41 protein-coding genes, 1 other RNA gene and 9 pseudogenes (1 of these 51 running past the window's edge) are annotated in these 57671 nt (G+C 54.3%); 24 read left to right on the top strand and 27 right to left on the bottom strand.

The genetic code is table 11. From position 1 onward, the window contains the following. The 5 genes from ribD to pgpA form a co-directional block, all read left to right on the top strand. Positions 1–587 carry the 3' portion of a bifunctional diaminohydroxyphosphoribosylaminopyrimidine deaminase/5-amino-6-(5-phosphoribosylamino)uracil reductase RibD gene (ribD, locus tag AU509_RS13035; protein WP_085651691.1) on the top strand. Its footprint begins 529 nt before the window's first position, so the window shows 587 of its 1116 coding nt (coding positions 530–1116); its start codon lies off the left edge, out of view; its stop codon occupies positions 585–587. 119 nt (positions 588–706) lie between these two features. Beyond that, complete coding sequence (ribH, locus tag AU509_RS13030) at positions 707–1183, top strand: 6,7-dimethyl-8-ribityllumazine synthase (RefSeq protein ID WP_026738812.1); 477 nt, start codon at positions 707–709, stop codon at positions 1181–1183. Positions 1184–1208: 25 nt separating this feature from the next. Next, on the top strand, positions 1209–1622 hold the full coding sequence (nusB, locus tag AU509_RS13025; RefSeq protein WP_085651693.1) for a transcription antitermination factor NusB: 414 nt from the start codon (positions 1209–1211) through the stop codon (positions 1620–1622). A gap of 61 nt (positions 1623–1683) precedes the next feature. Then, positions 1684–2658: a thiamine-phosphate kinase gene (gene thiL / locus AU509_RS13020; protein WP_085651694.1), complete on the top strand. Its 975-nt coding sequence runs from the start codon at positions 1684–1686 to the stop codon at positions 2656–2658. Next, on the top strand, positions 2639–3154 hold the full coding sequence (gene pgpA / locus AU509_RS13015) for a phosphatidylglycerophosphatase A (protein WP_085651695.1): 516 nt from the start codon (positions 2639–2641) through the stop codon (positions 3152–3154). The genes thiL and pgpA overlap by 20 nt, the downstream gene beginning before the upstream one ends. Positions 3155–3260: 106 nt before the next feature. On the opposite strand, the pseudogene dxs reads toward pgpA, so the two are convergent. The 3 genes and pseudogenes from dxs to xseB all read right to left on the bottom strand — a co-directional run bounded on the left by dxs (position 3261) and on the right by xseB (position 6319). Further along, positions 3261–5122 (bottom strand): annotated as a pseudogene (gene dxs, locus AU509_RS13010) (1-deoxy-D-xylulose-5-phosphate synthase). 33 nt (positions 5123–5155) lie between these two features. Further along, positions 5156–6067 (bottom strand): (2E,6E)-farnesyl diphosphate synthase, encoded by a 912-nt coding sequence (gene ispA / locus AU509_RS13005; RefSeq protein ID WP_094118534.1) that lies wholly within the window; start codon positions 6065–6067, stop codon positions 5156–5158. 9 nt (positions 6068–6076) lie between these two features. Continuing rightward, positions 6077–6319, bottom strand: a complete 243-nt coding sequence (gene xseB / locus AU509_RS13000) for an exodeoxyribonuclease VII small subunit (RefSeq protein ID WP_085651698.1) — start codon at positions 6317–6319, stop codon at positions 6077–6079. Positions 6320–6556: 237 nt separating this feature from the next. Here xseB and thiI point away from each other — a divergent pair, with 237 nt between their 5' ends. Next, positions 6557–8005 carry a tRNA uracil 4-sulfurtransferase ThiI gene (gene thiI, locus AU509_RS12995; RefSeq protein WP_085651699.1) on the top strand — a complete coding sequence of 483 codons (1449 nt, stop codon included), beginning with the start codon at positions 6557–6559 and terminating at the stop codon, positions 8003–8005. A gap of 56 nt (positions 8006–8061) precedes the next feature. Here the strand turns inward: thiI and yajL are convergent, their stop codons facing one another. Together yajL and panE are read right to left on the bottom strand one after the other, a co-directional pair. Continuing rightward, positions 8062–8652, bottom strand: a complete 591-nt coding sequence (gene yajL / locus AU509_RS12990; protein ID WP_094118533.1) for a protein deglycase YajL — start codon at positions 8650–8652, stop codon at positions 8062–8064. Further along, positions 8615–9523: a 2-dehydropantoate 2-reductase gene (gene panE, locus AU509_RS12985; RefSeq protein ID WP_085651701.1), complete on the bottom strand. Its 909-nt coding sequence runs from the start codon at positions 9521–9523 to the stop codon at positions 8615–8617. The genes yajL and panE overlap by 38 nt, the downstream gene beginning before the upstream one ends. 190 nt (positions 9524–9713) lie before the next feature. Between panE and AU509_RS12980 the strand changes: the two genes are divergently transcribed. Continuing rightward, positions 9714–10205 carry a YajQ family cyclic di-GMP-binding protein gene (locus AU509_RS12980; protein ID WP_085651702.1) on the top strand — a complete coding sequence of 164 codons (492 nt, stop codon included), beginning with the start codon at positions 9714–9716 and terminating at the stop codon, positions 10203–10205. Positions 10206–10255: 50 nt separating this feature from the next. Here the strand turns inward: AU509_RS12980 and AU509_RS19145 are convergent, their stop codons facing one another. The 12 genes and pseudogenes from AU509_RS19145 to AU509_RS12915 all read right to left on the bottom strand — a co-directional run bounded on the left by AU509_RS19145 (position 10256) and on the right by AU509_RS12915 (position 26038). Continuing rightward, positions 10256–10702 (bottom strand): proline dehydrogenase, encoded by a 447-nt coding sequence (locus AU509_RS19145; protein ID WP_457920373.1) that lies wholly within the window; start codon positions 10700–10702, stop codon positions 10256–10258. A gap of 97 nt (positions 10703–10799) precedes the next feature. Beyond that, positions 10800–14007: pseudogene (gene putA / locus AU509_RS12975) on the bottom strand (bifunctional proline dehydrogenase/L-glutamate gamma-semialdehyde dehydrogenase PutA); the annotation flags it as partial. Positions 14008–14112: 105 nt separating this feature from the next. After that, a pseudogene (locus tag AU509_RS18730) lies at positions 14113–15653 on the bottom strand (amino acid ABC transporter permease/ATP-binding protein). A gap of 247 nt (positions 15654–15900) precedes the next feature. Next, positions 15901–16737 (bottom strand): ABC transporter substrate-binding protein, encoded by an 837-nt coding sequence (locus tag AU509_RS12965; protein WP_085651705.1) that lies wholly within the window; start codon positions 16735–16737, stop codon positions 15901–15903. 456 nt (positions 16738–17193) lie between these two features. Next, the gene (locus AU509_RS12960; protein ID WP_094118532.1) at positions 17194–18567 is read right to left on the bottom strand and encodes an MFS transporter; all 1374 of its coding nucleotides are present in this window, start codon (positions 18565–18567) and stop codon (positions 17194–17196) included. Positions 18568–18714: 147 nt separating this feature from the next. Further along, complete coding sequence (gene cyoE / locus AU509_RS12955; RefSeq protein WP_085651721.1) at positions 18715–19605, bottom strand: heme o synthase; 891 nt, start codon at positions 19603–19605, stop codon at positions 18715–18717. A 16-nt stretch (positions 19606–19621) separates the two neighbouring features. Continuing rightward, positions 19622–19954, bottom strand: a complete 333-nt coding sequence (locus AU509_RS12950) for a cytochrome o ubiquinol oxidase subunit IV (RefSeq protein WP_094118531.1) — start codon at positions 19952–19954, stop codon at positions 19622–19624. Further along, positions 19954–20568, bottom strand: a complete 615-nt coding sequence (locus tag AU509_RS12945) for a cytochrome o ubiquinol oxidase subunit III (RefSeq protein WP_085651708.1) — start codon at positions 20566–20568, stop codon at positions 19954–19956. The genes AU509_RS12950 and AU509_RS12945 overlap by 1 nt, the downstream gene beginning before the upstream one ends. Then, positions 20558–22548: pseudogene (cyoB, locus tag AU509_RS12940) on the bottom strand (cytochrome o ubiquinol oxidase subunit I). The gene AU509_RS12945 and the pseudogene cyoB overlap by 11 nt, the downstream one beginning before the upstream one ends. Positions 22549–22568: 20 nt before the next feature. After that, positions 22569–23514, bottom strand: a pseudogene (gene cyoA, locus AU509_RS12925) (cytochrome o ubiquinol oxidase subunit II). A gap of 423 nt (positions 23515–23937) precedes the next feature. Further along, entirely contained in the window at positions 23938–25407 is a 1470-nt protein-coding gene (gene ampG, locus AU509_RS12920) for a muropeptide MFS transporter AmpG (protein WP_094118528.1), read from the bottom strand. 52 nt (positions 25408–25459) lie between these two features. Further along, positions 25460–26038, bottom strand: coding sequence for a lipoprotein (locus AU509_RS12915; RefSeq protein WP_094118527.1), 579 nt, complete (start codon positions 26036–26038; stop codon positions 25460–25462). A 343-nt stretch (positions 26039–26381) separates the two neighbouring features. Here AU509_RS12915 and bolA point away from each other — a divergent pair, with 343 nt between their 5' ends. From bolA to AU509_RS12875, 8 genes and pseudogenes are all read left to right on the top strand, one after another. After that, the gene (gene bolA, locus AU509_RS12910; RefSeq protein WP_094118526.1) at positions 26382–26696 is read left to right on the top strand and encodes a transcriptional regulator BolA; all 315 of its coding nucleotides are present in this window, start codon (positions 26382–26384) and stop codon (positions 26694–26696) included. Positions 26697–26984: 288 nt separating this feature from the next. Beyond that, positions 26985–28289, top strand: coding sequence for a trigger factor (tig, locus tag AU509_RS12905; RefSeq protein ID WP_085651714.1), 1305 nt, complete (start codon positions 26985–26987; stop codon positions 28287–28289). Positions 28290–28677: 388 nt separating this feature from the next. Further along, positions 28678–29301: an ATP-dependent Clp endopeptidase proteolytic subunit ClpP gene (gene clpP / locus AU509_RS12900; protein ID WP_026738835.1), complete on the top strand. Its 624-nt coding sequence runs from the start codon at positions 28678–28680 to the stop codon at positions 29299–29301. A 163-nt stretch (positions 29302–29464) separates the two neighbouring features. Then, on the top strand, positions 29465–30739 hold the full coding sequence (clpX, locus tag AU509_RS12895) for an ATP-dependent protease ATP-binding subunit ClpX (protein ID WP_026738836.1): 1275 nt from the start codon (positions 29465–29467) through the stop codon (positions 30737–30739). 211 nt (positions 30740–30950) lie between these two features. After that, positions 30951–33286, top strand: a pseudogene (lon, locus tag AU509_RS12890) (endopeptidase La). 194 nt (positions 33287–33480) lie between these two features. Continuing rightward, the gene (gene hupB / locus AU509_RS12885) at positions 33481–33753 is read left to right on the top strand and encodes a nucleoid-associated protein HU-beta (protein WP_085651722.1); all 273 of its coding nucleotides are present in this window, start codon (positions 33481–33483) and stop codon (positions 33751–33753) included. A 236-nt stretch (positions 33754–33989) separates the two neighbouring features. Beyond that, positions 33990–35870, top strand: coding sequence for a peptidylprolyl isomerase (ppiD, locus tag AU509_RS12880; RefSeq protein ID WP_085651716.1), 1881 nt, complete (start codon positions 33990–33992; stop codon positions 35868–35870). A gap of 138 nt (positions 35871–36008) precedes the next feature. Further along, positions 36009–36376: pseudogene (locus tag AU509_RS12875) on the top strand (ComEA family DNA-binding protein). Between the two features lie 277 nt (positions 36377–36653). Here the strand turns inward: AU509_RS12875 and queC are convergent. After that, the gene (gene queC, locus AU509_RS12870; RefSeq protein WP_085651718.1) at positions 36654–37349 is read right to left on the bottom strand and encodes a 7-cyano-7-deazaguanine synthase QueC; all 696 of its coding nucleotides are present in this window, start codon (positions 37347–37349) and stop codon (positions 36654–36656) included. 110 nt (positions 37350–37459) lie between these two features. Continuing rightward, complete coding sequence (locus tag AU509_RS12865; RefSeq protein ID WP_085651719.1) at positions 37460–38533, bottom strand: PLP-dependent cysteine synthase family protein; 1074 nt, start codon at positions 38531–38533, stop codon at positions 37460–37462. Between the two features lie 120 nt (positions 38534–38653). Here AU509_RS12865 and AU509_RS12860 point away from each other — a divergent pair, with 120 nt between their 5' ends. The 5 genes from AU509_RS12860 (at position 38654) to amtB (ending at position 44718) form a co-directional block, all read left to right on the top strand. Next, on the top strand, positions 38654–39115 hold the full coding sequence (locus AU509_RS12860; RefSeq protein WP_085651720.1) for an Lrp/AsnC family transcriptional regulator: 462 nt from the start codon (positions 38654–38656) through the stop codon (positions 39113–39115). 81 nt (positions 39116–39196) lie between these two features. Next, on the top strand, positions 39197–40966 hold the full coding sequence (locus AU509_RS12855; protein ID WP_094118525.1) for a SmdA family multidrug ABC transporter permease/ATP-binding protein: 1770 nt from the start codon (positions 39197–39199) through the stop codon (positions 40964–40966). Beyond that, positions 40959–42743 (top strand): SmdB family multidrug efflux ABC transporter permease/ATP-binding protein, encoded by a 1785-nt coding sequence (locus tag AU509_RS12850; RefSeq protein ID WP_094118524.1) that lies wholly within the window; start codon positions 40959–40961, stop codon positions 42741–42743. Before AU509_RS12855 ends, AU509_RS12850 begins: the two co-directional genes overlap by 8 nt. Before the next feature lie 304 nt (positions 42744–43047). Next, positions 43048–43386 carry a P-II family nitrogen regulator gene (glnK, locus tag AU509_RS12845; protein WP_009114005.1) on the top strand — a complete coding sequence of 113 codons (339 nt, stop codon included), beginning with the start codon at positions 43048–43050 and terminating at the stop codon, positions 43384–43386. Between the two features lie 39 nt (positions 43387–43425). After that, a complete protein-coding gene (amtB, locus tag AU509_RS12840; protein ID WP_085652948.1) occupies positions 43426–44718 on the top strand; it encodes an ammonium transporter AmtB in 1293 nt (430 codons plus the stop codon). Positions 44719–44821: 103 nt separating this feature from the next. Here amtB and tesB read toward each other — a convergent pair whose 3' ends face one another. Beyond that, positions 44822–45685, bottom strand: coding sequence for an acyl-CoA thioesterase II (tesB, locus tag AU509_RS12835; protein WP_085652972.1), 864 nt, complete (start codon positions 45683–45685; stop codon positions 44822–44824). Positions 45686–45892: 207 nt separating this feature from the next. Here tesB and AU509_RS12830 point away from each other — a divergent pair, with 207 nt between their 5' ends. Then, positions 45893–46465, top strand: a complete 573-nt coding sequence (locus AU509_RS12830; protein ID WP_085652949.1) for a YbaY family lipoprotein — start codon at positions 45893–45895, stop codon at positions 46463–46465. A 31-nt stretch (positions 46466–46496) separates the two neighbouring features. Here the strand turns inward: AU509_RS12830 and AU509_RS12825 are convergent, their stop codons facing one another. After that, positions 46497–46817: an MGMT family protein gene (locus AU509_RS12825; RefSeq protein WP_094118523.1), complete on the bottom strand. Its 321-nt coding sequence runs from the start codon at positions 46815–46817 to the stop codon at positions 46497–46499. Between the two features lie 163 nt (positions 46818–46980). Between AU509_RS12825 and ffs the strand changes: the two genes are divergently transcribed. Further along, positions 46981–47077, top strand: an RNA gene (gene ffs / locus AU509_RS12820) — signal recognition particle sRNA small type. Positions 47078–47430: 353 nt separating this feature from the next. Here the strand turns inward: ffs and AU509_RS12815 are convergent. From AU509_RS12815 to AU509_RS12790, 6 genes and pseudogenes are all read right to left on the bottom strand, one after another. Then, positions 47431–47634: an HHA domain-containing protein gene (locus AU509_RS12815; protein WP_009114000.1), complete on the bottom strand. Its 204-nt coding sequence runs from the start codon at positions 47632–47634 to the stop codon at positions 47431–47433. Positions 47635–47687: 53 nt separating this feature from the next. Continuing rightward, positions 47688–48056, bottom strand: coding sequence for an Hha toxicity modulator TomB (gene tomB / locus AU509_RS12810; protein ID WP_026738849.1), 369 nt, complete (start codon positions 48054–48056; stop codon positions 47688–47690). Positions 48057–48680: 624 nt separating this feature from the next. Further along, positions 48681–48824 carry a type B 50S ribosomal protein L36 gene (gene ykgO / locus AU509_RS12805; protein WP_085652951.1) on the bottom strand — a complete coding sequence of 48 codons (144 nt, stop codon included), beginning with the start codon at positions 48822–48824 and terminating at the stop codon, positions 48681–48683. An 18-nt stretch (positions 48825–48842) separates the two neighbouring features. Further along, positions 48843–49094 carry a type B 50S ribosomal protein L31 gene (locus AU509_RS12800; RefSeq protein ID WP_085652952.1) on the bottom strand — a complete coding sequence of 84 codons (252 nt, stop codon included), beginning with the start codon at positions 49092–49094 and terminating at the stop codon, positions 48843–48845. A gap of 143 nt (positions 49095–49237) precedes the next feature. Continuing rightward, a pseudogene (locus tag AU509_RS12795) lies at positions 49238–52383 on the bottom strand (efflux RND transporter permease subunit). Positions 52384–52399: 16 nt separating this feature from the next. Then, positions 52400–53586, bottom strand: a pseudogene (locus AU509_RS12790) (efflux RND transporter periplasmic adaptor subunit). 142 nt (positions 53587–53728) lie between these two features. Between AU509_RS12790 and acrR the strand changes: the two are divergent. Further along, positions 53729–54367, top strand: coding sequence for a multidrug efflux transporter transcriptional repressor AcrR (gene acrR, locus AU509_RS12785; RefSeq protein WP_085652954.1), 639 nt, complete (start codon positions 53729–53731; stop codon positions 54365–54367). Between the two features lie 115 nt (positions 54368–54482). After that, positions 54483–57671, top strand: a 3189-nt coding sequence (gene mscK / locus AU509_RS12780; protein ID WP_094118522.1) for a mechanosensitive channel MscK, incomplete at its 3' end; no start/stop codon positions are given.

Here is a 57671-nt window from a genome sequence, read left to right as displayed (position 1 = left end):
CGCAGGCGCGTCAGGATGTACAGCGTTTTCGCGCCGAAAGCTCTGCCATCCTGAGCAGCAGCGCGACGGTGCTGGCGGACGATCCTTCTCTGACCGTACGCTGGGAAGAATTCGATCCCGAGATGCAGCAGGCGTATCCGCAGGATCAGCTGCGTCAGCCCGTCCGGGTGGTCGTCGACAGTCAGGAACGCGTCACCTTCCGTCATCGTCTGATTCAGCAGCCGGGGTCGACCTGGCTGGCGCGTCAGAAGGCCGATGCGCAGGCATGGCCGTCATCGGTAGAACAGCTGGCGCTGCCATTGCAGGGCGAAGGGGTTGATCTGGTGGCGTTAATGATGCTGCTGGGCAAACGCGAGATTAACTCGGTGTGGGTCGAAGCGGGCGCACGGCTGGCCGGTGCGTTGCTGCGTGCCAATGTGGTGGACGAAGTGCTGCTCTACCTCGCGCCGAAGCTGCTGGGCGAGGCCGCGCGTCCGCTCTGCGTCTTGCCGGGATTGTCTCTGTTGTCCCAGGCGCCTGAGTTTTCGCTGGCGCAGGTGGCGCAAGTCGGTCCCGATCTGCGTCTGACGCTTAAACCGCAGTCCTGAGGCGGCGCTACAGGCGACTCGCTGTACAAAATATCGGCTGACAAAACCGGACACGACGCCGGAAGAATATGATAGAATCCGCCCCCCTGCGGGGCACTTAAACCAGTCAAAGGAAAGCTATGAACGTTATTGAAGGTGTTGTTGCTACTCCTAATGCCCGCGTGGCGATTGCAATTGCCCGCTTCAACCATTTCATCAACGACAGCCTGTTAGAAGGCGCTGTTGACGCTCTGAAACGCATCGGCCAGGTGAAGGAAGAGAACATCACCGTGGTATGGGTGCCGGGAGCCTACGAACTACCGCTAGCGGTACGCGCGTTGACCAAAAGCACTCAGAACGGCGGTTACGATGCCGTGGTGGCGCTGGGAACGGTGATCCGTGGTGGGACAGCCCATTTTGAATTTGTGGCTGGCGAATGCAGCTCAGGTTTGTCGCAGGTTGCCATGAACAGCGACATTCCCGTGGCTTTCGGCGTACTGACGACTGAAAGCATTGAGCAGGCTATCGAACGCGCCGGCACCAAAGCGGGTAATAAAGGCGCAGAAGCTGCGTTGACCGCGCTTGAAATGATTAATGTATTACACGCTATCAAGTAAGCCTGATTAAGTAAGGGGTATTTCCGTGAAACCTGCTGCTCGTCGCCGCGCCCGTGAATGTGCGGTTCAAGCGCTTTATTCCTGGCAGTTATCTAAAAATGATATTGCCGATGTTGAACTAGAATTCCTGAGCGAGCAGGATGTCAAAGGCGTTGACATCACCTATTTCCGCGAGCTGTTGACCGGGGTGGCGACGCAGGCCGAGCGTATGGATGAGTTAATGACGCCATACCTGTCCCGCAAGCTGGAAGAACTGGGTCAGGTGGAAAAAGCGATCCTGCGTCTGGCGGTCTTTGAACTGAGCCGTCGCGATGATGTGCCGTATAAAGTGGCCATCAATGAAGCCATCGAACTGGCTAAAGTGTTCGGCGCTGAAGACAGCCACAAGTTTGTCAACGGCGTGCTGGATAAAGCAGCCCCACATCTGCGTAAAAAATAAGTCATTCGGGACCGGATTACCCGTCCCGAAAGTTTAAGCTTCGGTACGGTCTGGACGAGATATGGTTGCTGGTGAATTCGATCTGATTGCCCGTTATTTTGACCGGGTGAGAACAACGCGCCGGGACGTGGAACTGGGCATCGGAGACGACTGTGCGTTGCTGACGGTGGCTGATAAAACGCAGCTGGCCGTCAGCACGGATACGCTGGTTGCTGGCGTACACTTCCTGCCGGATATCAATCCGGCGGACCTGGCCTTCAAATCTTTGGCCGTCAATCTGAGCGATCTTGCCGCTATGGGTGCCGATCCGGCATGGGTCTCCCTCGCCTTGACGCTGCCGTCTATCGACAGCGGCTGGCTGAAGGCCTATAGCGATAGCCTGTTCGAACTGCTTGATTACTATGACATGCAGCTGGTTGGTGGCGACACTACCCGCGGTCCGCTCAGTATTACCATGACGATTCAGGGACTGGTTCCGGCCGGACGCGCCCTGCGTCGTGATGGCGCGCATGTCGGCGACTGGATCTACGTGACAGGAACGTTGGGCGACAGCGCTGCGGGCCTGGCCATTTTGCAGGATCGCCTGCAGGTCGAGGACGACGAACGGCGACGCTTCCTGTTACAACGTCATCTCCGACCTCAGCCACGCATCTTGCAAGGGCAGGCGCTACGTGGTCTGGCGCATTCCGCCATCGATCTGTCCGATGGCCTGGCTTCCGATCTCCGCCATATCCTCACCGCCAGCGAATGCGGCGCGCATATCAATCTGGATATGCTGCCGTACTCCGAAGCGCTGCAGCAGTCGGTGGATGCCGATTGCGCCGGGCGTTGGGCGTTGGGCGGGGGAGAGGACTATGAGCTTTGCTTCACCGTGCCGGAGCTCAATCGCGGCGCGTTGGATCTGGCGCTTAGCCACCTCGGCGTGCGCTATACCTGCATCGGACAGATGTGTCCGGCGGCCGAAGGGCTGCGTTTCTTCCAACACGACGAACCCGTCGATATCGACCTCAAAGGCTATGACCACTTTGGTGAGTGAAAATAAAGGCTCGCGTGAGGCGAAAAGCCGTCTGCGAATGCTGAACCCGTGGCATTTTCTGGCGACCGGGCTGGGGAGTGGCTTATCGCCCTGGATGCCGGGAACGGTAGGATCGCTGGCGGCGATCCCGCTGTGGTACCTGATGATTCTGCTGCCGTGGCAGCTCTACTCGCTGCTGGTCATGCTCAGCATTGGTATCGGCGTGTACCTTTGTCAGCGTACCGCGAAAGACATGGGCGTTCACGATCACGGCAGCATCGTGTGGGACGAATTCGTTGGAATGTGGATCACCCTGATGGCGCTGCCTTCCATGCATTGGGGCTGGGTTGCTGCCGGATTCGTGCTGTTCCGCGTGCTGGATATCTGGAAGCCGTGGCCCATTCGCTGGTTCGACCGTAACGTGCATGGCGGAATGGGAATTATGGTAGACGATGTGATTGCTGGCGTCGTGGCCGCGGCCATCATCTATCTGCTCGGCCACTCTCTGCCGTGGTAAATGCGCGCCATCGCTAGCGCACGAGCCCGTCCCGGTTTATTACTTCTTTTGCCGATTCCCCGCCTGACGCTGTTGCGTCGGCGAGGAATCAGCGCTTAGCCTGTGATTAGGCCAGCCAGTCTCGAATGCTTTTCTCAATACCCGCGGCATCCAGACCTAGGTCGGCGCGGACCTCTTGCTGCGATCCCTGAGAGATAAACCGATCCGGCAGGCCCAGATTCAGCACCGACACGGGTCGACGATTCGCCATCACCCACTCGTTCACGCCGCTGCCTGCTCCGCCCATCACCGCATTCTCTTCCAGCGTCACCAGCGCGTCGTGGTTTGCCGTTAGCGTTTCAAGCAGCTCGATGTCCAATGGTTTGACAAAACGCATATCTACCAGCGTCGCATTCAGCTTTTCCGCCGCTTCACGCGCTTCGGGCAGTAGCGTCCCGAAGTTCAGAATGGCCAGCTTCTCGCCTTCACGACGCACAATGCCTTTGCCGATCGCCATCGATGTCAGCGGCGTCGGCTCGACGCCCAGACCACTGCCGCGCGGATAGCGAACGGCCACCGGCCCATCCTGATAGTGATAGCCAGTATGCAGCATCAGGCGGCATTCATTCTCGTCGCTCGGCGTCATGATCACCATATTGGGGATGCAGCGCAGGAACGAAAGGTCGAACGCGCCCTGATGCGTCGGCCCATCGGCGCCCACGATGCCGCCGCGGTCGATCGCGAACAGGACCGGCAGCTTCTGAATCGCAACATCGTGAATGACCTGATCGTAGGCCCGCTGCAAAAAGGTGGAGTAGATCGCGACGACCGGCTTGTAGCCGCCTATCGCTAATCCGGCCGCGAAGGTTACCGCATGCTGTTCGGCGATCGCTACGTCGAAATACTGTTTGGGATACTGGCGAGAAAACTCGACCATCCCGGAGCCTTCCCGCATGGCTGGCGTGATCGCCATCAGCTTGCTGTCGCCCGCAGCGGTCTCCGTGAGCCACTGTCCGAAAATTTTGGAGTAGGTCGGCAGTGCTTCCTTGCTCTTTGGCAGCATCCCGCTGGCCGGATCAAACTTAGGCACGGCGTGCCAGCTGATCGGATCCTGCTCGGCGGGCGCATAGCCGCGGCCTTTCTTGGTCATAATGTGTAGCAGCTGCGGCCCTTTCAGGCTCCGCATGTTTTTCAGGGTCTGCGTTAGCACGTTGACGTCATGGCCGTCGATGGGGCCGATGTAGTTGAAGCCCAGTTCTTCGAACAACGTGCCGGGCACGACCATCGCCTTGAGATGTTCTTCGGTGCGGCGAACCAGTTCCTTGATGGGCGGCATGCCGGACAACACCTTTTTGCCGCCTTCGCGCAGCGTGGAGTACAGCTTGCCGGACAGTAACTGCGCCAGATGATTATTCAGGGCACCGACGTTTTCGGAAATCGACATTTCATTGTCGTTGAGCACTACCAAGATATCCGGGTCGATATCGCCCGCATGGTTCATGCTTCGAACGCCATCCCGGCGGTGATGGCGCCGTCGCCAATTACGCACACGGTACGCCGCCCCAGACCTTCACGATCGGCGGCGACCGCCATGCCAATACCGGCGCTGATGGACGTAGAGGAGTGACCGACGCTTAGTACGTCGAACTCGCTCTCCTCACGCCAGGGGAACGGGTGCAGGCCGCCTTTCTGCCGGATGGTCGCAATACGATCGCGTCGTCCGGTCAGAATTTTGTGCGGATAGGCCTGATGGCCTACGTCCCAAATCACGTGATCAAACGGCGTGTTGTAGACGTAGTGCAGAGCCACCGTCAATTCCACCGTACCGAGACCGGAGGCAAAATGCCCGCTTGAACGGCTCACGCTGTCCAACAGGTATTGCCGAAGCTCATCGCACAGTTTCGGCAGACTTTCTTTGGGCAGCAGGCGCAGTTCGTCCGGGTTTTCCACCAGCGCCAGCGTTGGGTATTTCGCTATATCAAGGGTCATCGGATACTCATTAAGCGGTGTCTTATGTTGAAATTATTTATCGCGTTCAACGATGTAACTCGCCAGCGCCCGCAGCGGCGCAACGTCCAGTGCAAGGGAACTGACTTTGACCAGATCGTCCAGCGCCTCCAGCGAGTCCTGATAGAGACGTCGCGCCTTGTCTTTCGCCTCATCCAACCCCAATAGCCCCGGATAGGTGCTTTTACCCAGTTGCTGATCGGCTCCCTGGCGTTTGCCGGTGGTGGCGCTGTCGCCGATGACATCCAGGATGTCATCCTGTACTTGAAATGCTAATCCGATGGCGGCGGCGTAACGGTCGAGACAGGGCAATGCCTGTCGGCCCGCGTCGCCTGCGGCCAGAGCGCCCATCCGTATGGCGGCCCGGATCAGCGCTCCGGTTTTATGGCTGTGAATCTGTTGCAGCGCGGCTAAATCAACCTGATGTCCTTCGGCGATCAAGTCCAGCGACTGGCCGCCGCACATGCCCGCGACGCCACTGGCCTGCGCCAGCTCGGACACCATCGCCAGACGGTCGCGGTCGCTGACCTGCGGCATCGGCGCATCCGCCAGAATCGAAAACGCCAGCGTTTGCAGCGCATCTCCGGCCAGAATCGCACTGGCTTCGCCGAAACGAATATGGCAGGTCGGCTGCCCGCGACGCAGATCGTCGTTGTCCATGGCGGGCAGGTCGTCATGAATCAATGAGTAGGCGTGTATGCACTCGACGGCCGCCGCTGGCGCATCCAGACTTTCCAGCTTGAGGCCAAAAAGCTGACCGGTCGTATAGACCAGAAACGGACGCAGCCGTTTACCCCCCAGTAATGCCCCATAGCTCATAGCCTCAACCAGAGGAGTATTCTGAAATGGCAGGTCGGCGATAAACCGGCTCAGCGTGGCGTCCGTGCGCTGATGGTGGGCACGCAGTTGCTCAAAGAATTCTGTCATGACGTGACTCTACTCGTTATCCGGGGTAAAAGGCGTCAGGGCCGCTTCAGGTTCATCGTTAAGCAGGATCTGCACGCGCTGCTCCGCCTGCTGCAGCTTCAACTGCCCTTGGCGCGCCAGCTGGATACCTTGTTCAAACGCCTGCAGCGCCTCTTCCAACGGCAGATCGCCCGACTCGAGGCGGGCGACGATGTGTTCCAGTTCGTTCAGCGAATTCTCGAAACTAACGGGTGGTTCGTTTTTTTTCGGCATAGTCGGTTTTGGGTCCTGTTCCTACGTATCGGCGCGCAAAAGGGTGGCCGTCGTTCGTCGTTCCGCATCGTGCATTTGTGCGGTTAAGGCGCGCCGTATGCCGCAATTAAGTGATATACTCCGCGCCCTGGATGCTATTGGTAAGACTGCCGGAGCAACGACACTATTACCAATAACGTGATTTTAGCCTTAGGGTAAAATTATTTACGCCTTTACGATCAAGTAACGACAGCCACCATGAAGTTTATCATTAAATTGTTCCCGGAAATCACCATCAAAAGCCAATCTGTGCGGTTGCGCTTTATCAAAATCCTCACAGGGAACATCCGAAACGTTTTAAAACAGTATGATGAAACGCTGGCGGTTGTCCGTCACTGGGATCATATCGAAGTTCGTGCTCAAGACGAAAGCCAGCGCGCCATTATACGCGATGCCCTGACGCGTATTCCGGGGATTCACCACGTCCTCGAAGTGGAAGAGCACGACTATACCGATCTGCACAATATCTTCGAGCAAACGCTAGCCATGTACCGCGATCAGGTGGAAGGCAAAACCTTCTGCGTGCGCGTTAAACGGCGCGGCAAGCACGACTTCAGCTCTCAGGACGTTGAGCGCTATGTCGGCGGCGGCCTGAACCAGCACATCGAAAGCGCGCGGGTCAATTTGACCTCGCCGCAGTTCACCGTGCATCTGGAAATCGAGCAGGATCGCCTGCTGCTGATTAAAGGTCGCTATGAAGGCATCGGCGGCTACCCGATTGGTACGCAGGAAGATGTCCTGTCGTTGATTTCGGGCGGTTTCGACTCCGGCGTGTCCAGTTACATGCTGATGCGTCGCGGTTGCCGCGTGCATTACTGCTTCTTCAATCTGGGCGGCGCCGCGCATGAAATCGGCGTTAAACAGGTTGCTCACTATTTGTGGAACCGTTTTGGCAGCTCGCATCGCGTTCGCTTTGTCGCCATCGATTTTGAACCGGTGGTCGGCGAAATTCTGGAGAAAGTCGACGACGGTCAGATGGGCGTTGTACTGAAACGCATGATGGTGCGGGCGGCGTCGAAAGTGGCCGAACGCTACGGCGTGCAGGCGCTGGTGACCGGTGAGGCGTTGGGACAGGTATCCAGCCAGACGCTCACCAACCTGCGTATGATCGACAACGCGACGGATACGCTGATCCTGCGTCCGCTGATCTCGCACGATAAAGAGCACATCATCAATATGGCGCGCCAACTGGGCACCGAAGACTTCGCCAAGACCATGCCGGAATATTGCGGCGTGATCTCAAAAAGCCCAACGGTGAAAGCGGTGAAAGCCAAAATCGAGCACGAAGAGAGTCAGTTCGACTTCGATATTCTCGATCGCGTCGTGAGTGAAGCCCGCAATCTGGATATCCGTGAGATCGCCGAACAGACCACGCAGGACGTGGTGGAAGTCGAAACGGTAGATGCATTCGCCGCTAACGACATCTTGCTGGATATTCGCTCTCCAGACGAACAGGACGATCGCCCGCTGTCGCTGGAACAGGTCGACATCAAGTCGCTGCCGTTCTACAAACTGGCGACCCAGTTTGGCGATCTGGATCAGAGCAAAACCTATCTGCTCTACTGCGAACGCGGCGTGATGAGCCGTCTGCAGGCGCTCTATTTGCGCGAGCAGGGCTTTAATAACGTGAAGGTTTATCGCCCCTGAATCCGGTTAAGCGATAGAAAAAAGGCGCCTTGGCGCCTTTTTTTATGCATGGAATATCAATCCTGATAATTGTAGATGCCCGGCGGCAGCACCAGCTGAGCGGCGACGTCGGCTGCTTTGGCCTTGCCGACCAGCAGGTCAATCAGCTTCAGGGCGAAGTCGATGCTGGTGCCCGGTCCCTGGCTGGTCAGCAGGTTGACGCGTGGGTCGAACGCGACGCGTTTATCCAGCCATTTCTCTTCCGGGATCTGCGATTTCAGCCCCGGATAGCCGGTCATGTTCCCGACCGGGAAGAGCTGGTGATACTCCAGCACAATGGCAGGCGAGGCGCAGATCGCGGCGACGATGTTGCCTTCCAGGTGCGTCTGGCGCAGGCGCTCAATCAGTAGCGGGCTGTCGCGAAAACACTCGGCGCCTTCCAGACCGCCCGGCAAGACCACCGCGTCAAAGGCGCGATCGGCTACGGCGACCAGCGGAACCTCCGCCAGAATACGCACGCCGCGCGAACAGGTGATGTTCAGATCGCCATCGCTGGCGACGCTGGCGGTGGTCACCTGAATACCGGCTCTGACCAGCAGGTCGATGGTGGTGACCGCTTCGATTTCCTCGCTACCAGGGGCCAGGCAAACCAGTACCGATGCGCTCATATTCACTCTCCTTTTTCTTAATCTGTTCGAACAGGCGGCGGTTCTCCGGCAGCGTTAAGCCGTGAGCTCGACCGCGTTTCAGCAGGTATCCGGTGATGTAATCAATCTCGGTGTGCCGCTGCGCGATTATATCCTGCAGCATCGATGAGGTATTGGCCGCCGTGTTGTGGATAATCTGATAGAGATAGATTAACAGGCTTTCGGTCGAGGTGTGCAGCCCCTCCCGGTCCATCACCTGCGCTATCTCCTGACATAGCGACGTCAGTTCCTGCGGACGAGACGCCAGCTCGCCGTTGGAGCAACGGTATAGCGCAGTCAGCGGATTGATGACGCAGTTGGCGGCCAGCTTCAGCCAGCAGGTGGCGGTGATGTTGTTGTGCCAGGCCACGTCCGGCAGGGCCTGCTGCAGAATGTCCGCTAGCGAACTCTGGTCGTCTATGCCGTTGACGCCGCCGATGTGAGTTGTGCCTGCGGCGATATGCGTGACGGCAGTGCGATCGCGTCGTGCGGCGTGAGTGGTGATGCCAGCCAGCACCGGCTGGGTTAACTTCGGCAGTTCCTCCCACGTTCCCATTCCGTTGTGCAACAGCAGGATCGTACAGTTCGGACGCAGACGCGGCAGCAGGGACGAGACGGCGTCGGAAACCTGCCAGGCTTTCAGCGTCACCAGTAATAGCTCGCTCTGCGCCAGATGATCGGGATCGTTGGCGGTCAAGTTCAGGTTGCAGTGTTCGCCGTTGAGCGTGATCACATTCACCGGACAGTAGGGACGGGGGATGCGCAGCCAGCCTTGGACGTCGTGCCCTTGCTGATGAAGAGCGGCGAGCCAGAGTTGCCCGATGGCGCCGCAGCCGAGGACGGTAATTTTCATGCCTCTCTCCCAGGTGAAAATGAAAATGTGATCTGCATCACTTTATACATGATAAGCCATCGGCCATTGTTTTGTCCGCCGTATTCGCCGCCTATGGAGGGCGGTCTCTGTCAGGCTCCGGCGACCATTTTGCTTATGACCGGCGAGCGGGTATCATGCTCGGCAGCCTTTTTGTGTCAGGAGATAAATCATGCCATCTTTCGATATTGTTTCGGAAATTGATATGCAGGAAGTCCGCAATGCGGTGGAGAATGCGTCACGCGAGCTGAGCACCCGCTGGGATTTCCGCAATGTACCCGCCAGCTTTGATCTGAATGAGAAAGCGCAAACCATCAAGATGGCGAGCGAGTCAGATTTTCAGGTTAAACAGCTGGTGGATATTCTGCGGGAGAAACTGGCTAAACGCGGTATCGAAGGGAGTGCGGTAGACGTGCCTGAAGAGCTTGAGCACAGCGGTAAAACCTACAGCGTGGAAGCCGGTCTGAAGCAGGGGATTGAGACTGCCCAGGCGAAGAAGCTGGTCAAGCTGATCAAAGACAGCAAGCTGAAAGTGCAGGCGCAGATTCAGGGCGAACAGGTACGTGTGACGGGTAAGTCCCGCGACGACCTGCAAAACGTGATCGCGCTGGTGCGCGGCGCGGATCTGGGTCAGCCTTTCCAGTTCAATAATTTCCGCGACTAAGCGGACTTCCCGACAGAAGCTAAAGGCCAGCTATGCTGGCCTTTCTCGTTTTAAAGCGTCATCAGACGCGTATTGCCTCCCGCCGCTGCCGAATTGGTGCAGATCGCGCGCTCAATCAGCAGGCGTTCAAGCCGAATCGCGCTGTCTCCGCTGCTTAGCCCCTGCACGGATACGATAGGGCCGTGTCTGGCAGCCAGCTGGGTGCAGACGTTATGCAACGATACAGCGTTGCCGTGATGGATCACCGCGTCGAAAGGCTGTTCGTAAAGCGTAGAGACCGGCGTAATATCGATCACCGCTTTCACGTCGGCGGGCAGTTTCTCATAGAGCGCAATGTTCACGGAGGTGTCCGGCCACAGCATTTTGCCTCCTACGCTGGTGACGGCCGCCAGTTGGATCAGCAAGTCCTGTGGATTCAACGCTACCCCCAAAACCCGTTCTCGAGGCAAAAGCCGATAGTCGTTGTCTTCGCCGGTCGGACCGGGAAGGGCGCTCACGGTATAGCCCGCGCTGTTTTCTTTGAACGTTTTGCAACATTGCAGCAGCTCGCTGTTTTGCTGCTGTTCCGCCCAAGCCTGCAGCGCCGTATGGGCGTTAAAGACGCCGGGCTTCGTCGGCAGGGCTTCCGGGCCGGCAACCGCAGTGTAGCGTAAGCCTTGCAGCGAGGCATTGGCAGGGCACTGGCTCAGCAGACGATACAGGTACAGCGGCCCGCCCGCCTTGGGCCCGGTGCCGGAGAGTCCTTCGCCCCCGAAGCTGAACGCCGACGACGGCGCCTACCACATTGCGGTTGATATACACATTTCCCACGTCGATACTTTCCGCCACTTTGTTGATGGTGCGGTCGATGCGAGAGTGAATGCCGAAGGTGAGACCATAACCCAATGCGTTGATTTTATTCACCAGCTCCGGCAACTGGCGGCTGTCATAGCGCAGCACGTGCAGCACTGGACCGAATACCTCTTTTTTCAAGTCTTCGATGGCGTTGATTTCGATAAGTGCAGGCGTGATGAAGTACCCCTGAGCGTCGTCTGTGACGTCGCGCATCGCGGTGTGACTAGCCTGAAAGACAGGAAAACCTTTATCGCGCATCGCGCTGATGTGCGCGCGGATGGCGCCCATCGCCTCTTCATCGATAACCGGGCCGATATCCGTTGAGAGCTGTTCAGGGTTACCCATCTGATATTCGACCATCGTGCCGCGCAAGGCTTCGAGCAGCGATTCGGCGACGTCATTCTGGATACATAACAATCTTAACGCCGAGCAGCGCTGACCGGCGCTATCAAACGCGGAAGTCATACAGTCGATGATGACCTGTTCCGGTAACGCGGACGAGTCCACGATCATGGCATTGATGCCGCCGGTTTCCGCGATGAGGGGGATCGGGCGCCCGGCTTCATCCAGACGTCCCGCAATCTGTTGGTTGATTGACAGGGCGACGGCGGTAGAGCCGGTGAACATGACGCCTTTGACCTTTTCGTCGGCGATCAGCGGCGCTCCGACGGTTTCGCCGCGCCCTGGCAACATCTGCAAGACATCGTTGGGAATACCGGCTTCATGCAGGATATTCACGGCGAGGTAGGCGATCAGCGGCGTTTGCTCGGCCGGCTTGGCAATCACCGTATTGCCGGTCGCCAGCGCAGCGGCTATCTGGCCGGTGAAAATGGCCAGAGGGAAGTTCCAGGGGCTGATGCAAACGATGACGCCCAAGGGGACGTGGCTGTCATTATCGAATGTCTGCTGAACCTGTAGGGCGTAATAGTTGAGAAAATCCACGGCTTCGCGAACTTCGGCGATGGCATTGCTGTAGGTTTTGCCCGCCTCTCTGACCAACACGCCGATGAGTTCGCCGATGCGTTGCTCCATCAATTCGGCGGCGCGGATCAATTTTTCCGCGCGGATCGACGGAGAAATGGCAGCCCACTGGCGCGTCGCCTGTTGCGCTGCCTCGAGAGCATGGGACACATCGGTGGGGGTGGCTTCGCAGACGGTGCCCACGACATCGTGCGGATCAGCCGGATTGATGATATCGATTGGCGACGCGAGCGGAGAGCCTGTCGCCGTGATGGGCTGCGCGTGGATCTTTTCCTGCGCGCGCTGTGCCAGGGTCGTGAATAGCTCGTGCAAGCAGGCTTCGTTATACAGGTTCAGTCCCCGCGCGTTTTCACGCGCCGCGCCGTAGATATCTCGCGGCAACGGAATGCGAGGGTGGGGCAATCCCAGCTGGTGTTCCGTTTTCGCCAGCGCGGCGACGGTATTGACAGGGCTGGCGATCAGACTGTCGAGCGAAACCTCCGGGTCGGCTATCTGATTCACGAAGGAGCTGTTGGAGCCGTTTTCCAGCAACCGGCGGACCAGATAGGGCAACAGAGTTTCGTGCGAGCCCACCGGGGCGTAGATACGGCAAGGACGATTTAGGTGGTCCGCGCCGACCACTTCCCGGTAGAGCGGAACGCCCATGCCGTGGAGGCACTGAAACTCGTACTGATGCGGGGTAAAGGTTTCCCCCGCCAGATAAAAGATGGCCGCCAGCGAATGCGCGTTGTGCGTGGCGAACTGGGGATAAAACAGGTCCGGCTCCGACAATAGGGCGTTCGCGCAGGCAGATAGGAAACGTCGGAGTAGACCTTGCGCGTAAACACCGGATACGCGTCAAGCCCGGCGACCTGCGCGCGTTTGATCTCACTGTCCCAGTAAGCGCCTTTGACCAGACGCACCCGCAGGCGTCGCTGGGTTTGGCGAGCCAGATCTTTCAGGTAGCCGATGACGCTGTAGCAGCGCTTCTGGTAGGCCTGAATGACAAAACCGATGCCGTTCCACGATTGTAATTCGGGCTCCTGACACAGCTGGGTCAGCAGATCCAGCGAGACGTCCAACCGGTCGGCTTCCTCGGCATCGATCGTAATCGCGACGTCATAGGATTTGGCGAGCAGCACCAGCGACTTCAACGTCGGGTACAGTTCGCTGAACAGCCGTTCATACTGGTGCAGCGTATAGCGGGGATGCAGCGCCGAGAGTTTGAGTGAAAACTCGGTGCCGTCATAAATCCCTCTCCCTCGGCTGTGCTTGCCAATGGCGTGCAGCGCCTCCTGACAGCGTTGAACGTAGTTGTCGGCGTCCTTCTGGGTCAACGCCGCTTCGCCCAGCATGTCGAAGGTGTAGGTAAATCCGGCTTTTTCGATGCGGGTTATCGATTGCAGCGCCTGTGAAATGGTTTCTCCGGTGACGAAGTGTTCGCTCATGACATGCATGGCGACGTCCATGGCTTTGCGGATCAGCGCGGAAGAGGCGGTCGCGATAATATTATTCACGCTGTGAGATAAGGCGTGTTTGTCGCCGTAACTGACGACCGAACCGGTGACGAGCAGTCCCCATGTTGCTGCGTTGATAAACAGCGACGAGTTTTTGCCTAAATGAGATTTCCAGTTCTGGCCCGAGAGTTTGTCGCGAATCAATAAGTCGCGGGTATCGTCATCCGGGATACGCAGCAGGCTTCGGCCAGACACATCAGCGCAACGCCTTCCCGTGAGGACAGGGAATACTCCTGCAATAGGTTTTGGATCATCGATTCGCGATCTTTACTGACTTTCTTTTTGCGTAACGATGAGGCCAATGAATGGGCTAACTGGTGGATTTTGTGGTCGGTTTCGTCAGGTATGTCGAGGGTATCAAACAGAGAGGACACCACTTCCTGCTCTGGCTGGTCCCAGACCTGCGCGATGGCTTTTCTCTTGTCATCTCTGGAGGTCCAATGCGCTGATAGCTCGGCGAACGGCGAAATTTTTTCTCTGTCCATAACCTCATCTCTTGCGATATCGATAGCCATAATAAACCTCACGTTACTTAATCTTAGTCTACGGCGGGAAAGCAGCCGCTACGGTAATCAGCCCATCCATCGTTCGTGGTGTTACAGCGCGAGGGTCGTCAGCGCACTTTTCTGGTTGTGAAGAAACTTCACTAATCTCTCGTCCGTGGAATGCAGGATGTCATTGGGGGCGCCGACGGCGAGAATCTCGCCTTCCTCCATAAAGACAATGCGGTCGGAAATTTTGAATGCGAAGGACATTTCGTGAGTCACGATCACCATCGTCATCCCCTCGTTAGCGAGGTTTTCAATGACTTTCAGCACGTCGCCGACCAGCTCCGGGTCCAGCGCCGAGGTCGGTTCGTCAAACAGCATGATAGACGGCGTCATCGCCAGCGCCCGCGCGATGGCCACGCGCTGCTGCTGGCCGCCGGAAAGCTGGTGGGGGTATTTATGGGCGTGTTCGAGCAGCCCGACTTTTTTCAGCAGTGTTAGCCCTTGAGCCAAAATATCGTCTTTGGCGCCGGTGTGATGGTAGAGCGGTGCGAACATCACATTCTCCAGCGCGGTCATGTGCGGGAAGAGGTAAAACCCCTGAAAAACCATGCCGATTTTCTCAGCCTGTTGGTAATAGTGCTGCGTTGGCCTGCCGTTATCCGTGGGATGAAGGAAAGGTTGGTCATCCAGCAGAATTTTCCCGGCATCCAGCGACTCCAGACCGTTCATAGTGCGGATTAACGACGTTTTTCCCGAGCCGGAAGGGCCGATGATGGCGATCACTTCGCCTTTTTTGATGGCGAGGTTGATATTCTTCAGCACCGGCTTGTTGCCGTAGCGTTTGCAGATCCCCTCCAGCGCCAGGGTGACGCGGTGTTTGTCGCTGGCATATTTACGGGCGGGCTGTAACGCGGGTGCCGGCGGTTGCGCCTGCAGCAAGGCGAGTTCGTGATCGCTTAACCCCCGAGCTTTCCGGCTGCCGGTGTCGAGCCATTTTTCCAGCGCGGTCACCAGCCGATCAAAGACGGTCACGATGAAGATGTAGTAACACGACACCGCGAGCAGCGTTTCGATAACCTTGAAGTTCTGGGTATATAGCCGCTGCCCTACCAGAAGAATTTCCCCGAGAGAAATGACGGAAACCAACGAGGTCAGTTTGACGATGACGATGAATTCATTGGCCAGCGCGGGAAGCGCGATACGCATCGCTTGTGGAATGATGATGCGTTTTTGTATTCCGGCGTAATTGATATTGAGGGATTTCGCCGCTTCCAGCTGCCCCTTGTGTACGGACATCAGGCCGCCGCGATAGATCTCAGCGATAAACGCGGATTCACACAGCACCATCGCGATCAGCCCGGAAACAAACGGCGATGACAGCAGATCAGACGTGGACGTGAAAAACTGCGGCAGGTTATAGATGAGGATAATCAACACCAGCAGCGGCAGGCTTCTGAAAAACCAGATATAGATTTTGGCGAGCGCCCGCAATGGCAGGAAATGGGATTGTTTCGCCAGCGCCAGAACGAGGCCAAGAATATTACCGCCGACCCAGGAGCGACGCTCAGCGCAATCACGACCAGCGTGGCTTGCCAGAAATCAGAATAAGAGAACAGCTCAAAGAAATAATGAGTATCAAAATCCATAGTTTATCCTGTGATGAAATTGGCGCTGGCATCAGCGGTAATGCATCTGGATGGCTCACCGGAATAACACGCATGATGAAACGCGACGGCCGTGCTTTCTGTTCGCGATGATGTGACGACGGCGAATCGGTGACGTCCTGATCGTCACGCCGTCACAGTCTGTCAGGGCGCATAGGAAGCCTGACTGACGATGCCCCCTCTCCACACGTTTAACCCGCATCGGTGGGAGAAGGGCGCGGATGATGATTTACTCCAGCGTACCGTTCAACGCCGCCTGTACTTCGCTGGGGGAATACGCCTTCAGGTTGTATTTCTTCAACAGCTGCGTGTATTCCGGCGACTTGATCACCTTCTGGACGGCAGTATTAAGGCTGCTGAATTTCTCCTCGTTGCCTTTCTTCACGCCCAGGCCTATCAGAATGGGATAGACGATCCCGCTGCTAACCGTCAGTTTCTGGGTTTTGTTGGCGACGTCAAAAGCCACCGCCGCGTCATCAAACTGAACGTCTACCGCCCGCGACAGCACGGCCTGACTGGCTTCGGGCGCAGTGGGGAATTCGCGGATATCGATCGGTTTCAGCCCTTTATCCACGCACAGCGTTTTAGAACCCTGCGACATCTTCAGCACCCACGCCGCTCCGCTGATAGAACTGACTTTTTTACCGCACAGCATGCCGAGTTCCGTCGGCTGAAACGGATCGCCTTTTCTCGCGATAAGGACGCCGCCGGTTTTGACGTAGGGGATGAAATCGATCTGTTTTGCGCGTTCCGGCGTGATGTAAAGCGAAGAGGCGATCACGTCAAATTTGCCCGTATTCAATCCCATAATCAGATTGGCGAAGCGCGTATCGATAAATTCGGGTTGGGTTTTAAGTTCAGCGGCGACGAGCTGGATAAACTCGGCATCAAATCCCGCCGGTTGATGATTATCAAGATAGTTGTAAGGAGGGTAGGTAAGGTCGGCACCGACTTTTAGCGGCGCGGAAAAGGCCGGTGTGTTCGCCAGGGCACCCAGCGCGGCGCAGAAACAGAGCGCCTTTCTGAGCGTGAAAAAAGCGGAGTTGAGCGGTTTTTTCCCAATCATGATGATGTCCTTATTATGCGGTAAGCCAGCCTGCTGTGTGGGGGACGCCCTGTTGACTAAGCATATACCATGCCATTTCCTCACCATGGGGTTCATTGCGGCACTTCGTCTGCGCCAGGGCTGACGAAGAACGACAGGACAGCGCCTGTTGTCCGGGATAGTTAAGAAAAAGTAATCAATTTATCTTCCAACGACGTTCAGATCTCAACAAAGAGGACGAGGACGGTGCCTGGTTTATCTTTGCGGTATCGTGCAGGTGAGTGGTTTAGGGGAATGGGAAATGTTCAATCGTTGTGCGGCTGCACAGACGCGGTGCGGCGTGTGGTGCAACGCGGGTATCAGAAAAAGGTGTCTGAATTGACGGGTTTTTTGGCCTGAAAATATCGGAACGCCCCTCGCGTAACGGGCGTTCCCAGGTCAGCAATGTGTAGAAAGTGGCAGGATGCGTGTGAGGTATTACACCGATGCCGTATCGATCCACTGTTCCAGCGTTTTTCTGTTGGTCTGCTTGGTGTCAATTTTGACATAAGCGCTCTGCTCGTGAGGCACAATGATGACCTCGGCGACGCCCGGCAGGCCACGCATCTTTTGCTCAAGCTGGAGGTCTTGCAGCGTATGCTCGGACAGGGTGAGCCGCAGGCTGCTGAGATAGGGCGGTTCCTTCATGGTGAAGCTGAGTATCAGCCAGCCCAGCGCGATAACGGCCCCGGCGCTAAAGACCAGCGCGGCGCCGTACAAGTCGAAGAGCGCGCCGCCCAGACTGCCGCCAATCGCAACGCCGATAAACTGCGTGGTGGAGTAAACGCCCATGGCGGTGCCTTTGTACCCGGCCGGAGCTTCTTTACTGATGAGTGAAGGCAGCAGGGCCTCCATGACATTGAATCCCAACAGAAACAACTGAATGCCGATGATAATGCGCCACAGCTGGCTGCCTTCCGCGCTGAGTAATACCAGCTCGGCGGCGATCAAAATGATGATGCAGACGATAAAGACCTGTTTCATGCGGCGTTTCAGTTCGGCATAAATGACGAAAGGCACGACGGCGACGAACGAAATCAGCATCGTCGCCAGATACACTTTCCAGTGATCCTGAGGCGGGAGCCCTGCTTGTTCCATCGCCCTCGGCAGCGCCACGAAGCTCGACATTAACAGGATATGCAGGCACATGATGCCGACGTTCAGCTTCAGCAGTCGGCTATTCGCCAGCACTTTTCTGACGCTGCCGCGTACAATGGCCGACTCGCGATTAAGCACATGTTGAGAGGCATTCGGGATAAACGCGAGCGTGATAACGATGGCGATAACGGAAATGAGGGCGATCCCCCAGAACAGGGCATGCAGGCCCAGCGCATGGGTGACGATAGGGCCGATCACCATTGCGATGGCAAAGGTGACGCCAAAGCTGACGCCGATGAACGCCATCGCTTTAGTGCGGTTCTGCTCACGCGTTAAATCCGACAGTAAGGCCATGACCGCCGCGGAGATGGCTCCCGAACCTTGCAGGGCGCGGCCAAGAATAATGCCCCAGATCGAGTCACTGAGCGCGGCGATAACGCTACCGGCGGCGAACATCAGCAGGCCGCCGACGATGAGGGGTTTACGCCCGATGCGGTCCGACATCAGCCCGAAGGGAATTTGGAAGAGCGCCTGCATTAGGCCATAGATGCCGATGGCGACGCCTATCAGGAATTCGCTGGCGCCTTGCAACGCCATGCCGTACGTGGTCAACACCGGGAGGACCATGAACATGCCCAGCATGCGTAGTGAAAAGACCGTCCCCAGTCCCCACGTTGCCCGTAACTCGGCAGGTGTCATTCGGTTATCGTTCATCTATACCTCGGGTGTTTTTCTGGCGCTATTTTAGAGCCTCTGACGCACGCGCGTAAATGCGCGTTTTGTTACCTGATTTGGCGGAGTCGGAGAGAAATAAAAAAACAGACGGCAAGCCGTCTGTTTTTTGTCTGCACGCTGACATCCTTAGCGAAGGTAAGTCAGCATCGCTTCCTGAGTAGGCGTGATGGAGTCAATCGACATCATCACGCTCAGCGAGGTGATGGCGACGATCGAGAACACGAACAACTTCTTGGCCCAGAGGCGATCGTCATTCAGGTTCTTGTACCCGGACAGCGCCATACCCAGCCACCACAGGCTGACCGCCGCTGCAACCACCAGATATTTGTATCCGGCGTAACCGCCCAGAGAAAGCATCAGCGTGGCAATCATAAACGCCAGAATGTACAGCGTAATATGATGCTTCGCGACGGAGATCCCTTTGACCACCGGCAGCACCGGAATATTGGCGGCCTGGTAGTCTTTGAAGCGGAAAATGGCGATCGCGTAGGAGTGGGGCATTTGCCACAGGCTGAAAATCAGCAGCAGGATCAGCGCGCCAGCGTCGAACTGGTTGCTGACGGCGCAGTAGCCAATGACCGGCGGGGCCGCGCCAGACAGGCTGCCGATCAGCGTGCCGTAGACCGAATGCCGTTTCATATAGAGGCTGTAGACGCCGACGTACACGATAAAGCCAATCACCGCCAGCCACATGGCCAGCGGATTCGCGGCGATATACAGCAAGGCAAAGCCCGCAATACCCAGCAGCGCGGCATACGCCAGCGTCACCTTCAGCGAAATCAGCCCTCGCACCAGAACGCGGTTTTTGGTTCTCTCCATTTTTTTGTCGATATCGCGGTCGATGACGTTGTTGAAAACGCAACCGGAAGCCACGACTAGCGACACCCCGAAGAGCGTCGCGATAAACAGGGAATAATCAATGCTGCCGTTGGCCGCGAGTAAAAATCCCCCGATGACAGAAATCAGGTTGCCAAAAATAATGCCCGGCTTGGTGACCTGTAGGTATTGCTTAATCATCATTGTGACGGTCCAGTTACTGAATCATCATGTTGTGATGGGTGTTCCACATAATCCATATAGAACCCCCAACTACAATCGCGATAATCAGGGCGGTAAAGACAAGCGCGACAACGTTCCAGCGCTCTTGCGACGACGTATTCAGGTGCAGGAAGTACACCAGATGGACCAGAATCTGTACGACGGCGCAGCCGACCACGGTCAGCAGAATGATGTGCGTCGCCGCGGCGCCCGTCATCACCATCGCGAAGGGGATCACGGTGAGGATGATGGACAGGATAAAGCCGGTCAGATAGGACTTGGCGGTGCCGTGGCTGGCGCCCGCACTGTCATGCGTTGAATGACTCATTACATCGCCCCCATCAGATAAACAACGGTGAAGACGCAGATCCACACCACGTCAAGGAAGTGCCAGAACAGGCTGAGGCACATCAGGCGGGTTTTGTTCGTCGCGGTCAGACCGCGGCGGGAGACCTGAATCATCATGATAGCCAGCCAGATCAAGCCGCTGGTGACATGAATACCGTGCGTGCCGACCAGCGCAAAGAAACCGGACAGGAACGCGCTGCGATCCGGACCGTATCCTTCTGCAATCAGGTGATGGAACTCGTAAAGCTCCATGCCGATGAAGATCAGGCCGAACAGGAACGTCAGCGCCAGCCACTGGTTAACCCGAGACTTATCGCCTTTGTTCATGGCGATCATCGCCATGCCGTAGGTGATACTACTGAACAGCAGGGCGAAGGTTTCGACCAGGACGAACGGCAGCTCAAAAATGTCTTTACCCGTCGGTCCGCCGGCAACGCCGTCCACCAGGACGGCATAGGTGGCGAACAGCGAGGCAAACAGGATGCAGTCGCTCATCAGGTAGATCCAGAAGCCAAACACTTTCGTGGCTCCCGCATCGTGATGCCCATGCTCTGCATGGGCGTTATTCGTGTGACTCAAAGTATCAGTGGACATTTTTCACGCCTGCCTTGCTGAGTTTCTCGAAATTTGCGTTTTCAATGCGCTCGATTTCTTCCACGGGAACGTAGTAGTCCACGTCCTGATTGAAACTGTGCACAATCCAGGTCGCTATCATGCCGACGAAACCGACGGCGGCCAGCCACCAGATGTACCAGATCATGGCAAAACCGAAGACCAGAGCGAAGGCGGAGATGACCAGACCCGCGGCGGTGTTCTTAGGCATATGAATTTCTTCATAGCCGCCGTTCGGCCGACGATAGGCCTCGCCCTTCTCTTTCTCTTCCCAGAATGCATCACGGTCATGAACCTGCGGAACGACCGCAAAGTTATAGAACGGGGCAGGGGAGGATGTTGCCCACTCCAGCGTACGCGCATCCCACGGGTCGCCGGTCAGGTCGCGGTTCTGTTCGCGGTCGCGGATACTGACAACGAACTGAATCAGCTGACACAGGATACCCAGCGCAATCAGCGCGGCACCGGCCGAAGCTACCATCAGCAGCGGGTGGAATTCCGGGTTGATCTGCTGGCTCAAACGACGCGTCATGCCCATGAAGCCCAGCGCATACAGCGGCATAAAGGCCACGAAGAAGCCGATGATCCAGCACCAGAAAGCACGTTTACCCCAGGTTTCGTTCAGGGTGAAGCCGAAGGCTTTCGGGAACCAGTAGGTGATCCCTGCGAAGCAGCCGAACACCACGCCGCCGATAATGACGTTATGGAAGTGGGCGATCAGGAACAGGCTGTTGTGCAGCACGAAGTTCGCGCCCGGTACGGCCAGCAGTACCCCGGTCATCCCACCGATAGAGAAGGTGATGATGAAGCCGATGGTCCACAGCATCGCCGAGTTAGGCTGAATGCGTCCCTGATACATCGTGAACAGCCAGTTGAAGATTTTCACCCCGGTCGGGATGGAAATGATCATGGTGGCGATGCCGAAGAAGGCATTCACGTTCGCGCCGGACCCCATCGTAAAGAAGTGGTGCAGCCATACGATAAACGACAGCACGGTGATGGCGATGGTCGCCCACACCAGTGACGTATAGCCGAACAGCCGTTTGCGGCAGAAGGTCGCGGTCACCTCGGAGAACACGCCGAAGACCGGCAGCACCAGGATGTACACCTCAGGATGGCCCCAGGCCAGATGAGGTTGATGTACATCATCATGTTGCCGCCCATATCGTTGGTGAAGAAATGGGTGCCCAGATAACGGTCCAACGTCAGTAGCGCAATGGTGACCGTCAGGATCGGGAATGCTGCGATGATCAGGACGTTAGTGCACAGTGATGCCCAGGTGAAAACAGGCATCTTCATCATGCTCATGCCGGGCGCGCGCATTTTCATGATGGTGGCGAAGAAGTTCACGCCGGTCAGCGTGGTTCCCAGCCCGGATATCTGCAGACTCCATATCCAGTAGTCGACCCCGACGCCGGGACTGTACTCCTTACCCGAAAGGGAGGATAGCAACCCAACCCGTCTGGGCGAATTCACCCACACCCAGCGAGATGTTGACCAGGATGACCCCGGCGACAAACATCCAGAAACTGAGCGAGTTCAGGAAAGGGAAAGCAACGTCGCGAGCACCGATTTGCAACGGAACGACCAGGTTCATCAGGCCGACCACGAACGGCGTCGCCACGAAGAAAATCATGATCACGCCGTGCGCGGTAAATATCTGGTCGTAGTGGTGAGGTGGAAGGAAACCGGCCTCACCGGCCGAGGCCAGCGCCTGCTGAGTACGCATCATGATGGCGTCGGCGAAGCCGCGCAGCATCATCACCAGGCGACGATGACATACATGATGCCGATTTTCTTATGGTCAACGGAAGTGAACCATTCGGTCCACAGCCATTTCCATTTGCCGAAATAGGTGATTAAAGCCAGCAGCGCCAGCCCACCTAGAATGATTGCTGCCACGGTGACCATGATAATAGGTTCATGGTACGGAACCGCATCAAGAGTTAATTTTCCGAACATCGTATTATCCCTCGGCTCCTTTAATGAGAGGAGTGCTCGCTCATGTCCATGCCTTCATGAGACTGCATGCCTTCATCTTTCGGCGCGCTTTCCGCATGGTGCTGCATGTGCATTTCGTTGCCAGTAAATTTGGTAATCACCTGTCGGAACAGGTCCGGCTGTACCTGCGAGAAGTACTCGACGGGATGATATTCACTGGGGAGTGCCAGTTTTTCGAATTCACCCATGTTGCTCAGCGTATGGGAAGACTGACGCACCGAATTCACCCACTGATCAAACGCCTGCTGATTCGGCGTAGCGATTGCGGTGAATTTCATACCGGAAAAGCCTTTGCCGCTATAAGCACCGGAAATACCGTCGTACTTGCCCGGTTCATTCGCGATCAGGTGCAGCTGCGTTTGCATACCGGCCATGGCGTAAATCTGCCCGCCGAGGCGAGGGATGAACAGCGAGTTCATGACGGAGTTGGAGGTGATTTTGAACGACACGGGAACGTTGGCCGGGAAGGCGAGTTCGTTCACGCTGGCAATACCCAAATCGGGATAGATAAACAGCCATTTCCAGTCAAGCGATACGACTTCGACGTTGATGGGTTTGACGTCGGAATCCAATGGTTTGTATGGGTCAAGCTGATGGGTTGTCTTCCAGGTGATGGTTGCGAGGATGACGATGATGATGATGGGTACTGTCCAAACTACGGCTTCGATCTTGTTGGAGTGCGACCAGTTTGGCGTGTATTTGGCCTTATCGTTGGAAGCTCTGTACTTCCTGGCAAATACGATCGTCATAATGATCACCGGGATGACAACGATCAACATCAGCCGAGGCAGTCAGTATTAGCGAACGCTGTTCAAGCCCAATTTGTCCTTTGGGGTTCATCAATGCCATATCACAGCCGTTAAGGAGCAGGGTGGCTGCAAATAAAGAGAACATCCCCAAAAATTTATTGTATTTCCTGAGTCTCATCTAGCGACCTCAATGACAAGGGGCTCTATCTGTTATTTCACGCGAGCGGGCATTTTACGGGAAGGTTACCACACTGTAAACATGATTAAAGTGTTGTCAGTTGCTTGTTGCTCTGATTTTCTCTTTGTGTCACCAGTGTGGCAGTTTGTAAAAAAATATATTTAAAAACAGTGGGTAATAGTTTCTTCAGGGAATGACATATCCGTATGGAAAATGACACCGCGTCCTCAAAAAATTATCGTGCCACTACCATTAAGGTCTAGTGCGGGATGACGGTTTGTCAACGTTAAAAATCAGGAAAAAAGATGACGACGACGGTCGAGATACAAAAATCATGCGATGGCGGCCGCGGATAAAATATTGGCGTGAGAAATAGAAGGAAGGAAGAAAATAGGCTGCTGGGAAACAGCCTATTTGTTTGGCTTAAATTCGTTTGAGCGAGAGATAGTCCAAGACACTGCCCAGAGTGAGTCCGACTGCAGCCAGCGCTACGCCTACCGCCATCAACGTTTCAGCCGCCGACGGGCTATTCAGCCAGCCAAGTCCGAACATCCCCCAGACGACCGCTCCGATGGCGAAGCACGCGACGCCGAAAAACAGCGAGCGCACCGCCAACGTATACCCGCGCGAGTAGGCGCGTCGTGGCAGAAAATCCTCGTGGGTCTGGGTGTATTCCAACGTACGGCGGCACAGCAATAGCAGCAGCAGGCCGGGGAAAGAGATGCCGACCGAAAACAGGTAGAACCATGCCCAGCCGTAATCCTCGACGAACCAACCGGCGAGGGGACCGACATAGACTCGGCCTACGGACGCCAGGGCGGACAACAAGGCGAACTGTGTCGCGGAAAAAGATTTGTTGCACAGGGTCATCAGCAGCGCCACGAATGCGGCCGTACCCATACCGCCGCACAGGTTTTCGATGAAAATGGTGGCGCCCATAGAAAACAGATGCTTATCCGTAATCGCCAGTAGCCAGTAGCCTGCATTGGAGACCGCCTGCAGCAGCCCGAAAATCATCAGCGCCCGGAACAGCGACCAGCGCTGCATCAGGATCCCGCCGTATAACGCGCCAACGATGGTGGCGAAAAGTCCGAGCGTTTTGTTAATCAGGCCGACGTCGCCCGCATCAAAGCCCACGCCGCGAATCAGAAAGGTGGTGCTCAGGCTGACCGCGAAGGCATCGCCAAGCTTATAGAAAATAATCAGCAACAGAATCAGCCAGGCGTTGTTGCGCCCGAAGAAATCCCGCAGCGGGGCCATGATGGCTTGTTCCATCGAGCGCGGCGAAGGCTGAGTATTGGTTGGCTCCGGGGCCAGCCAGGTAGCCAGCGTACACAGCAGCATCAGACCTGCCATCAGCCAATAGGTCGACTGCCAACCCAGCAGACGGTCGGCAATCCACAGCGCCAGTCCACCGGAAACCAGCATTGCCAGCCGATAGCCGAGTACGGAAACGGCGGCGCCACTGCCACGTTCCTGCGGCGGCAATAAATCCGTTTTGTAGGCGTCGAAGACGATGTCCTGCGACGCGGAAAAGAAAGCGATCACGACGGCCAGTGCCGCCAGCCACCAAAGGTCCTGAGCCGGATTTAATGTGCCGATAGCCGCAATCGCCCCCACAAGACCCAACTGTGTGAGCAGCAGCCAACCACGGCGGCGGCCGAAGAAAGATGGCGTATAGCGATCCATCATCGGCGACCATAGGAATTTGAACACGTAGGCCTGACCGACCAGCGAGAAGAAGCCGATGGTTTTCAGATCGACGTTCTCGACGGTCATCCATGCTTGCAGTGTGCCAGAGGTCAATGCCAGAGGGAGGCCGGATGAAAATCCCAGAATGAGCAGGATCAGTGAATTGCGTTGGTTGAAAAGCGTGTGGAGCTGACGAGGCATGCAACATCCTTTTGCTTGCCCCGCGGACGGGGCAAGGGAAACTGCGTGAAAATTAGCGTGCGTTGGTCTTGATAAATTCGTTGACGCTGGTGTCTTGCGCCATGTCGCTGATGACATCACCCAACACCTGGTTCACCGCAGTGGTGATTTTGTTGTTGGTCGCGGTCAATGCGCCTTGAACATTGTAGGTGGAGCGGTAGTTTTTGACCTGTTTGTTGCCGTTGGCGGCCTGAGCGATGATCGAAATGTCCGCCTTGGTCGTAATGGTGTAACGCAGGTTGCCTTCAGACACGTCGGCATACAGCGTGTTGACCACGATCTGCAGTGCGACCGGACCGCCGGTGCCAATCATATAACCGCGTGCGGTCATCTGCTTCTCCAACGCTTCCTGCAGCAGGAAACGCAGATCGCGTGAAGGGACCAGCGTCACTAATTGACTGTCGCGGTTCACTTTGGCCAGCGCCTGATCCTGACGCTGATCGGCTCCGTTGATGCTGATTGTCACGCCCATCAGGCTGGGATCCTGAGAAGGCAACGCGATGTTAGGGTTGATATTCAGCGTATTACCTTTGCCTGCGCAGCCCGCCAGCGCCATGATGGCCAGCAATGGAAAAATGAATTTTTTAAACATGCGAATGTTCTCAGTAATAATAAGAAGGTTAATCGTTAAAAACGCGCGATATCATACCATTGCCTCAGGCAAGAGAAAGAGCGGAGAATCGCTCGCATCGCAAGTTCTTTGCCTGTTCGACAACCGATTCTGTTTTTATCACAACTTCCCGAAGAAAAGATATGCGACCCATGCCTGAGAGCCTTTCGCGCCGTCATTAGCGGATTATTCTGCATGCGGCTTGAGCGCAAAAAAACCAAACGGCATCGTCGCCAGCCAAAGAGAATTCCCGTGATCGCACTCACTGGTCGTGTAAAAATAGCGCCCTGTGCCCGGTCCCCAAACTGCTATTAAAGGTTAACCCATGATTCGTGAAACCATTGAAGCCAAGCTGCAAGCCGGGCTTAACCCAGAACACCTTGAGGTGATCAACGAAAGCTATCGCCATCGAGTGCCGGCAGGTTCGGAAAGTCACTTTAAAGTGGTACTGGTCAGCGATCGGTTCGACGGTAAACGCCTGATTCAGCGCCATCGTGCGGTCTATGAGCTCTTGACGGAGGAGATGGCGGGCGCAGTCCACGCGCTTGCGCTGTACGTCTATACCCCGCAGGAGTGGCGCGATCAGCATCAGACAGCTCCCGTATCACCTGCCTGCGGCGGGGCGGGAATCGACCGTTAACGTCGGTGATGTCTCGACGCAAAGCCTCCTCAGACGTCGTTCAAAAGCGGTAATTCCTCGTGCGGCAATAGGCTGGTGACTCTCCTCGACTCGGTCAGCCTATGTCGCTATAATGCCGCGTCTTATTTTTCCTGAATGTATTCGGGACGCTTCTGACTACAAGGAACGGGTCTGGTTCGCGAGGCCGTCCTGGTGATGTGAGTCTGTGATCAGAAAGTCTGCCTTCGGGCGCTTTGTGAAAACGGCTTTTGAGGTTGACCGAGCACTGTGATTTTTTGAGGTAACAAGATGCAAGTTTCAGTTGAAACCACCCAAGGCCTTGGGCGCCGCGTAACGATTACCGTTGCTGCTGACAGCATCGAGAATGCTGTTAAGAGCGAGCTGGTCAACGTGGCAAAAAAAGTTCGTATCGACGGCTTCCGTAAAGGCAAAGTGCCGATGAATATCGTTGCTCAGCGTTATGGCGCTTCCGTGCGTCAGGACGTTCTGGGCGACTTGATGCAGCGTCAGTTTGTTGATGCGATCATCAAGGAAAATATCACTCCTGCAGGCGCGCCGAAGTATGTTCCGGGCGAGTACAATGCGGGATCTGATTTTACCTATACCGTTGAGTTCGAAGTGTATCCAGAAGTAGAACTGAAAGGTCTGGATAGCATTGAAGTCGAAAAACCGCTGGTGGAAGTTAAAGACGAAGACGTCGACGCCATGCTGGATACCCTGCGTAAGCAGCAGGCGACTTGGAAAGATGTTGAACGCGCAGCTGAAGCTGAAGACCGCGTGACCATCGACTTCAGCGGTTCCGTAGACGGCGAAGAATTTGAAGGCGGTAAAGCGTCTGACTTCGTACTGGCTATGGGCCAGAACCGTATGATCCCGGGCTTCGAAGACGGTGTTGTGGGTCATAAGGCGGGTGAAGAGTTCACTATCGAAGTCACCTTCCCGGAAGACTACCACGCTGAAAACCTGAAAGGTAAAGCTGCTCAGTTCGCTATCGTACTGAAAAAGGTCGAAGAGCGTGAGCTGCCGGAACTGACTGCTGACTTCATCAAACGTTTCGGCGTTGAAGATGGTTCTGTCGCCGGTCTGCGTACCGAAGTGCGTAAAAACATGGAGCGTGAGCTGAAAGCTGCTGTGCGTAACCGTGTGAAAACTCAGGTTATCGACGGTCTGGTCGACGCTAACGACATCGACGTTCCGGCTGCGCTGATCGACGGCGAAATCGACGTACTGCGCCGTCAGGCTGCTCAGCGTTTCGGCGGCGATGAAAAACAGGCTCTGGAACTGCCGCGCGAACTGTTTGAAGCTCAGGCTAAACGTCGCGTTGTTGTCGGTCTGCTGTTGGGTGAAGTCATCAATACCAACGAGCTGAAAGCCGATGAAGACCGTGTTTCCGCGATGATCGACGAAATGGCAGCAGCCTACGAAGATCCGCAGGAAGTGGTCGAGTTCTACAAAAAGAACAAAGAAATGATGAACAACATGCGTAACGTCGCTCTGGAAGAGCAGGCGATTGAAACGCTGTTGTCTCAGGCTAAAGTGACCGAAAAAGAAGTTGGGTTTAACGACCTGATGAACCAGACTAACAACGCCTAATTGCGTTAACCTTTCGAGGTTGTCAGTCTGATACAGCCCGCAGTTTTATCGCTGCGGGCTTTTTTTCTGCCTGATTATGAGCCGGTTTTTCCTGAGATTACGGCCGCTAAGCATTTATTTGCACTATCATTAATTTTAGCTAAAACAGAATCCACAGCGCTTTTTTCGGAGTAATGCAGGGTTAATCGAAAATAATCGGTGGTGTAAGCTTGAAAATCGACACAAGACGCCCAATTGTCCGATAATTGATGACTCATCGCTGGGTATTCTGGCGGATTCTGAGGTCTCGAGTTACGGCGATCCCACTCGGTCTGGGCGTGGTTTTCACTTCGTATCTCAAGTAGAATCAGGCAATATGCGCCAAATGCATTTTATCTAGGAGACGTTGATGTCATACAGTGGCGAACAAGTAAAACAGGCTCCGCATATGGCCCTGGTGCCAATGGTCGTAGAGCAGACTGCACGCGGGGAACGTTCTTACGACATCTATTCCCGCTTATTAAAAGAGCGTGTGATCTTCCTGACCGGACAGGTTGAAGACCACATGGCGAACCTGATTACGGCTCAGATGCTGTTTCTGGAAGCCGAAAATCCTGAGAAAGACATTTATTTGTACATCAACTCGCCGGGCGGGGTGATCACTGCGGGAATGTCCATCTACGACACCATGCAGTTCATCAAGCCGGACGTCAGTACTATCTGTATGGGACAGGCGTGCTCAATGGGGGCGTTTCTGCTGACTTCCGGTGCGGAAGGCAAACGTTTCTGCCTGCCTAACTCGCGCGTCATGATTCACCAGCCGCTAGGCGGTTATCAGGGACAGGCGACGGATATCGAAATTCACGCCAAAGAAATCCTGAAAGTGAAGTCACGCATGAACGAACTGATGGCTAAACACACGGGACGGTCTCTTGAAGAAATAGAAAGAGACACGGAACGTGACCGTTTCCTCTCTGCCGATGAGGCAGTAGACTACGGATTAGTCGATTCTGTATTGACTCATCGCGACTAAATCCATTTTATGATGGTCGCTCTGTATAGCTGTAGACGGTGTTCGGCCGATAGTCTTTTGTGCGAGTGTGATTGCGCTTATTGGCTATAAATAGTGGCGTTCGCTGTAGCGCTATCGCTGTATGGTTAGCCTGCGGGCAAGAGACTAAAGAAGAGGTTTACTGATGACAGATAAGCGCAAAGACGGTTCAGGAAAGTTGCTGTACTGCTCTTTCTGCGGCAAAAGCCAGCACGAGGTTCGTAAGCTGATTGCCGGGCCGTCAGTGTATATCTGCGATGAATGTGTTGACTTGTGTAACGACATTATTCGCGAAGAGATTAAAGAAGTGGCCCCGCATCGTGAACGCAGTGCGTTGCCGACCCCGCACGAAATTCGCCATCACCTTGACGATTACGTGATTGGTCAGGAGCAGGCCAAGAAAGTCCTGGCCGTGGCTGTATACAACCACTACAAACGTTTACGCAACGGTGACAGCAGCAACGGCGTTGAACTGGGCAAAAGCAACATCCTGCTCATCGGTCCTACCGGTAGCGGTAAGACTCTGTTGGCAGAAACGCTGGCTCGATTCCTCGACGTGCCTTTCACCATGGCTGACGCCACGACGTTGACTGAAGCGGGTTACGTGGGTGAAGACGTTGAGAACATCATCCAGAAACTGCTGCAGAAATGTGATTACGACGTGCAGAAAGCGCAGCGCGGCATCGTTTATATCGATGAAATCGACAAAATTTCCCGTAAGTCGGATAACCCGTCGATCACCCGTGACGTTTCTGGCGAAGGCGTGCAGCAGGCCCTGTTGAAGTTGATTGAAGGGACTATCGCCGCCGTGCCGCCTCAGGGCGGTCGTAAGCATCCGCAGCAGGAATTCCTACAGGTCGATACGTCGAAAATCCTGTTCATCTGCGGCGGCGCATTCGCTGGATTAGACAAAGTCATTGAGCAGCGTACTGACACGGGCCGAGGTATTGGCTTCAATGCCACGGTGAAAGGTCTTTCGCAGAAAGTGACCGAAGGCGAACTGCTGGGCCAGGTAGAACCGGGCGATCTGATCAAGTTTGGTCTGATTCCTGAGTTCATCGGCCGTCTGCCGGTCGTCGCGACGCTGAAAGAGCTGGATGAAGCCGCGCTGATTCAGATCCTGCGCGAGCCAAAGAATGCGCTGACCAAGCAGTATCAGGCGCTGTTCAAACTCGAAGGCGTTGAGCTGGAATTCCGTGACGACGCGTTGACGGCGATTGCGAAAAAAGCCATGGCGCGCAAGACCGGAGCACGTGGCCTGCGTTCTATCGTTGAAGCGGCGTTGCTGGAAACCATGTACGAACTGCCTTCTCAGGACAGTGTGGACAAAGTCGTGATCGACGAATCCGTCATCGCGGGTCAGTCTGAACCGCTCCTGATTTACGGCAAGCACGAAGCGCAACAAGCCTCTGGCGAATAATTCGCCTAAAAATCATCATCGAACGACAAAATGGGGGGTGTTAGCCCCCCATTCCTTTTTCAGCGCGATCTAACGTTGAATGTAGGATATTTATCCCCATATACTCGAATACCTAGAGGCGAAACCGTGAAGAGCCTGTTTCACGAGATTCCCTTAACCTGGCGGAAATGAAACTAAGAGAGAGCTCTATGAACCTGAGCGTTCCGAACGCATAGAAATCCCCGTATTGCCGCTGCGCGATGTGGTGGTTTATCCGCACATGGTCATTCCGTTGTTTGTTGGTCGGGAGAAGTCAATTCGGTGCCTTGAAGCCGCTATGGATCACGATAAAAAGATCATGCTGGTTGCACAGAAAGAGGCCTCAACGGATGAGCCAGGTGTTAACGATCTTTTCTCGGTTGGGACGGTAGCTCCATTCTTCAGATGCTGAAATTGCCTGACGGCACCGTCAAGGTGTTGGTCGAGGGCCTACAGCGGGCGCGTATTACCACGTTGTCTGACAGTGGAGAGCACTTTGCCGCGCAGGCTGAATATCTGGACTCGCCTGAAATCGAAGAGCCTGAGCAGGAAGTGCTCATGCGCACGGCGGTCAATCAGTTTGAAGGCTACATCAAACTGAACAAAAAAATTCCGCCTGAAGTCCTGACGTCGCTGAACAGCATTGACGATGCGGCTCGCCTGGCCGATACCATTGCCGCACACATGCCGCTGAAACTCTCCGACAAGCAGTCGGTCTTGGAAATGTCCGACGTTACGGAACGTCTGGAATATCTGATGGCGATGATGGAGTCGGAAATAGACCTGTTGCAGGTTGAAAAGCGTATCCGCAGTCGCGTCAAAAAACAGATGGAAAAAAGCCAGCGCGAGTATTACCTGAATGAGCAAATGAAAGCCATTCAGAAAGAGCTGGGCGAAATGGATGATGCGCCGGACGAAAACGAAGCGCTGAAACGCAAAATTGAAGCGGCGAATATGCCGAAAGAAGCCCGGGAAAAAACCGAGGCGGAATTGCAGAAACTGCGGATGATGTCGCCGATGTCCGCGGAAGCCACCGTCGTGCGCAGCTATATCGACTGGATGGTGCAGGTTCCCTGGAACTCGCGGAGCAAGGTCAAAAAGGATCTGGTCAAAGCTCAGCAGATGCTGGATAGCGACCACTATGGTCTGGATCGAGTAAAAGAGCGCATCCTTGAATATCTGGCGGTGCAGAGCCGTGTCAGCAAAATCAAGGGCCCGATTTTGTGCCTGGTAGGGCCGCCGGGGGTGGGTAAAACCTCTCTGGGACAGTCCATCGCCAAAGCGACCGGTCGTAAGTATGTCCGTATGGCGCTGGGCGGCGTGCGTGATGAGGCGGAAATCCGCGGTCACCGCCGTACCTACATCGGTTCCATGCCGGGCAAACTGATCCAGAAGATGGCGAAGGTGGGAGTAAAAAACCCGCTCTTCCTGCTGGATGAGATCGACAAAATGTCCTCGGACATGCGAGGCGATCCGGCTTCTGCACTGCTTGAAGTGCTGGATCCGGAACAGAACGTGGCGTTTAACGATCACTATCTGGAAGTCGATTACGATCTCTCGGACGTCATGTTTGTCGCGACCTCCAACTCCATGAACATTCCGGCTCCGCTGCTGGATCGTATGGAAGTGATTCGCCTGTCGGGCTACACCGAGGACGAAAAGCTCAACATCGCGCGGGAACACCTGTTGCCGAAGCAAATTGAGCGCAATGCCCTCAAGAAGAACGAGCTGAAGGTGGATGACAGCGCGATCATCGGCATCATCCGTTACTACACCCGCGAAGCGGGGGTACGTAGTCTGGAACGCGAAATCTCCAAGCTGTGCCGTAAGGCGGTTAAATCGCTGCTGATGGACAAGTCCCTCAAGCACATCGAGATTAACGGCGACAACCTGAAAGAGTTCCTCGGCGTCCAACGCTTTGACTACGGGCGTGCGGACGAAGAGAACCGCATCGGTCAGGTGACCGGCCTGGCGTGGACCGAAGTCGGCGGCGACCTATTGACGATCGAAACCGCCTGCGTGCCGGGTAAAGGCAAGCTGACTTACACCGGTTCGCTGGGCGAAGTCATGCAGGAATCGATTCAAGCCGCATTGACCGTGGTACGCGCGCGCGCGGACGCTCTGGGGATCAACTCAGACTTCTACGAGAAGCGCGACATCCACGTTCACGTACCGGAAGGCGCGACGCCAAAAGACGGTCCGAGCGCCGGTATCGCCATGTGCACCGCGCTAGTCTCATGCCTGACCGGCAACCCGGTACGCGCCGATGTGGCGATGACTGGTGAGATTACGCTGCGTGGTCTGGTGCTGCCCATTGGCGGTTTGAAGGAAAAACTGCTGGCGGCTCATCGTGGCGGCATTAAGACCGTGCTGATTCCAGATGAAAACAAGCGTGACTTGGAAGAAATTCCGGCAAACGTGATTGCGGATCTGGATATCCACCCGGTGAAACGCATCGAAGAAGTGCTGGAGTTGGCGCTGCAAAACTCGCCTCACGGCATGAAAGTGGTGACTGCGGCGGCGAAATAGTGACCCATCGCAAGAACCATTCATAAAATAAAGGCTGGTAAGTGTAATGATGCTTGCCAGCCTTTTTTTGTGCGGCTAAGTTAGAGCACTGTTAATCGTACGGCTAATTTCCGTGGATTTAACTGAATGTTTTAAAGCTACTGCTGCGCCGAAAATAAGGGATGCAGCCACAGGATTTCAGAGGGGATGAAAGAGTGAACAAGTCACAATTGATCGACAAAATTGCTGCAGATGCTGATATTTCCAAAGCAGCGGCAGGGCGTGTGTTGGATGCAATTATTGGGTCTGTTACTGAATCTCTGAAAGAAGGGGATGACGTTGCTTTAGTCGGGTTCGGCACATTTTCCGTACGCGAGCGCGCTGCTCGCACTGGCCGCAATCCGCAGACGGGTAAGGAAATCAGTATTCCTGCCGCCAAAGTCCCGGGCTTCCGCGCAGGTAAAGCGCTGAAAGACTCCGTAAATTAATTGTCCAAGGGGAGAATCTCTCCCCTAAACATTACCTGACGTCACGATGTGGGTAAGGTAAGATATGGGGCGCATCATTTAATGATGTGCCTTTTTTTACCGGAAATCCGGACTACTATCATCAGGCAGTTGCCTGAGTGCGCCCTGGCCGTTTTGCGGCTATAGCATCGCAAGGAAGCATGGCTGCGGCCTGCGCAGGGAGTTTCATCCATTCTACAGCGGAGTGTTGTCACATTATGATGGACAATTTACGCGCGGCCGCGAATAACGTCGTGCTTAAAATTATTCTGGCCCTGATCATCGGTTCATTCGTGCTGACTGGCGTAGGTGATTATTTGATCCGTGGGTCAGGTGATTATGCAGCGAAGGTCAACGGGCAGGAAATTTCCCGTTCCCAACTGGAACAGGCAGTGCAAAACGAACGTAGCCGACAGCAGCAGATGCTGGGAGAAAACTTCTCTATTCTGGCGAGCAACGAAGGCTATATGCAGCAGTTGCGCAAGCAGGCATTGTCACAGTTAATCGATGAAACGTTGCTGGATCAGTATTCTCATACGCTGGGTTTGAGTATCAGCGACGAGCAGATCAAGCAGGCCATTTTCGCTATCCCCGAATTCCAAACCGATAACCGTTTCGATAACGAGAAGTACCTGACCCAGGTACGTCGTCTTGGTCTGAGTCCGGACTCATTTGCCCAGATGCTGCGTAAGCAGTTGACCACTCAGCAACTGGTCCGCGGTCTGGGTGGAACAGAATTCCTGCTGCCTCAGGAGCTTGATCGCCTTGTGCAGCTGGCTGCACAGGATCGCACCATTCGTACGGCGACCATCAACACCGCCGACCGCGCGCAGGCGCAAACGGTGAGCGACGATGACGTTCAGAGCTTCTATGAGCAGAACAAGAGCCGTTATCTGGCGCCTGAACAGTTCAAAGTCAGCTACATCCTGTTGGATGCTGCCGCCATCATGGATAAAACCAAGGTGGACGATGCGGCAATCAGCGCCTATTACGAGCAGCACAAAAACGATTTCACGCTGGGCGCACGTAAAAAATACAGCCTTATTCAAGTGAAAACCGAGGCGGAAGCCAACGCAGCGCTGAACAAACTGCATCAGGGCGCAGACTTCTCCTCGTTGGCTAAAGAGATCTCAACTGACGTGGTATCTCGCCGTAATGGCGGCGATCTGGGTTGGATGGACGACAATGCCACCGTGGACGAGCTGAAACAGGCGAAGCTGACTGAAAAAGGTCAGCTTTCCGGCGTGATTAAATCCACGGTGGGTTACCTGATTGTCCGTCTGGACGATATGCAGCCGCAGCAAATCAAGCCGTTGGCTGACGTTCGCACTGAGCTGGCAGAGAAAGTAAGACACGAAAGAGCGCTGGATGCGTTTTACGCGCTCCAGCAAAAAGTCAGTGAAGCGGCTAGCAACGATAATGAATCATTGGCTTCCGCAGAACAGGCTGCTGGCGTTAAAACGGTCCAGACCGACTGGTTTAGCCGGGATAAAGTTCCCGCGGCGCTGAATTTCCAGCCGGTCACTCAGGCCATTTTCGGTGGTTCTTTGTTAGGTAAAAATGGCGCGCCGGGTAGCAACTCGGATGTGATCAGCGTTGACGGCGACCGCGCTTTCGTTGTGCGCATCAGCGAGCACAAAGCCGAGAGCACCGAAGCGCTGGATCAGGTTCGCGATCAGGTGATTCAGACCTTGAAACGCCAAAAGGCGGATCAACAGGCGCGTATTGAGGCCGAGAAAATCGTGGCCGACCTGAAGGAAGGCAAGATGGACAGCCTGAAAGCGGCGAATCTGAGCTTCAGCGCGCCAAAAACACTTTCTTCTTTGAACCAGAACGAAGTGATGGCGGAGTCAATCTTTGCTTTGCCCATCCCGCAGAAAGACAAGCCTTCTTACGGTTTATCAAAGGATCAGGCCGGCAATGTGGTGATTGTGGCGCTGGACAGCATTCAGCCTCATACGCTGCAAGACCAGCAGAAACAGCAGTTTGCTAATCAGGTGAAACAGAATGGCGTTGGCTCTCTGTTTGATGTGCTGATTAACAGCCTGCGCAGTGAAGCGAAAATCAAGCTGGGTAATGCGGCGCAACAGCAGGAATAACCCTCGCAAGATAATGCAACGCACTGCAACAGACAAAGGCCGCTTTCGCGGCCTTTTCCACATTTGAACACGGCGTATTGTTGCTGATTTCCCCTTCAGGCAAGGTGAGTGTGCTGTCAAACACAAGGAGATAACAGCATGAAAAAATCAGGAATCAAGACAATGTGCTTCATCGTCGGTCTGGCGCTGTCGAGCTTGCCCGCACTTGTTCAGGCTGCGACAACAGTAGACACCGAAAAAACGGCTGCCACTTTGCAGCAAGATGCCGCGGGTAAAAAGTTGGAACAGGCCATACCGTCAGCCAGCGATGAAGAAAAAGTGAGTATCAATTCGGCATCGGCGGAAGAGCTAGCCGATATCCTTAATGGCGTGGGGTTGAAAAAAGCCAGGCGATTGTGAGCTATCGGGAGCAAAACGGTCCTTTCACTCAGGTCGATCAGCTACAAGAAGTCCCAGGGATTGGTGCTTCGCTGATTGAACGCAATCAAGCACATTTGCGACTCTAACGCTTCGTTCACAACGGCCGGGCGGTACAATCTGACGGGTGTAAATGACTTTTGATCAGGATGACGACGTGAGTTGTATGATGCCCTCAATTCGGCTTCTGCCATCAGGTTGAGGTCAAGGCTGGAACAGGTCAGTAAAGAGGATAAGCATATCGGCATCGCGCTGGCTATATCGACCTGTGAGCCAAGGCTATGCCGGTAAACAGATGCTGACGGTGGTTAAACGCGTGCGCGTTGGCGAATAACCACCGGTGCAGCAATCAGCGGGCAGAGCCGGTTATTTCAGACCGGTTTTCTTGAACAGTGAAGCCCTGACGCCTTCGGGATTCTGCTGATAAAGCTCTAATCCTTTCTGACGCAAATGGCAGGCGGCGCATTGACCGCAGCCGTCGCCTTTTATGCCGTTGTAGCAGGTCAGCGTATGGTGACGGATCGTTTCCAACTGCGCGTAGTGGTCGGCCAACGCCCAGGTTTCGGCTTTGTCCAACCACATGAGCGGCGTAACGAAGCGGATATCTTTAGCCAAGCCGAGAGCAACCCCTTTGTTGAGGGCTTTAACGAACTCGTCGCGGCAATCCGGATAGCCCGAAAAGTCGGTTTCGCAGACGCCGGTAATCACCGTGTCGGCACCGACCTGGTAAGCATAGATTGCAGCCAGCGTGAGAAACAGGATGTTGCGGCCGGGAACGAAGGTGCTGGGAAGACCCTTCAGGTTCTCGTCGAAATCTGGCACGGGAATGTTGTCCCGGGTCAGGCTGCTGACAGCGAGCTCATTCAGAAGACGAACGTCCAACACTTTATGGGCGCAAGCGCCCAGGCGTTGAGCCAGTTCGGCAGCTACGTCGATTTCAGCCCGATGACGCTGTCCATAATCGAACGTCACGCAATGTACGTGATCGTATTGCTTGAGTGCCTGTATCAGGCAGGTTGTGGAATCCTGTCCACCGCTAAAAACAACTACTGCGCTTGTCATGCTGATTCACCTTAATGAGCAGGGGGCCGTACATCCAGACTACGGCTTAACATGTCACGAAGCGGGTATGGTAACTCAAAACCGGCTTCGCTTCAGCGCGGTAAATAACATCATGCCGGACACGACGTTGGTCGATCCTGCTGCTGTTCTGAAGCAAGCAGCCGGGCGAAAGGCGCCAGATTACCGATATGCGCCGCTACCCACTCGGGGTTGTAATAGGTATCCAGGTAGCGCTCGCCGCTATCACACAGCAGCGTCACAATGGCGCCTCGACGCCCTTCAGCTTTCATTTTCTCAGCTAGTTGCAGCGTGGCCCACACATTGGTGCCAGTTGAGGGGCCGACTTTGCGACCAAGGACGCTTTCCAGCCAGTGAAGGGTCGCGACGCTGGCGGCATCAGGCACTTTAATCATGTCGTCTATCACGCTGGGAATGAAAGACGGTTCGGCGCGGGGGCGTCCAATACCTTCGATTCTGCTGCTGCAGGCGGAGGTCAGCGTACGGTTCTGCTGACGGTAGCAGTCGTAGAACACCGAGTTTTCGGGATCGGCGACCACCAGCTTCGAGTCCAGCCCTTTGTAGCGAATATAACGCCCAAGGGTGGCGGAGGTCCCGCCTGTACCTGCGCTCATCACCAGGTAATCAGGAACCGGGAAAGGCTCTCTGGACATCTGGTGGTAAATGCTGTCGGCGATGTTGTTGTTGCCGCGCCAGTCTGTCGCACGCTCGGCGTAGGTAAATTGATCCATATAGTGGCCGTTCAGATCGCGGGCCAATTGTTCGGAGGCTGCGTAGATTTGTCCAGACTGCTCGACGAAGTGGCAGCGGCCGCCATAAAACGTAATTTGCTCGATTTTACGTTTCGCGGTGCAGGCGGGCATGACGGCAATGAACGGCAGGCCCAGCAGGCGGGCAAAGTAAGCTTCGGAGACCGCGGTGCTACCTGACGAAGCCTCGATGATCGTTGTGCCTTCCTTGATCCAGCCGTTGCTGAGGCCATACAAGAACAGCGAGCGCGCCAGCCGATGTTTCAGGCTCCCGGTGGGATGGGTGCTCTCGTCCTTCAGATAAAAGAAGATGCCGGGGTAGGCAGGTAACGTCAGGCGCATGAGGTGCGTGTCGGCGGAACGTTGAAAATCAGCTTCAATCGCGCTGACGGCGTTTTTAACCCATGTGTTAGTCATAAGAGAACTTCCGTTGTATCTGAAGGGTGCGCTTAGACTACCGTGGTCACAAGGAAAAAAGATTGCATATTTTTCTTTATTTGCCCTAAATGGGAGAAAATTTTTCTACGGTTATCCCCTATGCTAGATAAAACGGATCGCACTTTGCTCGCACTCTTACAGCGTGACTGTACACTTTCGCTGCAGGCATTGGCCGAGGCGGTCAACCTGACATCGACCCCCTGTTGGAAGCGGCTGAAGCGTTTGGAAGAGTCGGGATATATCAAGGCGCGCGTCGCTCTACTGGATAATGAACGGTTAGGGCTGGGGCTGACGGCGTTCGTGCTTCTGAAAACTCAGCAGCACAACAGCGACTGGTATCGGGACTTTTGCCGCTTCGTGTCCGATATGCCGGAGGTGTTGTCCTTTTATCGCATGGCCGGTGAGTACGATTATCTGATGCAAGTTCGGGTAGAAGATATGAAAAACTACGACAATTTCTACAAGCGTCTCGTCAAAGGTATTCCGGGTCTGGTGGATGTCACGTCCAGCTTTGCGATGGAAGAGATCAAACACACTACGGCGTTGCCGATAAAGGTCTAAATTTATCCCTCTGGGCAATCATGTATACTATTGTTCTGCCCGCAATAATAATGATGCTACTAGCTTTGGAATGAAGACCGCGTGAGACTTTTTGCTCAACTAGGATGGTATTTCCGCCGTGAATGGAAGCGTTATCTAGGGGCGGTAATCCTCTTAATCGTCATCGCCATACTGCAATTGCTGCCTCCGGCGCTTGTCGGGATTGTCGTCGATGGCGTGACACAGCACGATATGCCTGCCGCTACCGCGATGGGGTGGATCGGGCTCATGGCGTTGTCCGCCCTATTAACTTACCTGCTGAGATATTTCTGGCGCGTTCTGCTGTTTGGCGCGTCCTATCAACTGGCGGTAGAGCTGCGTGGTGATTTTTATCGTCAACTCAGCCGTCAGCATCCTGCCTTCTACATGCGTCATCGTACCGGAGATTTGATTGCCAGAGCCACCAATGACGTCGACCGAGTGGTTTTTGCCGCCGGTGAAGGCGTGCTGACGTTTGTCGATTCTCTGATGATGGGGTGCGCTGTGCTGGTGGTGATGTGCACACAGCTAAGCTGGCAGTTGACGCTACTGTCTTTGGCGCCAATGCCAATCATGGCCATCATTATTAAGCACTACGGTACGCAGTTGCACCACCGCTTTAAAGCCGCTCAGGCGGCGTTTTCTATGCTGAATAATCAGACGCAGGAAAGCCTGACCAGTATCCGAATGATCAAATCGTTTGGGCTGGAAGATTATCAGTCTCAGCGTTTTGCCGAAGTGGCCGCGGACACGGGCGCCAAAAATATGCGGGTGGCTCGCGTGGATGCGCGTTTTGATCCCACGATTTATATTGCTGTCGCTTTATCCAACCTGTTGGCCATCGGTGGCGGTAGCTGGATGGTAATCCATGGGACGATGACGCTGGGCGAATTGACCAGTTTTGTCATGTATCTGGGACTGATGATTTGGCCGATGCTGGCACTCGCCTGGATGCTGAATATTGTTGAACGGGGCAGCGCGGGCTATAGCCGAATTCGTCAGCTCCTGTCCGAGAAACCGGTGGTGGTCGATGGTGTTCAGCCTTTGCCGGACGAACCCGGAACGCTGGCGGTAGATATCCAGGCATTTCACTATCCGCAGCACAGTCAGACCGTGTTACATAACGTCAGTTTCACACTGAAACCGGGAAGAATGCTGGGACTCTGTGGTCCTACTGGTTCTGGAAAAAGTACATTAATCTCCCTGCTGTTGCGTGCATTTGATGTGGAGGAAGGGCGTATTTCTTACCACGGCCTTCCGCTTGATAGCCTGCGTCTGGATGATTTAAGGAGCCGGTTCGCCGTCGTAGGACAAACGCCGTTCCTGTTCGCCGATACGGTAGCGGGCAATATTGCCTTGGGACGACCGGATGCGACCGTCGCGCAAATAGAGGAAGCGGCACGTTTGGCGCATGTCCATGACGATATTCTGCGTTTGCCTCAGGGGTATGAAACCGAAGTGGGCGAACGGGGGGTCATGCTATCCGGTGGGCAGAAGCAACGTATTGCGATTGCGCGCGCGCTCTTGCTTGAGGCTGAGGTCTTGGTGTTGGACGATGCCCTTTCCGCCGTGGACGGACGTACTGAACATGAAATATTGAATAACCTGCGAGAGTGGGGAGAAAGGCGCACCCTGATCATCAGCGCACACCGGCTTTCGGCATTGATTGACGCCGATGAAGTGCTGGTGCTGCAACAGGGGGTAGTGGCGCAGCGCGGTAATCATCAGGCGCTGTCACATGAATCAGGATGGTATCGGGACATGTACCGTTACCAGCAACTCGAAGCCGCATTGGACGAGCCGACGTCGCATCAGGAGGTCAAAGGTGAATAATTCACATCCGCTCTGGCCGACACTGAAACGACTGCTGGCCTATGGCTCCCCCTGGCGTAAACCGCTGGCGGTAGGCATGGTGATGCTCTGGATCGCGGCGGCGGCGGAAGTCGCCGGCCCCATACTCATCAGCTATTTTATCGACCATCTCGTCTCAAAAGGGGAGTTTCCGCTGATGTTGGCCAGCGGCTTGGCCGCGGTTTATGTATTGCTGCAACTGCTCGCCGCCTCCCTTCATTACCTGCAGGCGCTGACCTTCAATCGGGTCGCGGTGGGTGTCGTACAGCAATTGCGAATCGACGTCATGGATGCCGCTCTGCGCCAGCCGCTGTCGACATTTGATACCCAGCCTGTCGGGCAACTGATTTCCCGGGTGACGAATGATACGGAAGTGGTGCGGGATCTCTACGTGATGGTGGTGGCGACGGTTCTGCGCAGCGCAGCGCTCATCAGCGCCATGATGGTGGCGATGTTCAGCCTTGATTGGCGTATGGCGCTCGTCGCGTTGACCATCTTCCCGGCCGTGATGGTGGTGATGGTGATTTATCAACGTTACAGCACGCCCATCGTACGCCGGGTACGCAGCTATCTGGCGGATATTAACGATGGCTTTAATGAAGTCATCAACGGTATGAGCGTCATTCAGCAGTTTCGTCAGCAGGCGCGATTCGGCAAACGCCTGAGTGAAGTCAGTCAAAAGCACTATCTGTCGCGGATGCAAACGCTGCGTCTGGAGGGCTTTCTGTTACGTCCGCTGCTGAGTCTGTTTTCCGCGTTGGTAATGTGCGGACTTCTGTTGCAGTTCGGCTTTAGCTCGGTCGGCTCGGTAGGCGTCGGCGTGTTATACGCTTTTATCAACTATCTTGGACGGCTTAACGAACCCTTGATTGAGCTGACGACTCAGCAGTCGATGTTGCAGCAAGCCGTCGTGGCCGGAGAGCGTATTTTCGCGCTGATGGATGGCAATCGTCAGGACTATGGCGACGACTTGCGCCCTCTAACGAGCGGACGCATCGATATAGACGATGTCACTTTCTCTTATCGCCGCGGCAAGCCGGTATTACGTAACATCAATCTGCAAATCCCAGATAAAGGGTTTGTTGCGCTGGTGGGACACACCGGCAGCGGCAAGAGCACGCTGGCGAACCTGCTTATGGGCTATTACAACCTCGAATTCGGCGTTATTCGGCTGGATCAGCGTCCGCTCCCGACGTTGTCTCACTCTGTTCTGCGCAGCAATGTGGCGATGGTTCAGCAGGACCCGGTGGTCCTTGCGGACTCGGTTTATGCCAACGTCACGTTGGGGCGAGAGATTGATGAAAAGAGCGTGTGGCACGTGCTGGAAATGGTGCAACTGGCTGAGCTGGTCAGGGATATGCCTGAGGGGATCCATAGCCTAATCGGTGAGCAGGGCAATAACCTTTCCGTGGGGCAAAAACAGCTGCTCGCGCTGGCCCGTGTGCTGGTGAACTCGCCTAAGATACTCATTCTTGATGAGGCGACCGCGAATATCGATTCCGGGACCGAGCAGGCTATCCAGAAGGCGCTACGGTTGATTCGAGCTCAAACGACGCTGGTGGTCATCGCCCACCGTTTGTCTACCATCGTTGAGGCGGACAATATTCTGGTGCTTAACCAGGGAGAAATGGCTGAGCAGGGGACACATACGCAATTGCTGGCTCAGCAAGGACGCTATTATCAGATGTATCAGCTCCAGCTGGCAGGACAAGCCCTTGCGGAGTCTAAACGCTACGATACCGCTGCATTGACCCCTTAGCCCTCCTTTAAACCGCGTCTGATTTTCGGTACGCACCATAACTTAGCAGAGATTCTCCTGCTCAAAGGTGAAGCGCACTGGAATCAGGCGCAGCGCACAAAAATGGTGCACTGGTTGTGTGCGCTTTTATTCCTGATTGTCCATACTTTATTCAAACGCGATTTCCACGATGCGCGCATTCATCACCTTTCACTGCTTTTCCAACGTCGACTCATTTATGGCACATCAATTGCTTTCAATGATGGCGTAGAGACATTTGATAGTGACGGCACAGGCCTGAACTTAACGGGTTAGGGGGATGAGAATGAAACTGGTGACTGTGGTAATTAAACCGTTCAAGCTGGAAGACGTGCGCGAAGCTTTGTCTTCCATTGGTATTCAGGGCCTTACCGTTACTGAGGTGAAAGGGTTCGGACGCCAAAAGGGCCATGCGGAATTGTACCGCGGCGCGGAATATAGCGTGAACTTCTTACCTAAAGTGAAAATCGATATCGCTATCGCCGACGACCAGCTTGATGAAGTCATTGATGTAATCAGCAAAGCCGCCTACACCGGCAAGATTGGCGACGGTAAGATTTTTGTCGCTGAACTACAGCGCGTCATTCGCATCCGTACCGGCGAAACAGATGAAGCTGCACTATAACAACTACCTGATTTAGCCTTATAAATAGGGATGAATGAAATGAAGAAACTATCCTTCTTGTCTGGTCTGGGTACCGCAGCCATGCTCCCGGCATGCGCCATGGCAGACACTGCAGCACCAGTGATCGATAAAGCCGATAATGCTTTCATGATGATTTGTACCGCTTTGGTGCTTTTTATGACCATTCCGGGCATTGCGCTGTTTTACGGCGGTCTGATTCGTTCTAAAAACGTCCTGTCCGTCCTGTCCCAGGTTGTTGTGGCCTTTGCGCTGGTATGTCTGCTGTGGGTCATCTATGGCTATAGCGTGGCGTTTAGCTCCGGCAATGCCTTCTTCGGTAGCCTGAGTAACTTCATGCTGAACGGCATTGATATCAACTCCCAGAGCGGCACGTTCTATCAGTTCATCCACGTCGCTTTCCAGGGCTCCTTCGCGTGCATTACCGTTGGTCTGGTCATTGGTGCTCTGGCGGAACGTATTCGTTTCTCCGCCGCGCTGATTTTCGTGGTTCTGTGGTTCACTCTGTCCTACCTGCCAATGACTCACATGGTGTGGGGCGGTGGCTATTTGGCTGCGGACGGCGCGCTGGACTTCGCGGGCGGTACGGTCGTGCATATCAACGCCGCGGTTGCGGGACTCGTTGGCGCGACCTTACTGGGTAAACGCGTTGGCTTCGGTAAAGAAGCGTTCAAACCGCATAATCTGCCGATGGTCTGCATTGGTACCGCTATCCTGTATATCGGCTGGTTTGGTTTTAACGCCGGTTCCGCTAGCTCGGCCAACAACATCGCGGGTCTGGCATTTTTGACGACGGTGATCGCAACGGCAGCGGCGATTCTGGCCTGGGTCGTCGGTGAATGGGTTCTGCGCGGCAAGCCTTCTCTGCTGGGCGCATGCTCCGGCTGTATCGCAGGTCTGGTTGCGATTACGCCTGCTGCAGGTACGGTGGGTGTCGGCGGCGCGATGGTCATTGGTTTCGCCGGTGGCTTTGCGGGTCTGTGGGGCGTGACCGTATTGAAACGCTGGCTGCGCGTTGACGATCCTTGCGACGTCTTCGGTGTTCACGGCGTCTGCGGTATTGTCGGTTGCATCCTGACGGGTGTGTTCACCTCGTCTTCGCTGGGTGGTGTAGGTTACGCGGAAGGCGTCACGATGGCGCATCAGGTCTGGGTACAGCTGTTCAGCGTGATCGTGTGTATCGTATGGTCTGGCGTCGCCGCATTCATTGCCTTCAAAGTCGCTGATATGGCCGTTGGTCTGCGCGTACCGGAAGAGCAAGAACGCGAAGGGCTGGATGTTAACAGCCACGGCGAAAACGCATACAACCAATAATCAGTCTCTGGAGGCGTGTGTCGCACGCCTCGACTGCAATAAAAAAACCACCCGTTAGTTCTCTGCGGGTGGTTTTTTGTGGGCGGATATAAGGTCGAACGGGTTATGCGCTATGTCGGCGAATAACGCCCTCTTGCATGCTGGACGCCACTAGAACGCCGTCGCGAGTATAGAATTGACCTCGTACTAATCCTCTACCGCCGGAGGCCGATGGGCTGTCTACCGCATACAGCAGCCAGTCATCCATTCGGAACGGTCGATGAAACCACATTGAGTGATCGAGAGTGGCGACTTGCATGCCGGGTTCGAGAAAACCGACGCCGTGGGGCTGGAGTGCCGTCAACAGGCAGTTGCAGTCAGAGGTGTATCCCAACAGATACTGATGAACGCGCTCATCGTCAGTCAGTGTACCGTTAGCTCGGCACCAGACATGGCGGATTGGCGGTTCCACTTCCCCCTTTAGCGGGTTATGAAATTTAACCGGCCGCATTTCGATCGGTCGCTCTTGGGTAAACGTCTCTTTCAGTTGAGGAGGCAGCAAATGGGCCAGGCTTTGAGCAATGTCTTGCTCCGAAGGCAAATTTTCCGGCATCGGCACCTGCGGCATGACGCTCTGGTGTTCAAATCCTGATTCCGGCTGCTGGAATGAAGCGGTCATATGAAAAATAGGACGACCGTTTTGAATGGCATCTACGCGTAGCGTACTGAAACTCTTGCCCTCGCGCAGGGTGGCAACCTGATAGATTATTGGTTTATGGCTTTCTCCCGGCAAAAGAAAGTAGCAGTGGAAAGAGTGCACGCTACGTTGCTCGGATACGGTCTGTTTCGCTGCCGAAAGCGCCTGACCGACAACCTGGCCGCCAAAGACCTGTCGCAGCCCTAAATCCTGACTTTGACCACGAAATAAACCTTCCTCGATTTTTTCCAAATTCAGCAAATCGAGAAGCTGTTGTAATGCCTGACTCATCATTATCAGCCTTGTCGGTAGTACGCCATATTGCGGGTCCTTGCGGCGTTAACCACATGACCCCACTTTTTGTTTTGGTCCTTTCCGTCATCCCTTATGAAAATATCAAGATATTGAACCATAATTAAAACGCCGAGTGGTTCTTGCTACTTAGCGGTCATCGGTTTTCGCCGAAGGCCAGATAAATGATAAAGGGAGACTTACCAAATGAAATTATGGCATATCTTGGGCGGTATCATGGTATCGATCGGCTTGGTTGGGTGTGCAGATAAAAGTGATAGTGGTGTAGCTCCGGATGTCAGAGGCCCTATCCCGGCGAGCGGCAGCTATGTACCCGGCATTGCGCAGCCTTCCGTGACCGGTACAGTGAATATTCGACAAAAAATCGCACTGCCAGCGGATGCCGTGTTAACGGTAACGGTTTCGGATGCCTCGCTGGCCGATGCCCCATCGAAAATTATTGCCCAGCGGGTGACGTTGACTCACGGAAAACAGTCACCTTTCCATTTCGTTCTGCCCTACAACCCGAGCGATATTCAACCTAACGCGCGAGTGTTCTTGAGCGCGGCCGTCGCTATCAATCATCGCGTGACGCTAATTACTGAAAGCGTGGTTCCTGTCATCAATAATGGCGTTCGTTCCGCCGATCTGACTTTGGTTCCTGTGGAGTCTGTACCTGTCCCGGCGAATCCTTCTGTGCCGTTAGCAGCAGGAGCGGATGTTCATAGCGGAGCCACGGTGCCTCCGGTCGGTGGTACAAACGTAACCCCTATCCAGTAATCGAAGGCTAACCAGCGGCGAGTTATCAGATTTACGCCGTTGGTTGCCAACGAAAGAGGTTGAGATCAATTTTACCCGCCAAATTAAATCTTACTCCTTCCGCCACCAGCGCCAGCTTTTGACGCTGGTGGTCAGATCCTGTCAACGATAGCTCGCCCTTTCGATTAATCACCCGGTGCCAGGGGAGTTTTGTTCCTTCAGGCAAATGACGCAATATCGCACCCACTTGACGCGCTGCTCGTGGCGAACCGGCCAAGAGCGCAACATCCCCGTAGGTGGTGACTTGACCAAAGGGGATGGCTGCGATGACCTGAAAAACGCGTTGTCGAAAGTTATCTTCGTGCTGCGACATAGCGCGTGAAATCTCCTGTTTGCCATGAGGGCGTTCGATAGCACATGGTATCAAGCAGGTTATGGGTAAGAAAACAGCGGTTAGGCCGCGTCGGCTTGCAATTGACCAGTCCATCGCTGATAATGCCCACCGCTTCGCAGTGCGGAGCCGTCAATGGAGGCCCTGTTGGTTCTCCCGCAACACTAACCTGTGGACTCGGTCAGGTCCGGAAGGAAGCAGCCGCAGCAGGCGACGTGTGTGCCGGGATGTAGCTGGCGGGGCCTCCACCATTTCAGATGTTTCTTACCTATTTACCCTTCTTGTTTTTTACTTTTACGTTTCGGATGGTCTTTTTTTAAGAATCTGGCGTTGTCTTATGTTTTATTTATTGGACATTATTAGGTTCATACATTCAATGCCATTGAAGGTAAGTTTATAAAAAGACTTATCTCAATCGGTAGGGAGTTGTTTAATAAAATGGGTGTTAAGTTATTTCTGATGAATTAAGGCGGAAATACGTACATATGAGTTGTTACTAATTTTAGCATATTGCTTAATTTTTCTAATAAGACAAAGGCCGATCATGATATCGGCTCAATGTTCTTTTAGCTTAACCGTGGATGATTAATCCGTATTAACGTACGTATTTCCATACGGCAGTAGGGACTTTGTCGTAAAGCTTATTCATGGTTAGCTCGGCCAGACGGTGGTCTGCCGCGGAATAGAACATTTCTAACTCATCGTTAGAGAGTTCATACTTGTTTTTTTCAATAACTCGTTCAAGGGTGTCGATGGTTGTGCATTTGCGCAAACGCATCAAGTAATCTATTTTTTTCATAATAACCTTTATGAATTTTCCTGGGTTAAAATAAGTATAAGGCAAATAATTGCTTAAGTTCTTACTGTTGCATAGCTGCTCTTTTCTGAGAGCATTCTGAATAATTGTGACTTAGATTTTTGCCATCTCCGCAGCTCCGCATCATTAATGCCGTAATTGCTGAAAAGAATATAAGTATCGTCTAAATATTTTTCAACCCGCATGTACAACTCTTCGTCATCCGGGTATTTAATTTTATAGGTGCCAATAAAGGCCGCAATATGCTCAATAAGTTCATTGAGCTGAAGATTTATTGCGGAGGTCGGATCATTCACCCAGCCGTGGTTGCTGTCACCTAGTGTCGCGATACTTTCGTCGCGCAGATTCTCACACAAGAATCTGAGTTGGGCAATATCATAATGTTTAGGTGAGTACTCATCCATTTCAATCCCTCCGTTAAGCCATGGTTCAGTCTTACTTAGGGTTTACTCCTGCCGAGGCAGGTAACGCGATGAATTGCATAAGAGTGATTACACTCCGCTGTCCTCAAATAGACCGACCAAGGATAACACGGTGAATGTAAAGAATGTCCTCACGTCATTGTAAAAGTCATTCTGCATCAACTATAGCAAAGAACGCGTAGGTTCGCACAGCGCGGACATTTTCTGTAGCTATTGCTGTTATCGAACTCACCGTTTAAATTTTGTAATGTATTAATTGAAACACAAGACTATTAAACGTCTCTTTTTAATCGCGTCGCTTTTACTATGTTAATTAGTTTTTCCGACATTGAATGTAAGGTATCCATATAAAATGTAACAAAAATAGCATCCGTGAATCTCAGATCTGTTGAGTGACTGGCGGGTGGGATAGGGGAGCTGGCTCCCCTATGATGGTCAAAAGCCAGACGGCGTTTAAAGGTGATAGGGCCAAACAAGCTGATTCATTAATAGTCAGTGAGTTACTTAAATGTTAAGGCCTGTTTAAATCCTAAGGCAGAAGAGAATTTCTTTCAGACTTAATTGTTTGTTTATTGATGACAGCATAGAAGTCCGATGAGTTATTCATTAGTGTTTTTTCTTTTTCCGCCCCTGAACAGCATTAAAGCGAGGGTTACTTTTACAAATAACATAAATTCTGCCGCGTCGTTTAACGACGAAACAATCCTTGTGGCGGTTTTTGGCGCTTCGTAGTGAGCTTAATACTTGCATGACGTTTTTCTCCTGTCTTTAAAATTTAAGAAAATGGCCGAATCTTTTCTGAAAGCGTGCTGCGCTTCCCTCTTTTGAATACTCTTTCTGTTTGCCGGTGTAGTAAGGGTGCGAGGCTGAAGAAACTTCAATGGTGACATACGGATAAATTTTCCCCTCATATTCATGCGTTCTTTCCGTGGCGATCGTGGAACCTACGGTGGAGAACGTGTTGGCGCTGGTGTCATGGAAAAGCACGGTGCGGTAGTGAGGATGAATATTAGGTTTCATAATACGCCCTTGTTTAATGTTATAACATAACATTATTCTGCGCTTTTTTTATTCGCCGATCAACTGTGGGTTGTATACATGGAGCTAGAGGGGGCAAAAAAATAGGCCGCTAAAAGCGGCCTAAGTTGACTGAAGGGAATGTATCAGTGCTGGTCTGGCTGATGTTCCGTATTCTCAGCGGCCTTCTTTTTACTAAAGCGTCGGCTGACGACGACGTAAAAGACGGGCACGAAGTAGATGGCCAAAATGGTGGCGGTCAGCATCCCGCCCATGACGCCCGTACCGACTGCATTCTGCGCGCCGGAGCCTGCGCCAGAGCTGATCACCAGCGGCACGACGCCCAGAATAAAGGCCAGTGAGGTCATAAGGATGGGACGCAAACGCATCCTGACAGCATCGAGCGTTGCTTCTACCAATCCTTTCCCTTCTTTTTCCATCAGGTCTTTCGCAAACTCGACGATCAAGATGGCGTTTTTGGCTGATAGCCCAATGGTTGTGAGCATCCCCACCTTAAAGTACACGTCGTTTTCCAACCCGCGCATACTGGCAGCGACGACCGCCCCAGAATCCCCAGTGGCACGACGAGCATGACGGAGAAGGGGATTGACCAGCTCTCGTATAGAGCGGCAAGACACAGGAAGACGACGATAGCAGAAATGACAATCAGCGCGGGCGCCTGGTTTCCTGCAAGACGTTCCTGATAAGACATCCCCGTCCAGTCGAAGTTGATCCCTTCAGGCAACTGCGACGCCAATTGTTCCATCAACGCCATTGCTTCACCGGTACTTTTCCCAGGGGCGGCTTCACCCAGAATTTCCATGGAGGGTAAACCGTTATAGCGTTCCAAACGTGGGGAGCCATATTCCCAGTGGGCCGAACCGAAGGCGGAGAACGGAACCATCTGTCCCGCAGTGCCGCGCACATACCAGTTCTGAATATCGCCGGGTAGCATGCGGAACTTCGCATCTGCCTGAACGTAGACTTTTTTCACCCTACCGCGGTCAATGAAGTCGTTGACGTAGCTTCCGCCCAACGCGGTTGCCAGCGTCGAGTTGATCTCATCCAACGTAACGCCCAGCGCCAGCGCTTTCTCCTGGTCGATATCCAGACGATATTGCGGCGTATCTTCCATGCCGTTCGGACGTACGCTCACCAACGTATCCGAATGCTGTGCGACCATCCCCAACAGCTGGTTACGGGCCTGCATCAGCTTGTCATGGCCCAGGTTACCCTGGTCAACCAATTGGAAGTCGAAGCCGCTTGCGGTACCCAGTTCAACGATGGCAGGGATGTTAAACGGAATAACCAACCCTTCTTTTATCTGAGAAAAGGCGGCGTAAGCACGGCCAGCGATAGCATCGACCTTATTTTCCGCTCCGCTACGCTCATCCCAGTCTTTCAGGCTGGCGAAGGCGATCCCCATGTTTTGTCCGCGTCCGGCGAATCCGAAGCCGTTGACGGTAAAGACGGAGTTAACGTTGTCCTTTTCATTATTCAGGTAGTAATCATCCACCTTATCCAGCACTTTCTGTGTGCTTTCCTGCGTGGAGCCGACCGGCAACTGCACCATGGTGAGCAGCACGCCCTGGTCTTCCTGAGGCAGGAACGAACTGGGCAGACGCATGAACATCAGGCCCAGACCAATGACCAGAAGCAGGTAAATCACCACATAGCGACCGGTGCTGCGCAGAATATTGGCGACGCTGTCGGTGTAGTGATGCGTGCTCTTCTCAAACAGGCGGTTGAACCAGCCGAAGAAGCCCTTGGTTTTGCCGTGGTCATGATTATCAATGGGTTTAAGCAGCGTGGCGCACAGGGCAGGGGTCAGGATCAATGCCACCAGTACGGACAGCACCATAGACGATACAATGGTGACGGAGAACTGACGGTAGATTGCGCCGGTTGAGCCGCCAGAGAACGCCATCGGAACAAACACGGCGGACAGCACAAGAGCAATCCCGACCAGCGCGCCCTGAATCTGGCCCATGGATTTCCGCGTTGCTTCTTTCGGCGATAGACCTTCTTCCGCCATGACACGTTCGACGTTTTCCACGACGACGATGGCGTCATCCACCAGAAGACCGATAGCCAAGACCATCGCGAACATGGTCAACGTGTTGATGGAGTAACCGAATGCCGAGAGGATGGCAAACGTTCCCAGCAGTACCACCGGAACCGCAATGGTCGGGATCAGCGTCGCGCGGAAGTTCTGCAGGAACAGATACATGACCAGGAACACCAGCACGATAGCTTCAATCAGCGTTTTCACTACTTCGTTAATAGAAATCTTAACGAACGGCGTAGTGTCGTACGGATAGACCACTTTCAACCCCGCAGGGAACTGCGCCTGCAGTTTTGCCAACTCGGCTTTAACCGCGTTAGCGGTATCCAGCGCGTTGGCGCCGGTCGCCAGTTTGATACCGAGACCGGAGGCCGGCTGGCCGTTATAACGAGCCACGACGCTGTAGTCTTCACCGCCCAGTTCGATTCTGGCGACGTCTTTCAGTCGAACCTGCGAACCGTCTTGATTCACGCGGATCAAGATGTTGCCGAACTGCTCGGTATTGTTGAGTCTTGTCTGAGCGATAATTGACGAGTTGAGTTTTTGCCCCGGCACTGGCGGCGTCCCACCTAGCTGACCGGCGGCAATCTGCGTATTCTGAACCGTAATCGCCGAAACCACGTCTGACGTGGTCATCTGGTAATTGGTCAGTTTGTTAGGGTCAAGCCAGATACGCATGGCGTACTGGGCACCAAACAGCTGAGTATCACCCACGCCAGTGACGCGGCTGATGGGGTCTTTGACGCTGGAGCCGACGTAATCCGCAATATCTTGTTGGGTTGTGTTTTTATCATCGCTGATAAAACCAACCACCATCAGAAAGCTGCTGCTGGACTTCTGTACGCTGACGCCTTGCTGCTGAACTTCCTGCGGCAACAGTGGCATGGCGAGCTGCAGTTTGTTCTGCACCTGTACCTGCGCGATGTCCGGGTTAGCTTTGGAGTCAAAGGTTAATGTGATCTGGGCGTTACCCGATGAGTCGCTGTTCGAAGACATGTACAGCAGATTATCGATGCCGCTCATGTTCTGTTCGATGACCTGCGTTACCGTATCCTGAACCGTTTTGGCGTCTGCACCCGGATAAGAGGCGGTCACTTCAACGGACGGCGGCGCAATGCTCGGATACTGGGCTACCGGCAACTGCGTTATCGCCAATAGCCCGGTCAGCATCACCATAATGGCAATGACCCATGCGAAGATGGGGCGATCTATAAAAAACTTAGCCATTGATTACCGGCTCCTGTTAAGACTTGGCGGGTTGGGTTTGGGGCTGCTGAGTGTTGTCCGATTTGACTTCCTGAGCTGTCACCACCATACCGGGTTTGATCTTTTGCAAGCCGGAAACAATCACGCGATCGCCGGTTTTAATGCCTGAGGTCACGACCCACTTGTCGCCAATGGCCTGGGCCGTAGTGACAGTGCGAACTTCAACTTTATCCCTTCACCCACGACCAGTGCGGAAGCATCGCCGCGCGGTGTACGGGTGACGCCTTCCTGAGGGACCAGAATCGCATTTTGATTAACGCCTGCATCCAGACGAGCACGGACGAACATCCCAGGCAGCAGGTTGTGAGAAGGGTTCGGGAAAATGGCGCGCAGAGTGATGGAGCCGGTCGTTTCATCGACGGTCACATCAGAGAATTCCAGCGTACCCTGCTGATCGTATTCGGTCCCGTTTTCCAGCAACAGGCGGACATTGGCTTTGCCGTTAGCAGCCTGAATCGTGCCGCTTTTCAAATCATTCTTGAGCCGCAAAAAATCATTGCTGGACTGTGTGACGTCGACATAAATGGGATCGAGCTGCTGAATGGTGGTGAGCGCGGTTGTCTGCGCGCTGGAAACCAAGGCGCCTTCGGTGACCGTGGACTTACCAATTCGGCCTGAAATCGGCGCAGTGACTTTAGTGTAATCGAGGTTGATTTTGGCAGAGTCTACGGCGGCTTTACCGGAAACGACCGTGGCGTCAGCCTGACGGGAGGTGGCGACGGCCTGGTCGTATTCCTGCTTGCTGATGTAGTTGGTGCCGAGCAGCGGTTTGTAACGGTTGACGGTCAAACGCGCGACTTCGGCGTTAGCCTGTGCTTCCGCCAGCGTTCCTTTCGCACTGTTAAGCTGAGCCTGATACGGAGCCGGATCGATTTGGTACAGCGATACGCCAGCCTGGACGTCGCCGCCTTCCACGAAGTTACGTTTAAGAATTATGCCGCCGACCTGAGGGCGGACTTCAGCTACGCGGAAAGAGTTGGTACGTCCCGGCAGTTCGGTGATGATATTCAGAGGTTGTGCTTTTATAGTTACAATATCTACCGCCGGAGCGCTTCCTGCCGCGCTGCCTTGACTCTCACCTTTATTATCACATCCCGTAAGTACTAAGCCGCCAGAAAGCATCAGCACCGCCGCCAGAGGCAAAAGCCTTCTGTTTTTATTCATAAAATAAACCTCAAGATTCCGATTCGAGAATTGATCAATGGATAACAAGCCCAAACCCATTGCTGCGATAATATCCAGTTCATGCTATGTTACATACATACACGAATGTATGTAAATCGCACCTTTCAGTTAAAATAATGCTATGGCACGAAAAACCAAAAAACAGGCTGAGGAAACCCGCCAGCACATCATGGAAACGGCACTGCGCCTTTTCTCCGAGCACGGTGTCTCTGCGACGTCATTGTGTGACATTGCGGTCGCTGCGGGTGTAACACGAGGTGCTATTTACTGGCATTTCAAAAACAAAACTGAACTGTTCAACGAGATTTGGGCGCGCTCAGAAACAAAAATGACTGATTTTGAAACTGAGTATCATGCAAAATTTCCGGATGATCCACTTCATGTGATGCGCGAAGTGCTTATTTATATGTTGAAGCAGATCGAGCGCGACGGCGAATGGCGCGCGATGATGGAGATCATATTTCATAAATGCGAGTTTATCGGTGAAATTCGCTCGTCCTGCCATGGGCGCAAAGAAATCCACCTTGATTGTTACAATAAAGTGGATGTTTTGTTGAATCGCTGCATTCTCTCCGGCAAGTTACCTGAGGATATGGATGCCCACCGGGCGGCCATTGCTCTTCGTGCCTATCTCTCTGGCGTGATGGAAAACTGGTTATTTATGCCGGAAAGCTTCGAATTAAGTACCGAAGCGCCATTTTTGATCGATGGCCTCATTGATATGCTGCGTTTCAGTCCTGCCATGCGTCAGGTTCATTGACCTGGAAAATGTTTACAGAACGTTAATACCGTTACGTTTCACCACGGATTCACATATCTTGGCCTGACGGAGGCGTGATAAACTCGGTATATCTCCGCTTAAACGATGATGTGCCATGAGTTTCAGGTTCCCAATTTTTCGTCATTTCTACTCCTCTTTTTGCCGCATGGCGGATTTCGCCCTGCGTTCTCTGTCGGCGCACCTTTGTGTATTGTGTCTGGCGCTGGCCGTGTGTACGCCAGCGTTGGCGGTGACCAATGATTTACCGGCCCGCGGCGATATTCAAAACCGTCTCGACACGCTGAATAAACAAAAAAGCCAGTCCCCGGCCGACAAACTGGTTATCGAGGACTACACCAAAACGCTCGATGTGCTTGATGCGATAGAACGGGTTAAGCAGGAAACCGCCCAACTGAAACTTCAGGCGGCGCAAGCGCCGACCAAACTGCGGCAGACCAGCGATGATTTGGCAGCGTTGGCCACCTCCTCGGAAATCTCGCTCGCCTCTCTCGAATCCTTATCGATCAAACAGTTGGAGTCGCGGCTGAATGACACGCTGGCTGGCCTGCAGTCGGCGCAGGAAAACCTCTCCAATTACAACAGCCAGCTGATTTCGCTACAGACGCAGCCGGAAAGAGTGCAGAGCGCCATGTTGACGGCCTCTCAGCGCAGTCAGCAGCTGCGCAATCAGCTTAATGGGCTGGAGCCGGGTCAGGTGACGCTGCGGCCGAGCCAGCAAACGTTGTTGTTGACGGAACAGGCCCTGTTGAGCGCTCAGATGGAGCAACAGCGCAAAAGTCTGGAAGTGAACACGACGCTGCAGGATCTGCTGCAAAAGCAGCGTGATTACACGGCGGCCCAGATTAATCAGCAAGAGCGCATGGTGCAGGCGCTGCAAAATGTGGTTAGTCACAAACGCCTCAATTTATCTGAGAAAACCGCCAAAGAGGCGCAGACTTCCGGCGAACTGCAGCGTATTCAGGAAAATCCGTTGGTCAAAACGGAAATGGAAACCAACCGCCAGCTCAGCCAGCGTTTGATTACCGCGACTGAAGCCGGAAATACACTGGTGCAGCAAAGTATTCAGGTGAAAAACTGGTTGGATCGCGCCACGCAGTCGGAGCGTAATCTGAAAGAGCAGGTGACCGTTCTCAAAGGCAGCCTGTTGCTATCGCGTATTTTGTACCAGCAACAGCAAAACCTGCCTTCGGCAGATGAGCTGAGCGACATGAGTACGCAGATCGCCGACCTGCGTCTGGAACAGTTCGACATCAACCAGCAGCGTGATGAGCTATTTCGCGGCGATGAATATATCCAGAAGCTGCTGGCGCGCAGTAACACGGCATCCGATAGCGAAGTGACTGATGCGCTGGAACAGATTCTGGACATGCGCCGGGAACTGCTCGATCAGTTGAACAAGCAGCTTGGCAACCAGCTCATGCTCGCGATCAACCTGCAAATTAACCGACAGCAGCTCGGCAGCGTGAACGCGTCGTTGCAAAGGACGCTGACTCAGCAGATCTTCTGGGTGAACAGCAACAAGCCGATGGGCTGGAGCTGGTTGAAAGAATTCCCTTCTTCGCTCAAACAGCAACTGCATGGCCTCCACATTGGGGTTAAATCGGAACAGCTGGTTCAGGGGGCTTTACGGTCCTTACTTTATGTGCTCCCCGCCATGCTGTTGGTGGGGCTGATCTTCTGGCGTCGTCGATCGATCGATCACTATCTCGACAAATTATCCAAAGACGTTGGGCAGCTTAAGCGAGACAGCCAACTACATACGCCGCAAACGATTCTGCTACTGCTGATTAAGGTGCTGCCCGTCACGCTGATGATCATGTGCGTGGGGCTGTGGCTGGAGCGTTCTGGAGGGCAACTCGGCGAATTCGCCTGGCTGCTGAGCCAGGATCTGGCGCTGTTTTGGCTCGTCTTCGGTCTGGCCTGGCAGGGATTGAAGCCCGAGGGAATGTTCGAACGGCACTTCAATTTGGCGCCTTCGTTAAGCGCTCACTATCGCAGACAGACGCTACGACTGGGCTGTGCGCTGCTGCCGCTGATTTTTTGGTCTGTTATCGGCGAACAGATACCGCTTTATCTGGTGGACGACGTTATCGGGCAACTGGTGATCGTCCTCAATTTGGTACTGCTGTCCGTGTTGGTCTTTCCGCTTTGCCGCGACAGCTGGCGGGATAAGGATCGCCACACGATGCGTCTGATCGTCGTCACGGCGATCGCCCTGATGCCGCCGTTTTTGATCGTGCTGATGTTTAGCGGCTACTTCTATACCACGCTGCGGCTGTCCGGGCGCTGGATCGAAAGTCTGTATCTGCTAATTATCTGGAATGTGGTTTATATGGCGACGATCCGTGGTCTTAGTGTCGCCGCGCGACGTCTGGCTTATCGTCGTGCGCTGGCCAGACGGCAGAATATGGTGAAGGAAGGGGCAGAAGGGAGCGAGCCGGTGCCTGAAGCGCCGCTGGCGCTGGAACAAATCAGCCAGCAGTCATTGCGGCTGACCACCATGGTTCTGGTGATGGTCTTCTGTGGCGCTATTTATGGGATTTGGGCAGATCTGGTAACGGTATTCTCCTACCTTGATAGCGTCACGCTCTGGCACTACAACGCATCCGTGGGCGGCAGCAATGTCCTGCAAGCGGTCACGCTCGGCAACCTGCTGCTGTCGCTGGCGGTGATTGTGATTGCCTACGTGATGACGCGCAACTTGCCGGGGCTACTGGAAGTGCTGGTGCTCTCCCGACTGCAGCTGAGGCAGGGTACGTCCTACGCCATCACGACGATATTGACCTACCTGATTACCTCCGTCGGCGCGGTGACCGCCCTCAGCTCGCTTGGCGTATCGTGGGACAAACTCCAGTGGTTGGTCGCGGCGTTATCCGTCGGGCTTGGGTTCGGTTTGCAGGAGATCTTCGCCAACTTCGTTTCCGGTCTGATCATTCTCTTCGAACGACCGGTGCGTATCGGCGACACCATTACCATCGGCACGTTTTCGGGAACGGTCAGCAAGATAAGAATTCGAGCGACGACGATAACGGATTTTGACCGTAAAGAAGTGATCATTCCCAACAAGGCCTTCGTGACGGAGCGTCTGATCAACTGGTCGCTGTCTGACACCATCACGCGTGTCATCATCAGCATCGGTGTAGCCTACGGGTCGGATTTGGATAAGGTGAAATCCGTTTTGTTGCAGGCCGCGCGCGAAAATGCCCGTGTGATGACCGATCCGGAACCACAGGTGTTTTTCCTCGCGTTTGGCGCGAGCACGCTCAATCATGAGCTGAGACTG

The organism is Lonsdalea britannica (assembly GCF_002111595.1).
Taxonomy (GTDB): domain Bacteria; phylum Pseudomonadota; class Gammaproteobacteria; order Enterobacterales; family Enterobacteriaceae; genus Lonsdalea; species Lonsdalea britannica.
Note: the sequence above shows the minus strand (reverse complement) of the source record. Positions and strands in the feature narration are given on the sequence as shown.

Coding starts and splice junctions, on each gene's coding strand:
- AU509_RS12800 (WP_085652952.1), bottom strand. CDS start 49,094: ATGAAACCTAATATTCATCCTCACTACCGCACCGTGCTTTTCCATGAC.
- AU509_RS12915 (WP_094118527.1), bottom strand. CDS start 26,038: ATGTTTAAAAAATTCATTTTTCCATTGCTGGCCATCATGGCGCTGGCG.
- panE (WP_085651701.1), bottom strand. CDS start 9,523: ATGAAAATTACCGTCCTCGGCTGCGGCGCCATCGGGCAACTCTGGCTC.
- AU509_RS12945 (WP_085651708.1), bottom strand. CDS start 20,568: ATGTCCACTGATACTTTGAGTCACACGAATAACGCCCATGCAGAGCAT.
- AU509_RS12860 (WP_085651720.1), top strand. CDS start 38,654: ATGCTAGATAAAACGGATCGCACTTTGCTCGCACTCTTACAGCGTGAC.
- AU509_RS12830 (WP_085652949.1), top strand. CDS start 45,893: ATGAAATTATGGCATATCTTGGGCGGTATCATGGTATCGATCGGCTTG.
- queC (WP_085651718.1), bottom strand. CDS start 37,349: ATGACAAGCGCAGTAGTTGTTTTTAGCGGTGGACAGGATTCCACAACC.
- AU509_RS12825 (WP_094118523.1), bottom strand. CDS start 46,817: ATGTCGCAGCACGAAGATAACTTTCGACAACGCGTTTTTCAGGTCATC.
- AU509_RS12815 (WP_009114000.1), bottom strand. CDS start 47,634: ATGAAAAAAATAGATTACTTGATGCGTTTGCGCAAATGCACAACCATC.
- tig (WP_085651714.1), top strand. CDS start 26,985: ATGCAAGTTTCAGTTGAAACCACCCAAGGCCTTGGGCGCCGCGTAACG.
- ppiD (WP_085651716.1), top strand. CDS start 33,990: ATGATGGACAATTTACGCGCGGCCGCGAATAACGTCGTGCTTAAAATT.
- AU509_RS12865 (WP_085651719.1), bottom strand. CDS start 38,533: ATGACTAACACATGGGTTAAAAACGCCGTCAGCGCGATTGAAGCTGAT.
- xseB (WP_085651698.1), bottom strand. CDS start 6,319: ATGCCGAAAAAAAACGAACCACCCGTTAGTTTCGAGAATTCGCTGAAC.
- ampG (WP_094118528.1), bottom strand. CDS start 25,407: ATGCCTCGTCAGCTCCACACGCTTTTCAACCAACGCAATTCACTGATC.
- AU509_RS12980 (WP_085651702.1), top strand. CDS start 9,714: ATGCCATCTTTCGATATTGTTTCGGAAATTGATATGCAGGAAGTCCGC.
- AU509_RS12960 (WP_094118532.1), bottom strand. CDS start 18,567: ATGAACGATAACCGAATGACACCTGCCGAGTTACGGGCAACGTGGGGA.
- ribH (WP_026738812.1), top strand. CDS start 707: ATGAACGTTATTGAAGGTGTTGTTGCTACTCCTAATGCCCGCGTGGCG.
- thiL (WP_085651694.1), top strand. CDS start 1,684: ATGGTTGCTGGTGAATTCGATCTGATTGCCCGTTATTTTGACCGGGTG.
- ispA (WP_094118534.1), bottom strand. CDS start 6,067: ATGACAGAATTCTTTGAGCAACTGCGTGCCCACCATCAGCGCACGGAC.
- ykgO (WP_085652951.1), bottom strand. CDS start 48,824: ATGCAAGTATTAAGCTCACTACGAAGCGCCAAAAACCGCCACAAGGAT.
- acrR (WP_085652954.1), top strand. CDS start 53,729: ATGGCACGAAAAACCAAAAAACAGGCTGAGGAAACCCGCCAGCACATC.
- yajL (WP_094118533.1), bottom strand. CDS start 8,652: ATGAGCGCATCGGTACTGGTTTGCCTGGCCCCTGGTAGCGAGGAAATC.
- thiI (WP_085651699.1), top strand. CDS start 6,557: ATGAAGTTTATCATTAAATTGTTCCCGGAAATCACCATCAAAAGCCAA.
- bolA (WP_094118526.1), top strand. CDS start 26,382: ATGATTCGTGAAACCATTGAAGCCAAGCTGCAAGCCGGGCTTAACCCA.
- glnK (WP_009114005.1), top strand. CDS start 43,048: ATGAAACTGGTGACTGTGGTAATTAAACCGTTCAAGCTGGAAGACGTG.
- clpX (WP_026738836.1), top strand. CDS start 29,465: ATGACAGATAAGCGCAAAGACGGTTCAGGAAAGTTGCTGTACTGCTCT.
- tesB (WP_085652972.1), bottom strand. CDS start 45,685: ATGAGTCAGGCATTACAACAGCTTCTCGATTTGCTGAATTTGGAAAAA.
- AU509_RS12965 (WP_085651705.1), bottom strand. CDS start 16,737: ATGATTGGGAAAAAACCGCTCAACTCCGCTTTTTTCACGCTCAGAAAG.
- cyoE (WP_085651721.1), bottom strand. CDS start 19,605: ATGATTAAGCAATACCTACAGGTCACCAAGCCGGGCATTATTTTTGGC.
- tomB (WP_026738849.1), bottom strand. CDS start 48,056: ATGGATGAGTACTCACCTAAACATTATGATATTGCCCAACTCAGATTC.
- pgpA (WP_085651695.1), top strand. CDS start 2,639: ATGACCACTTTGGTGAGTGAAAATAAAGGCTCGCGTGAGGCGAAAAGC.
- AU509_RS12950 (WP_094118531.1), bottom strand. CDS start 19,954: ATGAGTCATTCAACGCATGACAGTGCGGGCGCCAGCCACGGCACCGCC.
- clpP (WP_026738835.1), top strand. CDS start 28,678: ATGTCATACAGTGGCGAACAAGTAAAACAGGCTCCGCATATGGCCCTG.
- amtB (WP_085652948.1), top strand. CDS start 43,426: ATGAAGAAACTATCCTTCTTGTCTGGTCTGGGTACCGCAGCCATGCTC.